This is a genomic window from Prosthecobacter sp. (genome assembly GCF_044378005.1).
GTDB lineage: Bacteria > Verrucomicrobiota > Verrucomicrobiia > Verrucomicrobiales > Verrucomicrobiaceae > Prosthecobacter.
In genome coordinates, this window is record NZ_JBILYB010000001.1 from 57,672 (window position 1) to 114,508 (window position 56,837).

The 56,837-nt window shown below is 60.6% G+C and carries 48 protein-coding genes (2 of these 48 cut by a window edge); 23 read left to right on the forward strand and 25 right to left on the reverse strand.

Annotated elements, in window-relative coordinates; genetic code table 11:
• From AC6FTP_RS00240 to AC6FTP_RS00250, 3 genes are all read right to left on the reverse strand, one after another.
• Nucleotides 1–33, reverse strand: the start of a protein-coding gene (locus tag AC6FTP_RS00240; RefSeq protein WP_497204885.1) for a hypothetical protein. 255 nt of this gene lie to the left of the window's left edge; the window shows 33 of its 288 coding nt (coding positions 1–33); its start codon is at nt 31–33; its stop codon lies beyond the left edge, outside the window.
• Between the two features lie 14 nt (nt 34–47).
• Complete coding sequence (locus tag AC6FTP_RS00245; protein ID WP_497204886.1) at nt 48–290, reverse strand: hypothetical protein; 243 nt, start codon at nt 288–290, stop codon at nt 48–50.
• A gap of 207 nt (nt 291–497) precedes the next feature.
• Nucleotides 498–1,412 (reverse strand): sugar phosphate isomerase/epimerase family protein, encoded by a 915-nt coding sequence (locus tag AC6FTP_RS00250; RefSeq protein ID WP_497204887.1) that lies wholly within the window; start codon nt 1,410–1,412, stop codon nt 498–500.
• 114 nt (nt 1,413–1,526) lie between these two features.
• On the opposite strand from AC6FTP_RS00250, the gene AC6FTP_RS00255 reads away from it, so the two are divergent.
• From AC6FTP_RS00255 to AC6FTP_RS00275, 5 genes are all read left to right on the forward strand, one after another.
• Complete coding sequence (locus AC6FTP_RS00255) at nt 1,527–2,483, forward strand: ThuA domain-containing protein (protein ID WP_497204888.1); 957 nt, start codon at nt 1,527–1,529, stop codon at nt 2,481–2,483.
• A gap of 13 nt (nt 2,484–2,496) precedes the next feature.
• Nucleotides 2,497–3,873 carry an alkaline phosphatase family protein gene (locus AC6FTP_RS00260; RefSeq protein ID WP_497204889.1) on the forward strand — a complete coding sequence of 459 codons (1,377 nt, stop codon included), beginning with the start codon at nt 2,497–2,499 and terminating at the stop codon, nt 3,871–3,873.
• 46 nt (nt 3,874–3,919) lie between these two features.
• Complete coding sequence (locus AC6FTP_RS00265; RefSeq protein WP_497204890.1) at nt 3,920–5,926, forward strand: ATP-dependent helicase; 2,007 nt, start codon at nt 3,920–3,922, stop codon at nt 5,924–5,926.
• Nucleotides 5,927–6,846: 920 nt separating this feature from the next.
• A complete protein-coding gene (locus AC6FTP_RS00270; RefSeq protein WP_497204891.1) occupies nt 6,847–8,328 on the forward strand; it encodes a LamG domain-containing protein in 1,482 nt (493 codons plus the stop codon).
• Nucleotides 8,329–8,423: 95 nt separating this feature from the next.
• The gene (locus AC6FTP_RS00275; RefSeq protein ID WP_497204892.1) at nt 8,424–8,564 is read left to right on the forward strand and encodes a hypothetical protein; all 141 of its coding nucleotides are present in this window, start codon (nt 8,424–8,426) and stop codon (nt 8,562–8,564) included.
• Nucleotides 8,565–8,687: 123 nt separating this feature from the next.
• Here the strand turns inward: AC6FTP_RS00275 and AC6FTP_RS00280 are convergent, their stop codons facing one another.
• The 3 genes from AC6FTP_RS00280 to AC6FTP_RS00290 all read right to left on the reverse strand — a co-directional run bounded on the left by AC6FTP_RS00280 (nt 8,688) and on the right by AC6FTP_RS00290 (nt 12,062).
• Nucleotides 8,688–9,566 carry a GIY-YIG nuclease family protein gene (locus AC6FTP_RS00280; RefSeq protein WP_497204893.1) on the reverse strand — a complete coding sequence of 293 codons (879 nt, stop codon included), beginning with the start codon at nt 9,564–9,566 and terminating at the stop codon, nt 8,688–8,690.
• Between the two features lie 366 nt (nt 9,567–9,932).
• Entirely contained in the window at nt 9,933–10,799 is an 867-nt protein-coding gene (locus AC6FTP_RS00285; RefSeq protein ID WP_497204894.1) for a DMT family transporter, read from the reverse strand.
• A gap of 27 nt (nt 10,800–10,826) precedes the next feature.
• Nucleotides 10,827–12,062: a class I SAM-dependent rRNA methyltransferase gene (locus AC6FTP_RS00290; protein WP_497204895.1), complete on the reverse strand. Its 1,236-nt coding sequence runs from the start codon at nt 12,060–12,062 to the stop codon at nt 10,827–10,829.
• A gap of 94 nt (nt 12,063–12,156) precedes the next feature.
• Here AC6FTP_RS00290 and AC6FTP_RS00295 point away from each other — a divergent pair, with 94 nt between their 5' ends.
• Nucleotides 12,157–13,149, forward strand: a complete 993-nt coding sequence (locus AC6FTP_RS00295) for an enolase C-terminal domain-like protein (RefSeq protein ID WP_497204896.1) — start codon at nt 12,157–12,159, stop codon at nt 13,147–13,149.
• On the opposite strand, the gene AC6FTP_RS00300 is transcribed toward AC6FTP_RS00295, so the two are convergent.
• Nucleotides 13,143–14,612: a hypothetical protein gene (locus AC6FTP_RS00300; RefSeq protein WP_497204897.1), complete on the reverse strand. Its 1,470-nt coding sequence runs from the start codon at nt 14,610–14,612 to the stop codon at nt 13,143–13,145. The genes AC6FTP_RS00295 and AC6FTP_RS00300 overlap by 7 nt on opposite strands.
• A 92-nt stretch (nt 14,613–14,704) precedes the next feature.
• Between AC6FTP_RS00300 and AC6FTP_RS00305 the strand changes: the two genes are divergently transcribed.
• The 6 genes from AC6FTP_RS00305 (at nt 14,705) to AC6FTP_RS00330 (ending at nt 17,872) form a co-directional block, all read left to right on the forward strand.
• Complete coding sequence (locus tag AC6FTP_RS00305; protein ID WP_497204898.1) at nt 14,705–15,556, forward strand: TerC family protein; 852 nt, start codon at nt 14,705–14,707, stop codon at nt 15,554–15,556.
• 138 nt (nt 15,557–15,694) lie between these two features.
• Entirely contained in the window at nt 15,695–15,808 is a 114-nt protein-coding gene (gene rpmJ, locus AC6FTP_RS00310; protein ID WP_146855128.1) for a 50S ribosomal protein L36, read from the forward strand.
• 27 nt (nt 15,809–15,835) lie between these two features.
• On the forward strand, nt 15,836–16,231 hold the full coding sequence (gene rpsM, locus AC6FTP_RS00315) for a 30S ribosomal protein S13 (protein ID WP_497202862.1): 396 nt from the start codon (nt 15,836–15,838) through the stop codon (nt 16,229–16,231).
• A gap of 36 nt (nt 16,232–16,267) precedes the next feature.
• Complete coding sequence (gene rpsK, locus AC6FTP_RS00320; protein WP_497204899.1) at nt 16,268–16,825, forward strand: 30S ribosomal protein S11; 558 nt, start codon at nt 16,268–16,270, stop codon at nt 16,823–16,825.
• 30 nt (nt 16,826–16,855) lie between these two features.
• A complete protein-coding gene (gene rpsD / locus AC6FTP_RS00325) occupies nt 16,856–17,467 on the forward strand; it encodes a 30S ribosomal protein S4 (protein ID WP_497202864.1) in 612 nt (203 codons plus the stop codon).
• A gap of 87 nt (nt 17,468–17,554) precedes the next feature.
• A complete protein-coding gene (locus AC6FTP_RS00330; RefSeq protein WP_497204900.1) occupies nt 17,555–17,872 on the forward strand; it encodes a gamma-butyrobetaine hydroxylase-like domain-containing protein in 318 nt (105 codons plus the stop codon).
• Here AC6FTP_RS00330 and AC6FTP_RS00335 read toward each other — a convergent pair.
• The 4 genes from AC6FTP_RS00335 to AC6FTP_RS00350 all read right to left on the reverse strand — a co-directional run bounded on the left by AC6FTP_RS00335 (nt 17,861) and on the right by AC6FTP_RS00350 (nt 21,095).
• Nucleotides 17,861–18,505 carry an ATP-binding cassette domain-containing protein gene (locus tag AC6FTP_RS00335; protein WP_497204901.1) on the reverse strand — a complete coding sequence of 215 codons (645 nt, stop codon included), beginning with the start codon at nt 18,503–18,505 and terminating at the stop codon, nt 17,861–17,863. The genes AC6FTP_RS00330 and AC6FTP_RS00335 overlap by 12 nt on opposite strands.
• 132 nt (nt 18,506–18,637) lie before the next feature.
• Complete coding sequence (locus tag AC6FTP_RS00340; protein ID WP_497204902.1) at nt 18,638–19,408, reverse strand: ABC transporter permease; 771 nt, start codon at nt 19,406–19,408, stop codon at nt 18,638–18,640.
• 15 nt (nt 19,409–19,423) lie between these two features.
• Nucleotides 19,424–20,485, reverse strand: coding sequence for a GTPase ObgE (gene obgE, locus AC6FTP_RS00345; protein ID WP_497204903.1), 1,062 nt, complete (start codon nt 20,483–20,485; stop codon nt 19,424–19,426).
• Nucleotides 20,486–20,528: 43 nt separating this feature from the next.
• Nucleotides 20,529–21,095 carry a hypothetical protein gene (locus AC6FTP_RS00350; protein WP_497204904.1) on the reverse strand — a complete coding sequence of 189 codons (567 nt, stop codon included), beginning with the start codon at nt 21,093–21,095 and terminating at the stop codon, nt 20,529–20,531.
• 242 nt (nt 21,096–21,337) lie between these two features.
• Between AC6FTP_RS00350 and AC6FTP_RS00355 the strand changes: the two genes are divergently transcribed.
• Both AC6FTP_RS00355 and AC6FTP_RS00360 read left to right on the forward strand, forming a co-directional pair.
• Nucleotides 21,338–22,579, forward strand: a complete 1,242-nt coding sequence (locus AC6FTP_RS00355) for a molybdopterin-dependent oxidoreductase (RefSeq protein WP_497204905.1) — start codon at nt 21,338–21,340, stop codon at nt 22,577–22,579.
• Between the two features lie 166 nt (nt 22,580–22,745).
• Nucleotides 22,746–23,357: a superoxide dismutase gene (locus tag AC6FTP_RS00360; RefSeq protein WP_497204906.1), complete on the forward strand. Its 612-nt coding sequence runs from the start codon at nt 22,746–22,748 to the stop codon at nt 23,355–23,357.
• Between the two features lie 145 nt (nt 23,358–23,502).
• Here the strand turns inward: AC6FTP_RS00360 and rplT are convergent, their stop codons facing one another.
• Nucleotides 23,503–23,886, reverse strand: a complete 384-nt coding sequence (rplT, locus tag AC6FTP_RS00365; RefSeq protein WP_497204080.1) for a 50S ribosomal protein L20 — start codon at nt 23,884–23,886, stop codon at nt 23,503–23,505.
• Nucleotides 23,887–24,011: 125 nt separating this feature from the next.
• Nucleotides 24,012–24,353 carry a 50S ribosomal protein L35 gene (gene rpmI, locus AC6FTP_RS00370; protein ID WP_497204907.1) on the reverse strand — a complete coding sequence of 114 codons (342 nt, stop codon included), beginning with the start codon at nt 24,351–24,353 and terminating at the stop codon, nt 24,012–24,014.
• Between the two features lie 53 nt (nt 24,354–24,406).
• On the opposite strand from rpmI, the gene AC6FTP_RS00375 reads away from it, so the two are divergent.
• On the forward strand, nt 24,407–28,408 hold the full coding sequence (locus AC6FTP_RS00375; protein WP_497204908.1) for an outer membrane protein assembly factor BamB family protein: 4,002 nt from the start codon (nt 24,407–24,409) through the stop codon (nt 28,406–28,408).
• 2 nt (nt 28,409–28,410) lie between these two features.
• Here AC6FTP_RS00375 and AC6FTP_RS00380 read toward each other — a convergent pair whose 3' ends face one another.
• Both AC6FTP_RS00380 and AC6FTP_RS00385 read right to left on the reverse strand, forming a co-directional pair.
• Nucleotides 28,411–29,283: a hypothetical protein gene (locus AC6FTP_RS00380; RefSeq protein WP_497204909.1), complete on the reverse strand. Its 873-nt coding sequence runs from the start codon at nt 29,281–29,283 to the stop codon at nt 28,411–28,413.
• 6 nt (nt 29,284–29,289) lie between these two features.
• Complete coding sequence (locus AC6FTP_RS00385) at nt 29,290–30,063, reverse strand: dienelactone hydrolase family protein (RefSeq protein ID WP_497204910.1); 774 nt, start codon at nt 30,061–30,063, stop codon at nt 29,290–29,292.
• A gap of 171 nt (nt 30,064–30,234) precedes the next feature.
• Between AC6FTP_RS00385 and AC6FTP_RS00390 the strand changes: the two genes are divergently transcribed.
• Nucleotides 30,235–31,578 (forward strand): DUF1501 domain-containing protein, encoded by a 1,344-nt coding sequence (locus tag AC6FTP_RS00390; protein WP_497204911.1) that lies wholly within the window; start codon nt 30,235–30,237, stop codon nt 31,576–31,578.
• A gap of 10 nt (nt 31,579–31,588) precedes the next feature.
• Here AC6FTP_RS00390 and AC6FTP_RS00395 read toward each other — a convergent pair whose 3' ends face one another.
• The 3 genes from AC6FTP_RS00395 to AC6FTP_RS00405 are packed head-to-tail and all read right to left on the reverse strand — an operon-like array spanning nt 31,589 to nt 38,491.
• Complete coding sequence (locus AC6FTP_RS00395) at nt 31,589–33,988, reverse strand: WD40 domain-containing protein (protein ID WP_497204912.1); 2,400 nt, start codon at nt 33,986–33,988, stop codon at nt 31,589–31,591.
• The gene (locus tag AC6FTP_RS00400; protein WP_497204913.1) at nt 33,985–36,240 is read right to left on the reverse strand and encodes a hypothetical protein; all 2,256 of its coding nucleotides are present in this window, start codon (nt 36,238–36,240) and stop codon (nt 33,985–33,987) included. The genes AC6FTP_RS00395 and AC6FTP_RS00400 overlap by 4 nt, the downstream gene beginning before the upstream one ends.
• Before the next feature lie 52 nt (nt 36,241–36,292).
• Nucleotides 36,293–38,491 (reverse strand): DUF1549 domain-containing protein, encoded by a 2,199-nt coding sequence (locus tag AC6FTP_RS00405; RefSeq protein WP_497204914.1) that lies wholly within the window; start codon nt 38,489–38,491, stop codon nt 36,293–36,295.
• Between the two features lie 98 nt (nt 38,492–38,589).
• Between AC6FTP_RS00405 and AC6FTP_RS00410 the strand changes: the two genes are divergently transcribed.
• Nucleotides 38,590–39,285 (forward strand): NlpC/P60 family protein, encoded by a 696-nt coding sequence (locus AC6FTP_RS00410; protein WP_497204915.1) that lies wholly within the window; start codon nt 38,590–38,592, stop codon nt 39,283–39,285.
• Here AC6FTP_RS00410 and AC6FTP_RS00415 read toward each other — a convergent pair.
• From AC6FTP_RS00415 to AC6FTP_RS00425, 3 genes are read right to left on the reverse strand one after another with little or no spacing between them, the layout of a single operon-like run.
• Nucleotides 39,215–39,643: a rhodanese-like domain-containing protein gene (locus AC6FTP_RS00415; RefSeq protein ID WP_497204916.1), complete on the reverse strand. Its 429-nt coding sequence runs from the start codon at nt 39,641–39,643 to the stop codon at nt 39,215–39,217. The genes AC6FTP_RS00410 and AC6FTP_RS00415 overlap by 71 nt on opposite strands.
• Before the next feature lie 4 nt (nt 39,644–39,647).
• Nucleotides 39,648–41,174, reverse strand: coding sequence for a molybdate ABC transporter substrate-binding protein (gene modA, locus AC6FTP_RS00420; RefSeq protein WP_497204917.1), 1,527 nt, complete (start codon nt 41,172–41,174; stop codon nt 39,648–39,650).
• Between the two features lie 6 nt (nt 41,175–41,180).
• On the reverse strand, nt 41,181–42,200 hold the full coding sequence (locus tag AC6FTP_RS00425) for a hypothetical protein (protein WP_497204918.1): 1,020 nt from the start codon (nt 42,198–42,200) through the stop codon (nt 41,181–41,183).
• A 126-nt stretch (nt 42,201–42,326) separates the two neighbouring features.
• Here AC6FTP_RS00425 and AC6FTP_RS00430 point away from each other — a divergent pair, with 126 nt between their 5' ends.
• The 4 genes from AC6FTP_RS00430 (at nt 42,327) to AC6FTP_RS00445 (ending at nt 45,846) form a co-directional block, all read left to right on the forward strand.
• Entirely contained in the window at nt 42,327–43,664 is a 1,338-nt protein-coding gene (locus tag AC6FTP_RS00430; protein WP_497204919.1) for a hemolysin family protein, read from the forward strand.
• Nucleotides 43,665–43,716: 52 nt separating this feature from the next.
• On the forward strand, nt 43,717–44,607 hold the full coding sequence (locus AC6FTP_RS00435; RefSeq protein ID WP_497204920.1) for a uracil-DNA glycosylase: 891 nt from the start codon (nt 43,717–43,719) through the stop codon (nt 44,605–44,607).
• A gap of 6 nt (nt 44,608–44,613) precedes the next feature.
• Complete coding sequence (gene surE, locus AC6FTP_RS00440; RefSeq protein ID WP_497204921.1) at nt 44,614–45,309, forward strand: 5'/3'-nucleotidase SurE; 696 nt, start codon at nt 44,614–44,616, stop codon at nt 45,307–45,309.
• A 111-nt stretch (nt 45,310–45,420) separates the two neighbouring features.
• Complete coding sequence (locus AC6FTP_RS00445) at nt 45,421–45,846, forward strand: YraN family protein (protein ID WP_497204922.1); 426 nt, start codon at nt 45,421–45,423, stop codon at nt 45,844–45,846.
• A gap of 6 nt (nt 45,847–45,852) precedes the next feature.
• Here AC6FTP_RS00445 and AC6FTP_RS00450 read toward each other — a convergent pair whose 3' ends face one another.
• Nucleotides 45,853–46,449 (reverse strand): globin domain-containing protein, encoded by a 597-nt coding sequence (locus AC6FTP_RS00450; protein WP_497204923.1) that lies wholly within the window; start codon nt 46,447–46,449, stop codon nt 45,853–45,855.
• 328 nt (nt 46,450–46,777) lie between these two features.
• Between AC6FTP_RS00450 and AC6FTP_RS00455 the strand changes: the two genes are divergently transcribed.
• Nucleotides 46,778–52,684: an alpha-2-macroglobulin family protein gene (locus AC6FTP_RS00455; RefSeq protein WP_497204924.1), complete on the forward strand. Its 5,907-nt coding sequence runs from the start codon at nt 46,778–46,780 to the stop codon at nt 52,682–52,684.
• Nucleotides 52,685–52,744: 60 nt separating this feature from the next.
• On the opposite strand, the gene AC6FTP_RS00460 is transcribed toward AC6FTP_RS00455, so the two are convergent.
• The 3 genes from AC6FTP_RS00460 to AC6FTP_RS00470 all read right to left on the reverse strand — a co-directional run bounded on the left by AC6FTP_RS00460 (nt 52,745) and on the right by AC6FTP_RS00470 (nt 54,811).
• Entirely contained in the window at nt 52,745–53,578 is an 834-nt protein-coding gene (locus AC6FTP_RS00460; protein WP_497204925.1) for a phosphodiester glycosidase family protein, read from the reverse strand.
• Nucleotides 53,579–53,714: 136 nt separating this feature from the next.
• Nucleotides 53,715–54,311, reverse strand: coding sequence for an RdgB/HAM1 family non-canonical purine NTP pyrophosphatase (rdgB, locus tag AC6FTP_RS00465; protein WP_497204926.1), 597 nt, complete (start codon nt 54,309–54,311; stop codon nt 53,715–53,717).
• 11 nt (nt 54,312–54,322) lie between these two features.
• On the reverse strand, nt 54,323–54,811 hold the full coding sequence (locus AC6FTP_RS00470) for a hypothetical protein (RefSeq protein ID WP_497204927.1): 489 nt from the start codon (nt 54,809–54,811) through the stop codon (nt 54,323–54,325).
• Between the two features lie 19 nt (nt 54,812–54,830).
• On the opposite strand from AC6FTP_RS00470, the gene AC6FTP_RS00475 reads away from it, so the two are divergent.
• A protein-coding gene (locus AC6FTP_RS00475; protein ID WP_497204928.1) for an ATP-dependent DNA ligase crosses the window boundary here: on the forward strand, nt 54,831–56,837 show its 5' portion. It continues 675 nt past the right edge of the window; the window shows 2,007 of its 2,682 coding nt (coding positions 1–2,007); its start codon is at nt 54,831–54,833; the stop codon falls past the right edge of the window.

The following is a 56,837-nucleotide window of genomic DNA, read 5'->3' on the forward strand; positions in this document are numbered from 1 at the left end:
AGCGGCCAGGGAGATGACAAAGACAGATCTCATGAGGTGGCGAAGGCTTAAAACAAGGTGTGAAAGGCAGAATCCGAGTTGGTATCGGCCCGGCGCTTCGCCTCCCGCTCTTCATATTCGCGTTCATTCTCTTCTCGTCGTGCCGCCGACTCCGCGAGACTGCGGTCCAGGGCGGCGATCTCTTCCTCCGTGAATCGAAGCGCCTTGGGAATCTCCGCCCAGCAAAAGCCGCAGCGCGCCAGCCGACGGCTATACAGGACTTTGTCACAACTCGGGCAGTGGACTTTCATGCGGCGGTTTTACACGACTCCACCCTCCCCCATCAATCCTTTTGTCGAGCCGCGCACACCGCGCTCCAGGGTTCCAAACGTGCTCGACCCAAATCGACTTCCGCTTTGAAACCCGCTGCATAGGCAAGCCCAAGCAAAACCCGGGCTTGCCAACGGATGTCAGCGGCTGCCGACACCCCAGCTCATCGCCGAACTTCACGCTGCCTGTCACAGTCCGAAGGCCGCATCCATCTCCTTCGCCACGCCCGTGAGATAGGCCAGGTCACCTCCAGCCACTTCGGCGGCGAGCCAGCCGTGGAAGTTGATTTCGTGCAGCGCTTTACGCACATCGGCGTAGTCGATGTCGCCCTGGCCGATGGGGGTGAATTTGCTCTGCGCACGGGAGAAGCCCTTCACGTCCAACTTCAGCACCCGATGCCCGAGCTGTCTGATCCAGCCGCCCATGCTGCCGTATTTCCAGTGGTTGCCGATGTCGAACTGCATCCCGACCCAGGGAGAGCGGAACTCATCGACGTACTTTACAAACTTGTCCGCTGTCTGGTTGGAGTCGCCTTCGTGGTCGTAGAGGAACTGATTCCACACGTTCTCGATGACGATCTGCACGCCCAGTTCGGCGGCGAGAGGCACCGCTTTGGCGATGTTTTCCACCGAGCGCGGCCAGATCTCGCTTTCGGGGCCGTCCTCGCCTTTGCCCACCACCAGCAGCACACTGTGCCCGCCCACTTCGCGGGTGTCGCGCAGTGCCTGTTTGAGATTCTCCAGAGCCTTGGCGCGCGTGTCCGCATCTGCACTCGTGTGGCGGATCGCCCAATGCTGGCCGCAGACGCTGCCATCCACGGGCAGGCCGGATTCGGCGATGGCCTTTTTCGTGTCTTCCACCTTGTCGCCGGGGAAGCCCATCTCCACACCCATGAAGCCCGCCGCCTTCGCCGTCTTGAAGCGCTCTGTCAGGTTCCCGCCTTTGATCATGCCGACCTTGAGTGTTTTATAAATCCGGCCTGCGAGCGCATCCGGGATCTTGGGATTCGCCTGGAGCGCAGCGGGAGCGGCCAAAGCGGCGGCGGCAAGGGAGGCTTGATGGAGAAACTGACGGCGTGTGCCTGAAGTAAAAGTTGGGGACATGACCGCACTACGCTTTGGGCGGGCGGTTCCCATCATGCCGTAGATATTTTGGCCGCCGTTCAGCATTCTCACCTTGCCATGCCCATGCACTGCCATGCATTCTTTGACACCACCATGCGCCTCCCTTTCGCCACACTATTCCTTCTCACCGCAGCCGCCAGCGCCGTCACCCCGGATGGCAAACACAAGCTCGTCCTCATCGCCGGGAAGCCCTCGCATCCGCCGGGCATGCATGAGTTTAAAGCTGGCACCACGCTGCTGGAGAAATGCCTCGCCTCCGTGCCAAATCTCGTCGTGGACCGTCACGAGATGGGCTGGGTCAAAGACGAGGCCACCTTTGCCGATGCCGACGCCGTCGTGATCTATGCTGACGGCGGCAAAGGCCACCCTGCCGTGCAGGGCACGCATCTGGAGACACTGCGCGCGCTCATTGCCAAAGGTGTCGGCTTTGGCGTCATGCATTACGGAGTGGAGGTCGTGCCCGAGCTCGGCGGCGCTGAGTTTAAAGAATGGCTCGGCGGACACTACGAGAACAGCTTTTCCTGCAATCCCATCTGGGAGCCGAAGTTCACCAGCTTCCCCGTGCATCCGATCTCCAGCGGTGTAAAGCCCTTCCAGATCGAGGACGAATGGTACATCAACATGCGCTTCCGCCCTGCTTTCAAAGATGGCATCACCGCTGCTGAAGATGCAGGCATGAAGTTCGTGCCCATCCTCGTCGCCACCCCGCCGGACGCCACGCGCGACGGTCCGTATGTTTACCCCAAAGGACCGTACCCGCACATCCAGGCCGAGAAAGGCGCGCAGGAGTCCACCATGTGGGCCGTGGAGCGTGCCGATGGCGGGCGCGGCTTCGGCTTCACCGGCGGGCACTTCCACAAGAACTGGGGCAACGGCGACTTCCGCAAAACCATCCTCAACGCCCTCCTCTGGATCAGCAAAGTCGAAGTGCCTGCCGAGGGTGTCGCCTCCACCGTGACGGAAGACGATCTCTCCCAGAACCTCGACATCAAATCCGCACCGAAGCCGAAGAAGACCGCCATGCTGACTCCGGGAGTGTTTCAGCGCTAAAGCGACCTCATTCATGAATCGCACTGCCATCCTCAATGTCGTCGGCCTGACGCCCCGCCTCATCGGCGAGCACACGCCGAAGATCCGTGCCTTCATGGAGCGCAGTCGCAGTGCTTTGATCGAGCCGGTGGTTCCTGCCGTGACTTGCACGGCCCAGGCCACCTACGTCACCGGGCGGATGCCGAAGGATCATGGAGTCGTGGCGAATGGCTGGTATGATCGCGACTACGCGGAGCATCGCTTCTGGAAGCAGCCCGAGCAGCTCGTGCAGGGGGAGAAGCTCTGGGACATGCTGCGCAAAGGCGACCGTGAGTTCACCTGCGCGAAGGTCTTCTGGTGGTACAACATGCACTCCACCGCCGACTACACGGTGACGCCGCGTCCGCTGTATCTCAGCGATGGCAGCAAGGTCTTCGACATCCACACCCATCCCATGATTCTGCGGGATCGGATGAAGCGCGACCTCGGCGAGTTTCCCTTCATGCATTTCTGGGGCCCGGCCTCCGGCATCGAGTCCTCCAAATGGATCGCCGCGAGCGCGAAGTGGATCGAGGAGAAACACTGGCCCACGCTCAGTCTCGTCTATCTCCCGCATCTGGATTACAACCTCCAGCGCGTGGGCTTGAAGATGGACGTCATCGCCGAAGATCTGCGCCAGATCGACGAGGTGGTCGGCGACTTGATCGACTTCTACGAGAGCCGTCAGATCAAAGTCGTGATCCTCTCCGAGTATGGCATCACGGATGTGGACCGCCCCGTGCATCTGAACCGCATCTTCCGGGACTACGGCTGGGTCTCCATCAAAGAAGAACTCGGGCTGGATACCATCGACCTCGGCGGCTCGCGTGCCTTTGCCATCGCCGATCATCAGGTCGCGCACATCTATGTGAAGGACCCCACGATCATGGATCAAGTCCGCGCCGTGCTGGAGCAGACACCCGGCGTGCAGCAGGTGCTCGGCAAGGTGGAGAAAAACTACGCCCGGCTCGATCACGCCCGCAGTGGCGACCTCATCGCCATCGCCGATGAGCGGAGCTGGTTCACCTACTACTACTGGCAGGACGATGCCAAAGCGCCCGACTTCGCCCGCTGTGTCGATATTCACCGCAAGTGCGGCTATGACCCCGTGGAGCTTTTCATCGATCCGAAGATCAAGTTCCCCAAGCTGAAGCTCGGCCTCACGCTGGCGAAGAAGAAGCTCGGCTTCCGCTACCTCATGGATGTCATCCCGCTGGATGCCACGCTCGTGAAGGGCAGCCACGGACGCCTGCCGGAGGATCAGAAAGACTGGCCCGTTCTCATGGGGGACATCCCCTCGCTGCCCGCCCACTCAGCCGTCCGCGCCGATCAGGTCTGCGGGCATCTGCTGAACGTTTGCTCCCGGCCATGATTGCCACTTGCAACCCGGCCCGAGCCATCCAATCGGGGGCGCGCGCATGAGCGGATTCACCGGCACACTCAACCCCCAGCAACGACAGGCAGCCACGCACATTCACGGGCCGCTTTTGATCCTGGCTGGGGCGGGCACGGGCAAGACCCGCGTCGTCACGGCCCGCATCGCCTACATGATCAATGAAGGCATCAAGCCGGAGCACATCCTGGCCGTGACCTTCACCAACAAGGCGGCTGCCGAAATGCGTGAGCGTGTGAAGGAGATGTGCCGGGGCAACACAGGCAAGAAGGTCATCGTCGGCACCTTCCATGCCTTCTGCGCGCGCCTGCTGCGCGAGTTCGCCGAGCATGTGGGCTACAAGCAGAACTTCGTCATCTACTCCCAGAGCGAGCAGATCAGCCTGATGAAGCGCGCCATGAAGGACCTCCTCGTCAAAGAGGAGACGCTGGACCCGCAGGCCGTGCTCACCAAGATCAGCAAAGCCAAGAACTATGGCGAAAGCCTCGGCGATCCCGAAAAAGACCTCCATGCCGCCGTGGGTGAGAAATACGCCAATGAGATGCGTGCGCTGAACGCCATGGACTTCGACGACCTGCTCTGCCTCGGCGTGCAGCTTCTCGAAGGCAATGCCATGGTGCGCGAGACCCTGCACGTCAGGCATCGCTTCGTCATGGTGGATGAATTCCAGGACACGAACTCCCTGCAAATGCGTCTGCTGCGCGCGCTCGTCCCCGCGCCTTACAATGTCTGCGTCGTGGGCGATGACGACCAGTCCATCTATGGCTGGCGCGGCGCGGAGATCACGAACATCACCGAGTTCGAGAACTTCTTCCCCGATCCCACGGTGGTGAAGCTGGAGGAGAACTACCGCTCCACCACGCCCATCCTCCACACGGCGAACAGTCTCATCATCAACAACGCCGGCCGCCGCCCGAAGACGCTCTGGAGCCGCAACGTCGGCAGTGCGCCCGTGCGCCTCGTGGCCGTGCAGGATGACAAGGAGGAGGCCGAGATGATCGGCAAGGAAGTGGAACGAGCCTTCTTCGCGGACAAGGAGCCCTATGAGTCCTTCGCCGTGCTCTTCCGCACGAATGATCAGAGCCGCATTTTGGAGCAGGCCTTCCGTCAGCGGAAGATCCCGTATCGCGTCATCGGCGCGCGCAGCTTCTTTGACCGGCGGGAGATCAAGGACATCCTGGCCTACCTGACCACCATGCATAATCCGCATGATGACATCGCCCTGCTGCGGGTGCTGAACACACCCACACGCGGCATCGGCACCACCTCAGCGGAACTGGCCCGTGAGCGCTCGATGGAGAAGCATCACAGCATCTGGGTGGCGCTTTGCGATGAAGACTTCCTCCGCCAGATCCCCGAGAAAGCACGCAATGCCATGCGCACCTTCACCGGCATCATCAGCAAGTATGCCGCCGCCGCGCAGAGCGAGGGCGTGATGCTCGCCGAGATGACCGAGCATTTGATCCTGGAGATCGGCTACCGCGAGTATCTGCAAAAGCTGGCCAAGACCCCCGAGGAATACAACGGCTGGGACAACGGCCTGAGCGAGTTCCTCAAGCAGCTCGCCAACTACGACGAACGCAACCGCAAGGACGGCCTCGCGGGCTTCCTCGATGAGATCACGCTCAATGATGAGCGCGAGGACAAGGACGACATCGAGAAGAAGAAAGGCGTCTGCCTCATCACCATGCACGCCAGCAAAGGGCTGGAGTTCCCCATCGTCTATCTGCCGGGCCTGGAGCAGGGCATCCTGCCGCACAAACGCAGCTATGAGGAAGGTCGAGTCGATGAAGAGCGCCGTCTCTTCTACGTCGGCATCACCCGCGCCCGGCAAAAGCTCACCATCAGCTACGTCCGCACCCGCATGAAGTGGGGCAAGACCCAGACCGAGCTGCCCAGCCCCTTCCTGAAGGAGCTCGACCGCACCCATGTCGAGGAGGTGGACTACACCACCCACATGAAGGAGATGGTCAGCCAGGAGGAGACCACAAACTTCTTCGCCGGGCTCAAGGCGATGCTCTCCGACGGCTAACCGCCTCACGTAGAACGACTTTCCAAGTCGTTTGTGCCCACAAGTAGAGCTCTATTTGCCCACACTGAAGGGTCTCAGTGTCCTCACCGAAGGCTCTGAGCCTGTCTGCACCCTCAGGAAGGCGTCAAACCCGTGAAAAAGGGCAGGCCGTAGCGCCGCTACCACGCGCCTTAGCGGCTGTACCACGCGCCTTAGAGCGGCTAAGGCGCGCCTTAGCGCCCGTACCACGCGCCTTAGAGCGGCCAAGGCGCGCCTTAGCGCCAGTACCACGCGCCTTAGCGCGGCCAAGGCGCACCTTAGCGCCAGTACCACGCACCTTAGCGCGGCTAAGGCGCGCCTTAGCCGCCGTACCACGCGCCTTAGCGGCGCTACCACCTGCCTAAATCGGCTCAAAAGGCCCTTTTTTGCCCCAAAATGGCCTAGTAGCGCCAAAAAAATGTTTGCATGAACAGTGAAAACGCCCATTCCGCCGGGGGGAAGATCTTCAAGACCCACTCTTTCACCTCCCGCACTCGCGAGGAGGGAAAGGCGTGGCTGGCCTTGGAGGGCAGCTCCAGGCACGTCCTCCACCCCCAGCCCTGCCATACCCCATTCGCCATGATCACTGGGGCGCGGGGCTTTCTGTTCCTCGGGACAGTCTCATTTCCATACAGCCCCTGCGGAGCCAAAAAGCCGATCTGAGACGTTCCTTCTCAAGCCTCGGAGAGGCGGCAGGCACTAGCCCAACGCTTTAGCGGTGGGTGATGGGCTTTTCCCGCCGTGTCGTCCCACGGCAGGCATAGGCCGCCCTGAAAAGGGTGACCCATGTCCCGGTCAATCTGTTGCCTATTTACCCGGTCCATACCCCGCCTACGCTTTCTTCCTTTCCAACGATGAGAATAGGCTTGTTGTGCGGAGTGCTTCGTCGCAGGATCGGCGGCATGAGACGCTACCTGCTCACCCTCCTCCTGCCGGTTACGGCGATTTTCGCAGCCAGTCCCGAAGTCGCCGAATTCGGCTTTGATAGCCGCTGGAACCGCCTGCCACAGGTCGAAGGAACCTCATTCCCCTCATGGATCACGGGCGTGAATCAGTTCGGTGGCACCTTCGTGGATGAGCCGCGCTGCTGGCGGGTGGATGCAGCGACACCGAAGGGCAAAGCTTGGGTCGAGATCGCCATCGACCGCACCAAAATCCCTAGCGGCAATCTTTTGGCGACCTTGCTTTTTGAAGCGGATGCCGACACCGACTTCGTCGTTCAGCTCTTTGATTCACAGGGGCGCGCCGTCGTGGTGGACCTCTTTGGGAATGTGGTGGACATCGGCCAGCAGGCCACCACGGACACCTTTGTCATTCCATTGGCAAGACATCCCACCGCTGACCGCATCGTGATTCGTCGGGTGCAGGGCGGCCTCCGATTGCATGGCATGGTGCTCTTTCCCGTCGTCTCGGAGGGCGGAGCCGACATGGAGCCCGCCGCGCTACTGGCGCTCGCGAACTCGCTCGGTGATCCTCTCAGTCCCGAGAATCCACTGGTGCCAAGCATCCAAAAAATCGCCCAGAAAAGCCAGGTGCCCGTCGCTCCGGTCAAGGCGGTGACAAAATTCAGCACCAGCACGTCCAAAAAACACGCTCCTGCCAAGCCCGTCGTCTCCGGCTCCGTTCCCGCCGCGCCGACAGAGGGTCTTCTCGCTCACTTTAGCTTCGATCAAAAGGACGCCGCCGACAGCAGCCCTCATGGCAGACACGGTGAAATCAGGGGTGGTGCTGCCATCGTGAGCACCGAACGCGGCACGGCCCTCCACTTGAACAAAAATCCGGGCCACAAGCGACTGGCCAGCGGCGACTCCGTCGTCATCCCCACAGAGCGCAGCCCCAGGCTCAGTGACCGGCTCTCACTCTGTGCCTGGGTGCGTTACCACAGCTTGCCGAAGTCCTTTGGCTCCCAAATCATCTGGCATGGCGACAAACGGCCCGGTCTCGACCCCTGGGTGCTGCATGTGCTCTCCAATGGCAAAGCGGAGTTCCGCTCCGACCGCTCCGTGACAGGCCGACCCACCTTCCGGCTGGCAAAAAACGAGATCCAGCTCACCCCCGCAGGTGAAAAACGTCCCACGCAGCAAATCGCCGTTCAGTCCCCTCTCTCGCTCGAAGCGGGGCAGTGGTATTACGTCGTCGGCACCATGGACATGCTCAGCACCCGCACCCGGACCATGCGACTCTACATCAATGGTGCCCTCGTTTCTGAAATCCAGACACCCGAGGCCGTCGAGTATCCAACGGAAGGCATGTGGACCACGCTCGGAGCCGTTGAAAATGGCGGCTGGCAAAACCTCGACGGCGAAATCGACGACGTGCGCATCTACGACCGCGCCCTCACGCCCGAGCAGGTACAGGCCCTTTACAGCCAGCCGTGGAAGTAATGAAATACCACGTCATGGATTCTTTCGTCCCTGCCGGGACTCTTGGTGATGGTGGCATAATGCCCGTGCCGACCCACGGATAAATCCGTGGGCTAGTGCCTGCCGCCTCTCCGAGGCTCCAAGACGAAAGGCGGGAGGTCAGGCAGCGGGCGCAGGATGTGGTCAGGCATCAGTTCCCCAGTTCCCGCGCCCTGCCCGTGGGCGGCCTCACACCCGGCGGCAACTACCAGTTCTAAGTCCACGCCGTCGGCGGCAGCACTAGCTACAGCGACTGGAGCGACCCCGTGAGCCACATGAGCCTGTAGGCTCCACCGTTTGGAGCCAGACACGGAGAGTGGAGACGCGGAGACATTCCGGCCCTATTCTTGCAGAGAATAGCCACGCTTTTCACATAGTATTACCGCGTCACCACGGTTTATCTCCCCGTTTTGTGACGGGCACTCTAGGTTCATCGCAATTAAATCCTCCAATAAGTGTGGTGCCTCTAAGCGCATTAACTCCGCAAGGTCCTTCAGGTAAACATGCCCCTTGATTATAATAACGCGGTTTAACTCATTGTATTGGCGACTCGGTCTTGGGTCGTATGACCTGCTGGCTCTTGACAATGGAAGGGGTTTTATACCGTAAATCCCAAGGCTAGACATACCTGGTATCTTGTTCTTTATCTTGTCTTTTTTGCCGAGATTCAGCTTATTCAAGGCCGTTATGACTGCCTCATGAGCAAAAGTCAGTTCACACTCAAACAACTCTTGGCAGTTAACGGCGCTGCCCTGCTTCACGTATGACTTTGAAACTCGGTATGCTTGTAAAATTTTGTGGGCTTCAAACTCTACTTTGCCTGCCTTATCACACGGGAAAGAAAAACGAACACACCAATCTCTGATGCCGCCATAAGCATAGTAATTTAGCGAATTTACCCGTGCGGTGACATTTGCAGCAGTGCCAATTTTGATAAGCCCGCTTGCTTTAGATAGTGCGACATAGACAATACCCGAATCTTCATGACGGCGCAGAAATGCTAAGTTTTGCGTTCCACACTGTGGACAATGACCACTGCGGGTTTTCATTGTGTGCTCACCTTTTGAGCATGGGCTGACACCAATAGCAACGAGCATACCCAACTCATGCATAACTCTCTCACGCTCCGCCTTACTCATTCCTGTTGCATCAAATACTCGCGACAGAGGGATTGAATGCTTTTCTAGAAAGCGCATCTGCTCAGTAGATATGCTGGCCATAGATTTGGGATATTCTGTGGATTAAAATAATCAAAGTCTTTGTCCTAATGTTTACTGTGAACGGTATCTTTTTTCTCAACACTGAATCAAGCCCAAATCCCCAGGCTAAAAAGTCAAGAAGTGTGGCAACCCGCGCCATTGCTAGGATAGGGAGTGGTGACGCGAAAACCCAACGGGTTGCCACTTGATCACAATTGACCAAACCAACGAGGAGAAAAAAGATGCCAGGCATCCACAGCAAAGTCGTCGGTTTACGGCGTCACTGTCCCATGCGCCTGACCTTGCCTGCTTTGATCCGAACAGCGGTGCGGTTCTGACTTGTTCGTCCCCATTGAAGTGTCCCACGCAGAGGCTTCCTGACGATGATCACGCCCTTCGATCGACCCACTTTTCAAGCCAGGGGACGAGGAGGACGCTGCCGATGATGATGGCGGCTCCGAGGTAGAAGCCGCTGCTCATGAACTCCTCCGAGCCGAAGATGAGGGCGGCGAGGAGGATGCCGTAGATGGGCTCCATGTTGTAGATGACATTGACGGTGAACATGGAGAGACGGCGGAGGACCTCCATGTAACCGGCATAAGCCCAGACGGTGCAGATGGAGGCGAAGAGCAGGAGCCAGAGGACATCGTCCCAGCCGGGGGTGGTGACGTGGCCTTTCTCCAGCCAGAGCCAGCCGATGACGGAGACGAGGGCGGCTCCGCTCATCTGATAGGTGCCCAAAACGGCGTAGTGGGAGCGGGCGACGATCTGCTTGCTGATGACGGCAAAGATGGCGGCGAGCACGGCGGCGGCGAGTCCGACGCTGAAGCCTAGCCAGTAACGAAACTCGACCTCGTAGATGAGCCAGACGGCCCCGACGATGACGGCGCCGACGATGAGCTCCAGCGGACGCCAACGGCGTGTGCCATTGATCCAGGGCTCGATGAGGGAGCACCAGACCATGGCGGTGGGCATGGCGGCAAGGCAGACGGAGGCGGTGGAAAGCCGGGCGGAGATGAAGAAGAGAATCCAGTGGGCTCCAAGCAGTCCACCGAGCAGGAGCATTCTTCCTGCTTGGGCGGCGGTGAGCTGGAGACTGACCTTTTGCCAGCGGGCGACGAACCCAAAGCCAAGCGCAGCGAGCACGGTGCGCCAGACGAGCATCTCGACAGCGGGCATGTCGATGAGCTTGCCCAGGATGGCCGTGAAGCCCCAGGCCACGACGACGAGGTGGAGCTTCAGGTAGTCGCGCATGAAGGGGATCTCGGACTCACTCGGGGATCAGATCACGCGAGCCCAGATGACTTTGAGGTAACGGCTTTCGGGGCAGTTTGACATGACTGGATGATCCAAGCCGGGGCCGGTGCGGTCGAGGATCTGGAGTTTGCGTCCCTGACGATGAGCGGAGCCGATGACGAGCTCTTCGAAGTCGTCGGCACCAAGAAGGCCGGAGCAGGAGCAGGTGACGAAGAGGCCGCCGCGCCTGACGAGCTGGATGGCGAGGCCGTTGAGGTCGCGGTATTTAAAGATGCCTTCTTCCTGGTTGTCGCGCTGATGGATGAGCTTGGGCGGATCGAGCACGAGGGTGTCCCAGAGCTGGCCGTTGCGCTGCATCTGGCGGCCCCAGGTGAAGGCGTCGCCATGCACCCAGTCGATGCGGGTTTGATTCAGATTGGCGTTCTGTTTCGCCTGAGCGATGGCCTTTTCGTCGAGGTCCACGCCGGTAACGTCTTCACACTTGGCGATCATTTTCGCCGCGAGGGCAAAGCCGCCGGTGTAGGTGCAGAGATCGAGGACTCGACCGCTGGCGAGCTTGCCGAGCTTGACGCGGTTGTCGCGCTGATCGCAGAAGAAGCCAGTCTTGTGTCCGGCCTCGAAGTTCACGAGGAAGCGCACGTCGTGCTCGCGGATCTTGACGCTGCGTGGGCCGGGCTGCGTGGCTTCGGGCACGTCGCCGATGCGGATGCCTTCGATAAGGGCGATGTCTGGATCGACGCGGATGACCTGCTGTGTGGTGCCGAGCTGCTCATGCATGATGGGCAGCCAGCGGCGGATGCGACGCCAGGCACCGAGGGTGGTGATGTCGATGGAAAGGGTGTCGCCATAACGATCGACGATGAGACCGCTGAGGCCATCGCCATCGGAATGGACGACGCGGTAGCCTTCGGTGACGGAGTCGAGCTTGAGGTAGTCTTTCCGCAGTCTGATGGCCTGGAGGAGTAGTGCGTCGAGATCGGCTTCGGTGAAGTCGTCCTCGCCATGATGGAGCACGCGGAGGGGGACGCGGGCCTTGGCATTGTAATAACCGGCACCGAAGCGGCGGCCTTCTTTGTCAAAGACGTTCACGAGATCGCCCGCGATCACTTCGCTGGAGACGGCGCCGACCATGTTTGGGTAGATGGCCGGGTGGAAGGAGTAGTACTTCAACTGCGCCCATGGACGCGGCCAGTCGTCACTGCCGGGAGGTGCAGGTTTCGGAGCAGAGGAAGGTGGGCGGCGGAAGGGCGGGCGGGGCATGGGCGGGGGAAAGGTGATCGTTATCGCGGAAGTGTGCGTCTGCCAGAGATGATTCGATCTTGCTGAAGACGAAGTTTGTTTTCAGTGTCGGGCCATGATCGAAGTCGAACTCAAGACGCTCCACCTGACCACGCCGTTTCGGATCGCGCATGGATCATCGAGCACGCGGCAGGTGGTGCGGGTGAGGGAAGGGGAGTCCGTGGGGGAGGCTCCCTTCGTGCCGTATTATCATGAAGATGTGGAGGCGACGCTGGCCTGGCTGCGCTCGGGCGGGCCGGGCAAACCCGGACGCGCCGCCGAACTGGCGCTGGATCTTTTGCGCTGCGATCAGGAATGCCGGGCCCGAGGTGTGCCGCTTTCAGCTTTGGTCCCGGAGTCTTTGCCGATGCAGAAGGCGGGGCGGATCGCGGTGTGTCGCTCTTTTAGCATTCCGACGGATCTGAAGGCCTATGCCGCTGAGGTGGCGGAGACGGCGCAGCGCTTTCAGGTGCTGAAGCTGAAGCTCGGCAGCGGTGATCTGGAGCATGATCGTGAGATCGTGAAGACGGCCCGTGCTGCGGCACCAGGGGCGGAGATCATCGCGGATGTGAATGGCGGCTGGTCGGTGGCGGAGACGGTGAGGATGCTGGCGGAGGCTGCTGCACATGGCTTGGCGCTGGTGGAGCAGCCGTTTCATCATTCGCTCGGGATCGAGGGCTGGCAGGAACTGAAGTCACGCCGCGCCCACGAGCCTGCTTTGCCCATCCAACTGTATGCCGATGAGAGCGCTCAGAACGCCGATGATGTGGCGGCGCTGGCCGGGCTGGTGGACGGCGTGAATGTGAAGCTGCTGAAGTGCGGCAGCTTCGCCGGAGCCGTGCGGATGATCGCGAAGGCACGCGAGCATGGGCTGGGCGTGCTGCTCGGCTGCATGATCGAGAGCAGTCTCGGGATCACGGCAGCGGCGCATTTGGCCCCCTGGGCGGACTTTGCCGATCTCGACGGGCATCTGTATCTGGCCGACGACGACTTCTTTGGCGTGCGCTTTGATGAATCAGGCTGGCTCGTGATGCCTGCCGGGCCGGGAATCGGCGCGCGACCTCACTGAAGATCCGCCTTGGCGGCACCTTCGCAGTCGAGGATGACGATGGCATCGGTGCCATCCGCCAGCTTGCGGTGCTGGAGCAGCAGGCGGGCGAGGTAGATGTCTGTCCAATCGGTTTCACGGGCGAGGTAGCGTCCGATGGGTATGTCCTTTTGAGCAACGGCGAGGCAGGAGAGCGATCCATCGGCGGAGCCTTGGAGTTTGAAGGCGACGTGAATGTCACGGCTGGCTTGGGGGAGTTCCAGCCCGTGACTGCGGCGGAGGCCGAGGTAGAACCAGGCGGGCTCGGCGGGTTTCTTTTCCAAGAAGCCCGCCAACTTCCGCTCATGGGTCTCGGCGAAGAGAGGCCAGTCGAGCAGGAAACTGCCGTTGGTTTGTGGCACGACCCGAAGCAGCGCGCCGTGGCTGTTGGCTTTGGTCGTGACTTGGAAGAGCGGCACGGCATCCTGGCCTGGTAGCGTCAATGGCGTGGCGTTGGAGGGCTTGAAGGCGAGCAGTTCGACTTTCCCGGCGGCGAAGAACTCCTCCACATCCGCGCCGTTCTCTTCGGGCTGGGCGATGAGTGCCGCGCGGGCTTCAGGTGTCTCAGCCTCAATGAGATCGAGGAAGAGTTTCTGGCCCGCTTCGCCAGCGGCGATGAGATCAACCGGCGGCTTCACGATCTCTGCTCGGCGGATTTCCGGGGCTGGCTCAGGAGTGACCGTGGGCGGAGTCACGACAGCGGAAGGTGCGGGTGAAATGGGGTCGGTTTTGGCGACCACAGGCGTGGGCTTCACGACTGGAATCTCCACGACCATGGGCGGGAAGAGGTCCTCTTTCAGCACCCAAACGCAGGCACCGACGACAACGATCAGAAAGGCCACTGCTGAAAGTGCGGAGGAGTGCTGTCTTGGAGGTTGCCAGGACTCCATGTCAGCTTCGAGCATCGGTGGTGACTCGCGCATGGCGGCGAAATCAATCGGGGCAGGCTCGGGCGGCGCGTAGCTCGGGACGTATTGAGCCTGGGGCACCGGCGGCATGAGGTTGGGCTGGTTTTCAGCAATGCCAAACATGCTCAAAGGCGGAGCCAGCGGCCCCGCGGCCGGATAGGCTGACACGGGCAGTGACGGGGCGATTTCTGGTGCTGGAGGGAATGTGCCCGTCACTGGAGGGGTGAACATGGGCGGTGCTTCCGGTGCCGCTGGCCAGGCGGGGGAGCCATAGACCGGACGCTGAGGAGGTGCGGCGGGCGGCTGCATCATGGGCGTAGCCCAGGCTGGCGTGAAATCCGGCTGACGTGCCACCCGTCGGCGCATGGGCACGGACGTCGCTGCGCCCGCAGGAATCTGCGCGGCGGTGAAGACCGACATCGGCGCACTGCCAGCGCAGTGAGGACAGGTCACGAGCGTGCCGCTCTGCTGGGGCAGGGAGAGAAAAGGGCGTCCGCAGGAGGGACAGCGCAGACTCAAAACACCGTGATTGGACATGAATGACCGGAAGATGCCACATCACGCGAAGTGCGCGAGCGGATTGAATGAGCGTTGCACATCGCCGGGGGATTCGTATTCACTGCCCGCCAATGATTGCCGACCTCCTCGCCGCCGCCCCGCTCACCCTCTGGGAACAGTTTATCGAAGCCCTGCCCGTGATTCTCGGGCTCATTTTAATCGAGGGACTCCTCTCCGTGGACAACGCCCTCGCCATTGCCGCCATGGCCTCGCACCTCGATGAGAAGAAGCGGGCCACAGCGATGAACATTGGCTACATCGGTGCTTACGGCTTCCGCGTGCTCGCGCTGCTCTTTGCCTCCTACATTATCGACAATCACTGGATCATGTTTGTCGGAGCCCTCTATTTAGTATGGCTCATGTGTGCTCACTTCGCAGGGCAGAAAGGCGTGGCTGAAGAGGAAGGTGATGCGGTGAACGTCCACCACCGCACCTTTGCGGGCACCATCACCATGATCTCCCTGATGGACCTGAGTCTTAGCGTGGACAACGTCGTCGCCGCCATCGCTCTCAGTCCGAAGGATCTCTGGCCTGTCTATGTTGGCGTTACAATCGGCATCATCGCGCTGCGGCTCGTTGCTGGTGTCGCGGTGAAGATGATCCAGAAGTATCCCGTGCTGGAGCACACCGCGTTTGTGCTGGTCGGCTATGTCGGCCTGCTGCTGCTCACGGAATTGCAGTTCCATGACTTCTTCCACGATCTTGGTCCGACCAAGGTGAAGCTGATGAAGTTTGCCGGCATCATCCTCATCACTGCGCTCACGCTGGCCTACTCAGAGAAGCCGCTGCTGCAAAAGATCCTCAATCCCTTCCTGCGCATCATTCTTCTCCCCATGGAGATCTTTGCCTCCCTGGTCGGCGCGGTCATTGTCGTCATCACCTGGCCTTTCAAGAAGGCCATCGCTGTGGTGAAACGGGGCTGAAAACGGCACTTCCCCAGGCGTCCCGATGATTCAGCGGCATTGTGAAAAACTCAAAATTGTCAGTTGCACGCATAGTCCCCTGTGATACGACTCACGCCCCTCCGCCCTGATGGCGGAGTTCCCCCTGTATTCCTCCCTATGCGAGTCCGTCCGTCTGTGAAACCCTTGTGCGAACTTTGCCGCGTGATTCGTCGCGCTGGTGTCGTCCGCGTCGTCTGCAAAAACCCACGCCACAAGCAGCGTCAGGGTTGATCCAACTTTTTATACGCACCTTCTGTTATGGCACGCCTACTTGGAGTCGAAATCCCGAACGAAAAGAAGATCGAATATTCTCTGCCTTATATTTTTGGCATTGGTCTTCCCCTGGCCCGTAAAATCCTGGCCCACACCAACATTGACCCAAACATCCGCACAGGTGAACTGACGGATGATCAGCTCGCTCAGATCGCCCAGACGGCGCAGGCGCTGAAGATCGTGATCGAAGGTGACCTTCGTCGTGAGCAGCAGATGCACATGAAGCGTCTGCTCGGCATCAACTGCTATCGTGCCACCCGTCATCGTCGTGGTCTTCCAGTCCGCGGTCAGCGCACTCACACCAACGCCCGCACTCGCAAAGGTCCTCGTAAGACCGTCGGCGCTCAGCGCAATCCTGGCGCCAAGAAGGGCAAGGTCTAATCCCGCGGAAGCAAACCGAAGTAACTCACTATTAGTATGGCAGACGAAACGACACCTGTGGCAGCTCCTGAAGCCGCTGCCCCCACTCCGGCTCCGGCCGTTCCCGCTCCTGGCGCTCCCGTGGCCCCTGGAGCTGACAAGCAACCCACTTCCGGTGACCGTGCCGTGTCTCAGAGCGTCTGGCTCGAGATCGGTGGCGGTGATGGCACCGAAACCTCCAAGGTCATCAAGGCCAAGGGTTCCAAAAACGTCGGTAGTGGCATCGTCCACGTGCAGGCTACCTTCAACAACACCATGGTGACCATTTCCGACAAGGTCGGCAATGTCATCGGCTGGTCCACCGCTGGTAAGATGGGCTTCCGTGGTTCCCGTAAGGGCACCGCATACGCCGCTCAGGTCGTCGCTCAAGACGCCTGCCGTCAGGCCATGGGCCACGGTCTCCGTGACGTCGAAGTCCGCCTCCGTGGCCCCGGCTCCGGCCGTGAATCTGCTGTCCGTGCCATTCAGGCCATGGGCGTGGAAGTCACCGTCGTCAAAGACGCGACCCCGATCCCTCACAACGGCTGCCGTCCGCCGAAAGCCCGTCGCGTCTAATCCCCCAGCCCCCTCCCTTTTCTCTAGTTTATGGCACGTTACACAGGTCCCCGCGAAAAGATCGCCCGCCGCTTCGGCATCGCCCTTTTCGGCCCTTCCAAGGCTCTCGAACTCCGCAACTTCCCACCAGGACAGCACGGCGTCCGCAACGCACGCCGCAAGGTGTCGGAATACGGCGTCGCTCTCATCGAGAAGCAGAAACTCCGCTTCCAGTATGGCGTTCTTGAAAAGCAGTTCCGCCGCTTCTTCGCTGAAGCTCAGCGCCGCAAGGGCGTGACCGGTGAGATCCTTCTCCAGATGCTCGAGTTCCGTCTCGACAACGTGGTCTATCGCATGGGCTTCGCGAACACCCGCTTCGCTTCCCGTCAGCTCGTCAGCCATCGCCACATCACCGTCAATGGTCGCGTGGTGAACATTGCCAGCTTCCAGGTGAAGCCTGGTGACAAGATCGGCGTCAAGGAAAGCCCCCGCTCCACACAGCTCGTCGGTCGTTTCCTCGAAATGTCCCTCGGCAATCCTTCCCCGGATTGGATGACTGTGGATCGCGACACCATGACCGCCACGGTCAACCGTGCTCCGATCCGCGATGAGATCAATCCTATCGCCAACGAGCAGCTCGTCGTCGAACTTTACTCCCGTTAATCGGAGTCAGATTCGAATCACTTTTCAAAGGGACGCCGCGAGGCGTCCCTTTGTCGTAAACAGACTCATCCACCTTTCCTACCTCTCATGATCGCCGCACCTCAGCGCATCGAACTCATCGGCACCGAAGTCGCCCTCATCTGGGCCGACGGAACGGAGCACTACATCCAGTCCGAGCGTCTCCGCGCCGCCTCACCGAGTGCTGAGAACACCGGCGAGCGCGATCTCCTCGGTCGCAAGATCGGCGGCACGGATCAAAAGACCTTTCCTGGAGTCACCGTGCGCGGCTGGCGTCCCGTCGGCGGCTATGCGCTCCAGTTTGAGTTCAGCGATGGCCACAACACCGGCCTCTACACCTTCGACTACCTCCGCAAGCTCGGCGAAGGCGGGGAATCACTGGCCTGAGGGTAAAACCTTCCCGTCGATCAGGCGCAACTGCATCTGACCGAGAGCAGCAGCTTCCGCAGGGGAATGAGTGACGTGCAGCACGGTCAGTGAATGGCGTACTTGCAGCGTGTGCAGCAGGTCCATCGCGGTGTTGCGTGTGCCTTCATCTAGGGCGGAAAGCGGTTCATCCAGCAGCAGCACGCGCGGGCGAGCTGCCAGCGCACGCGCGAGAGCTACGCGCTGCTTTTCACCGCCGGAGAGCGCGTCTGGGAGACGGTCGAGCAGATGGCTGATGCCGAGTTCGTTGGCGAGATCGTTGAGGATTGCCTCCCCATCCTTCCAGCCGCGCATGAGCGGCGCGAACAGGATCTGATCGCGAACAAGCTTCGCAGGAAAAAGGGCGAGATCCTGCGGCACATAACCGATGCCACGCTCTCGTGGCTGGAGATGCGTGACATCACGATCATCGAGCAGGATGCGTCCGCCCTGCGGCGTGCGCAGGCCGCAGAGGATCTCCAGCAGCGTCGTCTTGCCACAGCCCGTCGAGCCCATCAGCACGGCATACGTGTTGTCCGGGATGCTCAGCGAGATCTGCTGGAGACCAAAGGCTCCGCTGGGCGCTTTCCAGGTGATGGCTTCGAGGGAGATCATGGGGAAGGGGGGAGAAGTTTACGATGGTTGACGGTAGTTTACAGTCGTTGACGGTTGTTTTTAGAAGGCTTGTCTGAGGTTTGGGAAACTACGGTAAACCATGGTCAACAACCGTAAACCACCGTCAACTTCTCAGACCCGCTCTCCCGTTGCACGCACGGCCAGCAGCACGAGCACCGCCACGCCGATCATGGTCAGGCTCACCGCCACGGCGGAGTCGAGATTGCCGACGCTCAATTCTAACCAAACGGTGGTCGGTAGCACTTCCGTCTTCATGCGGGTGGCTCCGGCGAAGACGAGGATGGGGCCGAACTCCCCGAGACTGCGCGCCCAAGAGATGCAGAAGGCGGCAAGCATCCCGCGCCGCGCTGCTGGCAGCGCCACGTGCCAGAGCGATTGAAACTCCGTGGCCCCGAGTGTCAGCGCGACCTGCTCGGGTCGTGGGGAAAGGTGATCAAAGGTCCCGCGCATCGTGCGGATGGCAAAGGCGGCTGCGACGACGAACTGCGCCAGTACCACTCCGGCGATAGTGTAGGTGAAGGGGAGGACGCGCTCGATGGCCTGCCCGAGGCTGGTTTGAAAAAAGATCAGCAGGCAGATGCCCACGACCATCGGTGGCAGCACGATGGGGATGTCCAGCGCCGCATCAAGCAGCGCTTTGCCGGGAAACTCGCGTCTCGCCATGAGGTAGCCGATGGGCACGGCGACGAGCAGTGCCGCTGCAGCAGCGATGGAGCAGGTGACGAGACTCAGCAGGGTGGCGTAGCGGATTTCCGGCTTCATCAGCGTCTGCATCCAGGCCTCCGGCGTGCTGTAGCCAGCCGTGGCGGCGATGAGCGCGAACCAGAAGAGCAAGTACGCCGCCGTGATCAGTGCGAGAGAGATCCAGAACGGGCGGCGCATGGCTAAACTAGAGCATCAGGTCGGCGAGACCTGGGTGAAACCGACGATGATGTCGCGTCCGATCTGCTTGTCGAGGTACTCGCGCAGCTTGTCCATGCCCTGGCCGGTTTGCGCGGACACAGGGATGATCTTGATGCGTTTGAAGCGTTCTTTGAGCCGTTCGAAATTCTCCTCAGCACCTTCGGCATCGAGCTTGTTCGCGATAATGATCCACGGGCGCTTGGCGAGTTCGTCCGAGTACAGCTTCACTTCTTTGCGCACCGTTTCCAGATCTTCAATCGGGTCGCGTCCTTCCGTGCCCGCCGTGTCCACCACGAAGAGCAGCGTGCGGCAGCGCATGATGTGGCGCAGGAAATCGTGCCCGAGGCCGATGTTTTGGCTGGCTCCTTCGATCAGTCCGGGAATGTCTGCCAGCGTGCCACGGCGATGTTCGCCGAAGTGGATCACGCCGATCATCGGTTGGAGCGTGGTGAAAGGATAGTTTGCGATCTTCGGTCTCGCGGCGCTGAGCTTTGAGAGCAGGGTGGACTTGCCGGCGTTCGGGAAGCCGACGAAACCTGCATCGGCAATGCTGCGCAGTTCGAAGTGGAAGCTTCCTTCCTGGCCGTCCTCGCCGGGCGTGAACTCGCGCGGGGACTGGTGCGTGGAGGTCTTGAAGTGGACGTTGCCCTTGCCGCCTTTGCCGCCTTTGCAGAGTACGAAGGTTTCTCCAACTACCTTGAGATCGGCGACGGGTTCGAAGACTTCTTCGACCTCACCGGTCTCGGGATCTTCCACCTCGGTGATCTTCGAGACCACGGTGCCCGGCGGCACCCGGTAGATCACGTCGTCCGCGCTCAGGCCGGTGCATTGGTTCGCGCCGCCTTTATGCCCGTCTTCAGCATTGAGCTTCGCATTGAAAAAGTAGGTGCGCAGGCTGTTCGTGCTGTTGTCCACGAGCAGGATGATGCTGCCGCCACGGCCGCCATCGCCCCCGTCGGGACCGCCTTTGGGGCGGAACTTACCGCGGTGGAAGTGCATTGAACCGTCGCCGCCTTTTCCGGCGCGCGCATAAACCTTGATCTGATCGACAAACATGGACGGGGTGACTAGCTGAGAAACGGGCTGGACACAAGGCGGATCAGCGCGTCAGCGCAAAGGCAATGGTGGTGTTGATCACCGGGGAGCGGCGTCCCAGCAGCCGCGTCAGTGCTTTGTGAAAGAGAACTTGGGCTGTGGACTGGCGATGTGGTGGGTAAATGGGGCTCTCCGGCATCGGCTGGCCGGTCAAGGCACAAAGTTGCTCAAGCACTTCCTGACAGGGGCGTTCAGCAGTCATGGCAGAGAAGGGGATCTGGAGCCTTTGAAAAGGTTTCCAGAACTCCTCGAAAGCGGCCATGGAAGCTTCGAACTCCTGCCGGGCATTCATTCCCCAGGAGGACTGGGAGCGGAAGATCTCCTCGGGGTCGCGCACCGGCTGAATGATGATGGCCTCAGCGGCGATCTGTCTCAGGGTGCTCAGGGCATGATCTGGGCACGAAAGGCTCGGGTAGTGGCATTTGAGCACATAGCTGCCGCCCTCCAGGATCTCCTGCGTACTGACTCCCTGCATCAGGCATTGATCCAGATCGATGTAGAGCGGTGTCCGTCGGTAGGCGGCGAGGTTGTTCAGGATCAGGTCGATCAGCACATGCGTGCCGGAACGCATCAGAGATGGCACCAGAATGGGTCTGCCCTCTCGCCCTTCAATCGCACCCGGTGGGGCGACGCATCTGGGATTGTTGTGGGGTAACAGGCGGGCGAAGCGTCGGCGGAGCCTATGGGTGGGAGTCGGCATTCAGACGACTATAAAAAGCCTCTGGGCATCCGTCTTGAAAAATCACACACTTGCCTCAACCTCGATTGCCAAGACGGCGGAAGTAAGCCCCGCCTCCACGCGTTTACCGCATCATGCCTGCCACCGCTCTCTCCCGTCGTGAGTTTGTCCGCACCACCGCCCTTGCCGCCTCGGCTCTGGCCACCGGAGGTGCCGCCGCCGCCGAGACTGCCACGCCACCTGCGCCGCATCCGCTGCTCACGGCGGCAGATGATTTTTACGATGTCTCTCGCGGCACCCCGAAGCCCCACACGCTCACTGGCGGGGCGTTGGTCCAGGCGCGGCTCACCCCGGAGACCTGGCGGCTGGAGATCGTGGCAGATCCCTTCACCAGCGAGGTCGTCAAAGAACCCGCCTCTGCTGCCAAGCAGCTCACTTTGGCCGATGGCACCGCGCTGGATCTCCCCGCGCTGATGGCCCTCGGGCAGAAGCACAGCGTCCGTTATCTCAAAGCCATGCAGTGCCTGAACATCGCCGAGCCCCTCGGGCAGGGCCTGTGGGAGGGCGTGCCGCTGCGCGAGGTGCTGCGCCTTTGTGGAGCCATGCGCAACGTCCGCCGCCTCTACTACTCCGGCTTTCACAACAACGACCCCAAACAGATCTTCCAGTCCTCCCTCAGTTATACCGAGGCCATGGAGACCGCCCCCGGCGAGCCGCCCGTCTTCCTCGCTTACCGGCTCAATGGCGAGCCCCTCTCCCTGGAGCGCGGCGGTCCCGTGCGGCTCGTCGTGCCTTGGGCGCATGGCTTCAAGTCCATCAAATGGCTCCAGCGCATCTCCCTCACCAACGATTTCAAATCCAACGACACCTACGCCAACCAAAACAACGATCCTGACTCGCCCCTGAAGACGGCGGCTTACATCGACAAAGCTGCCGACAAATGCCCTGCCGCCCGCCCCCTCTTTATCACCGGGCAGGTCATCTCCGGCCTCTCAGGTGTCGAGCGCGTGGAGTACTGGCTGCACCGTGTCGAACCTGGAGCCAAAGCCATCACCCAGGACGATGAAACCTACCGCGCTGCGAAGTGGACCCCCTGCGAACTTGAAGCCGCCCCGCAGGACTGGAGCCACATCTTGCCCGCAGGCATCTCCTCAAAGCAGGTGCTCGGCTTTGATCCCCGGACGGGACAGCCTAAGACTTGGCCACTGCGCTACAGCATGATCTCCTGGTCCGCAGCGCTGAAGAACTTGAAGCCAGGCACCTACGAGTTCCGCGCCCGAGCCGTGGATCTCAACGGCTACGCCCAGCCCGAGCCGCGCCCCATCCTCAAAGCGGGCAAAAACGCCGTCGAGATGCATCGCTTCGAAGTCGTGTAGATGCCTAGCTTGGAGCGCCCCCATGGAGTTCGGCGACGCCATCCGCCTTTCCACATCTTGATGGGGCGGGTTCGCATTTCGATGCCGAATGAAAAACAACGGTTCCGCCGCTTGCCGCCCCGCGTATCTCCGCTACTTAACCGTCCCGAATACCACCAAAACCATTATGGCCCACACCCTTCCAGCCCTCCCCTACGACAAAGCAGCTCTCGAGCCGCATATCGACGCCACCACGATGGAGATCCATCATGGCCGCCATCACAACGCCTACATCACCAATCTGAACAACGCCATCGTCGGCAATGCCGAGCTGGAAGCGCTGTCCATCGAGGACCTCTGCAAGAACATTGGCACCGTGCCGGAAGGCATCCGCGCCGCGGTTCGCAATAATGGCGGTGGTCACTTCAATCACAGCCTCTTCTGGAACATCATGGGCCCGAACGCCGGTGGCGCTCCGACCGGTGAACTCGGCGAAGCCATCACTGCCGCCTTCGGTTCCTTCGACGCCTTCAAAGAAGCTTTTGCCAAAGCAGGTGCCACTCGTTTCGGCTCCGGCTGGGCCTGGCTGGTCGTGAAAGATGGCAAGCTTGCCGTCACCTCCACGCCGAACCAGGACAATCCTCTCATGGACGCCAGCGGCACGCCGATCCTCGGCTGCGATGTCTGGGAGCACGCCTACTATCTGAAGTATCAGAACAAGCGCCCTGATTACATCGCCGCTTGGTGGAACGTGGTGAACTGGTCCGCTGTCGCCGACCTCTTCGCCAAGGCCAAATAAGCTGTTTTTGCTTTCACTCTGCCTCCAGGTTCCTCGCGAGCTTGGAGGCTTTTTTCTGGTCGCGTTCCGGCGGCAGTCACCTCCAAACAAAACAGCCGGAACCTTGCGGTTCCGGCTGTGGTTGAGGAGTAGTTGTCGCAGCGGATTAAGCGGCGGCAAGAGCGGCGACCTTCTTTTCGAGGGCGGCCTTGGCCTGATTGGCGATGGCAGCAAAGGCTGCTTCGTCGCGCACGGCGAGATCGGCGAGGACCTTGCGGTCGATCGTGATGCTGGCGGCGTTCAGACCTTCGATGAGACGGCTGTAGGTGATGCCGAGGGGACGTGCGGCGGCATTGATGCGCTGCACCCACAGATTGCGGAAGTTGCGCTTACGGACCTTGCGGTCACGATAGTTATACGTCATCGCCTTGCGGACAGCGTCCTTGGCGTAACGGAAGTGAGTTTTGCGGAAACCTTGGAAGCCCTTCGCTTTCGCGATGGTGCGCTTCCTGCGTTTACGACTGGCTGGGGCGTTAGTTGCTCTGGGCATTTTCTTTGTCAGTGATCAGACTGTTGATGGATTCGATGACCGGACTCATCTGAACTGAGGTCTCGCGGGTGCTCGACCAGTCCGGAACATCGTGGCCTCCATTGGGGAGGCCTGTGGTTAAGGGCCTATCTGTGCGAGAACGGCATGTTCGCGAGGACGGCTTTCTTATCCACTTCTGCCACGAGGGCGACTTTGCCAAGGTTGCGTTTCCGTTTCCGGTTCTTGTTCTGGAGGATATGACGCTTGCCTTGTTTTCGGCGCAGCACCTTACCCGTCGCAGTAACTTTGAAACGTTTGGAGACGGCTTTTCTTGTTTTGGCTATACCAGGATTTTTGGACATAGGGGCGGCGAAGGTGGCGGCGATCCCTAGATTGGCAAGGTGTTTTTCACAAGATTGAGAAGCGGTGAAAATGCCCCGAATCCCCTCGCAAACATGCTCGACGGGATGCCCGGCCTTTGCTGTCATACACCCACCCTTCCACTGTGCTGCCTTTCTCCCCCAGATTCCTCTTCTTTTGCATGCTGCTGGTCTCCCGGCTGCCTGCGCAGACGGAGTCGGGTTTTGAAAAGACCTCCCTGGCCTGGCGGACGGCGCTGCACTTCGATCCGGGGGCGGAGGCTCCCCTGCGGTCGCTGGTGGAGCTGTATCAAAAGGAGGGCCGGGCGGGGGATCTGGTGACGCTTTACACGGAGCACCGGGCGCAGTTCCCCCAGGATGAAAACGCTGCCGTGGTGCTGGCGCGGCTCTACATGGCTCTGAAGGACACGCGGGCAGAGCCCTTTCTCCACGAGGCAATGTCCCGGCATCCGCAAAATGCCCTGCTGCGGCGGGCGAAGGCGGAATGGCTGGAGCTGCGCTTCGATCCCCGTGCCCTAGAGAGTCTGGATGAGGCGGTGAAGCTGGAGACGGCCGTGCCCGCGCGACGGGCGCAATGGCTGGAGGAACTGATCAAGACTGCGGCGCAGTCGGGTCGTGAAGATCTGGTGTCGGCGCGGCTCTCGGCGCTGACTCAGGAGGCGGTTTTTAATCCCGCGCAGCGTCTCCACTGGGCCCGCCGCTGCCTGGAGGCAGGTTTGAAAAAGAGTGCTGCGGTGGTGCTGAAGGGCGGGGATTTCTCCGCGCTCCAGGGAGATGAGGCTGTGGAAGCGCTCTTTTTACAGTCACGAGTGGCCTGGGCAGCGGAGCAAAAGTCCGAAGCTGCGCGACATGCCCGCGCTTTGCTCGCCCTGCTGGCTCCAGACCACTGGCGGCGTGAGGAAGCGCTGCGCCTGCACTGGCAGACGGCGGATGAAAAGGAGCGCGAGGCATCTCTGGCCACGGCGGCGAGTGCTTGGAAGGCGTCCCCGGCAAATGAGTCGGCGGCGTTGAGTTATGGGGAGCTTCTAATCTTGGCGGGTCGGCGTGATGAAGCGTTGCAAGTGTGGCAGGAAGCTCTGACTTCGCTGCCTGCGGCCCGGTTGATCGAGGCTCGTGTGATCCAGCTCTTCGAGTCGATGCGGCGAGATGAGGACTTGCTCCGCTTTCTCCAGGATCGAGTGAGAGTGCAGCCGGAACGGGAGGATTTGCGGCTGCAACTCGCACGGCGTCTGCTTCAGCTTGGGCGCCTAGAGGCTGGACTCGCGGCGCTGGAGGTGCTGCTGGTGAAAAAAGATCCCGCAGAGCGCGTGACGACTCTGCTCCAGACCGCCCGCTGGCTGCGCCTGCAAAACCTCTTCGGCGAGGCCGCCCGTGTGCTGGAGGTGGCTTTGACCGCTGAACCCCAACGCTGGGAAGTGCGGAAGGAGCTGGCGGAGATTCATCTGCTGATGAAACGCCCGGAGGAGATGGAGAAGCTCTTCGCTCTGGAAATGAGCGATGGTGTGACGGCTGAAGTGCGGATGGAGATCGCGCAGTTTTTGATCACCCGGAAGATGTGGCCGCAGGCACGCCGGATGCTGGAAGTCTGGATTCAGCGGAAGCCGGGTGAGTTCGACGCGCGGCTGCTGCTCGCTCGTGTGGAGTCGCTGGCCGGAGCGTCAGAGGCGTCTGAAAGGCGACTTAGCGAATGTCGCACTTTGTGTGACACCGAGGCGCGCTATGCGGCCTGGCTCGCCGTGGCTTGGGAAAGAGCCACTGAGCTGGAAAAGACGGAGGCTTTCATCCAGGAAGAGCGCCAGCGACTCTGGCCGAAGGAGGGCGAGACCTGGGAGGCGGAGCGTTTGAAGAAACTCGGCGCGCTGGCCGGACAAACGATGCAGTCACGCCTGCAAGACGAGGCGGAGAAGCTGCTCCGAGCTGCGCTGGCAGAACCGAAGATGCCAGCGTCGGCAAAAGTGGAGATTCGGAGACAACTGATCTCCGTGCTCGATGGACGTGAAGACAAACGTAAGGCGCTGGAGATGGAGATCGAGGCTGCGTTGGCAGAGAGTCAGGATGATGGAGCAGGGGATCTGCGTCTGCGTCTCGCGCTGATGTATTACCAGGCGAAGCGGCTGGATCTCTGGCGCTCGACGATGACGGCTGTGGCTCCTGAGCGCTGCGAAGACGTGTCGCTGCTGCAACGGGCGCTGGTGAATGCACGGCAGACGGATCTGATGCCGATGGCGGTAGCCATGGCCGAACGAATGGTGCGGCTCCAGCCGGATGAGAAGGCGCACTGGATCACCTGGACCTCCCTGCTCGTGGAGTTGGGAGAGGAGGCGAAGCTGCGTCTTGCACTGAGGGAGATGCGGGCGCGGGCGGTGGCCTGGAAGATGAGCGATGCTGCGCAGGAGACATTGCGTCGTCATCTGGCGGCGAGTTGCTGGCGAAGTGTTGGGGAGGTGATCGGTGACCCAGACCGTAGTGTGGATGAAGCGCTGCTTTGCCTCGGTGAGTTGGAGCAAACGGAGCAACAAGCTCAACGTCGTCTCTGGCTGGCCTGGGCGCGTGGGATGTTGGCACTGCGTTCTGGGGACGAGACATCTCTGGCCGATGCTCGTGCTGCCTTGAGCGGAAAAGAAGAATGGGTCATGTTCCCCGACGGGCTTTCCCTTTCTCTCGTTGAAGCTCGGCGAATGCTCGAAACCGTGGCTCCTGCGCCCGAAGTGAAGATCACACCTATGGCGTATGGCGACTACTCGAAGCCGGGCAAGATGAGCTGGGTTTTTCAGCCGCAAAACAAGGCCGAGCTCCAGCGCTGGTGTCTCACGCCTGATGGACGGCACATGCTGGTGCAGGATACTCACGGTCGGCTCTACGCCGTGGATCGTCGCACGGGGAAACAGCTCTGGGATTGGCGTCGCGTCAGAGCTGCGGTGCCTGCGGCACTGACACGCGATGGCGGCGAGCTGGTGAGTTATCCGATGGAATGGTGTGTGAGTGATGAACACCTCACCGTGCTCGATGAGACGGGCATTGTTTGTTTGCGCATTGCCGATCACTCGGTCGAGTGGGAGATCCCCACGCCCGGTGTGGTGCACGCCGGAGCGCAGGGCACGCTGGCCCAGTCGGGCAATCGAGTGCTCTGGTGGAGGGCGGCGCTTGGACAGCTGGAGGCTCTCGATGAGATGAATGGCAAACGACTCTGGTCCCGCCTGATCCCTGCTCTGGGTGAGGCCGCGAAATCGAATCCGAGTTCGCCCGTCTGGCTGATGAGCGGTATGCGCTGTGATGGAGATCGAGCCGTGAGCTGGGGCAGTGGCACCGCGGTGGTTCGTGTGAGCGATGGTGCTTTGCTTTGGAAAGCCGCCACCAGCGAGCAGCCGCTGAGTTTTCCGCTGCAACTCGATGACACCACTTCTACAAAACCCAGCGTCAGCACTCCTGGAGCGAGCTTTCTTTCCGCTGCCACGGCAGCGCGTTCCTTCAGCAGTCGTGCGAGTTCGACCACAATTCTTCTGGCAAACTCTCACGCGATTCCCAGCTACGGCTATCCCGGCATGTATGGCAGCGCGCAGAGCAGTCCATGGCTTCTGTGGGGTGGGGAAGGGGAGCGCTGGCTTCAAGGGGATGGACTGTGGCTGATCAGCCAGAACATGGCTTCTGCACGCTACTCGGCATTGGGTTTCCCGAGCATGATCAGCTCGCGTTCACGTTCGCCGTTTTATCTCGGTGCCGCGACACCGGTCGGCACGGCGGGACGCAGTCTCATCGCGGCCAGCGAACGTGGTGTCGTCAAAGTGATGCATGATGGCAGCTCGCGTGCGCTGGTCACTTATGAGGTGCGCGAAAACTCTCCCGAGAAGCATCCGCTGCCATCGGTTGGCATGGACGGCACGACGCTCGTGGTCGCCGATAGCGAGCAGGTGCGCGTGGTTGATGCGCTCAGCGGTGTGACCCTTTGGGAAAAGCCATGGCCAGTGGATGCATCTGCCATAGTGGTCAGCGAACGCGAGGCGCTGAAGTCCTGGCAAAGCCTGCGCTGGAGTTCACGCGGCCTGTCTTTCTACGATGGTCATGGCCGCACCCAGGTCTGTGAATGGCGCGCATTGATGGGCGGCGGTGATCTGGTGGTGCCCGCCGGCACGCGGTCGCTGATCTGTTTGCACTGCGGGGAATAGCCTCACTCCGCGTCGATGTCCCAGGCTTTCAGCCAATCGGTCTTTTGCAGCTTCCAGCCTTGTTTCAGCAGGCGCTGCTCCATGTCGGGGAAGTGGGCGGCACCGTAAAAAATGGCGATGCGTTTTTTACCCGCAGCGATCTGTTTCTGCATCACCTCAAGCGCGTGCTTGTTGCGCTCGCCGATGATGGCGGTGCCGTTCCCGGCTTCGACTCCGGCCATGAGCTGCTCCACACGATCGAACTCACTGCCGATCAGCCGCTTCAGGTCCGTGGAGCTGTCCTTGCTCATCAGCAGTGTCATGATGAGTGCCATGTCCGAGTTCGCCTTGCCGGAGTCTCCCGCCGCCGCCTGAGCGAGTGCGGCCTTCATCCAGAGAGTGATAAAGGTTTCCTTCTTCTCCTCCTGCTTTTCAAAGAAGCCCTCAGTGCTGAGATCGGCGTGGACGAAGTTCTTCGCCTTGTAGTCGATGCAATGGAGCTGGCTCTCCAGTTTCAGGGTGGCGCGCATCTTTTCCTGGAGAGCGCCCAGCCATTGCAGCTTGGTATCGCCATCACCCACCTTGAGCTGATCGCGCTCTTCGATAGGCCGTCCTACGAGTTCGTAGAGCACGACCTCGTAGCTTTTGAAGCGGGTGTTCAGAGCGTCGAAGTATTTTTTGTCGGCAATGTGGACCGCGCCGATGAGATCGACGGTGACTCCGCTGGGCGAAAGATAAGTCGCGATGGCCGTCTGGAGCGAATCGCCCTCATCCGTCTCGACGAAGCGGATGAAGTCCGTGGCCGCTGGCTCGGCTGCTGCGGGTGTGGCTTTCTTTTCCTCTGCCGAAGCGGAGAAAAGCATGAGACCAAAGGCGAGCAGCAGGCGCTTCTTCATAGCGGATCAGTTGGCAAAAAGTTTCTCAAAGAAGGTTTTCATCTCCTCCCAAGAGGCTTTGTCCGCAGCTTCGTTGTAGGCCGCGCCTTTGGAGTTGTCATTGCCAGCCCCTTTTTGAGTGAAGGCGTGGACGGCTCCGGGATAGGACACGAGCTGGTAGGCCACTCCGGCGTCCTTCATCTCCTTTTCAAAGGCGGCGATGTCGGCAGCAGGAACGAAGGGATCATCTGAACCGTGCAGAGCGAGCACCTTGCCCTTGATGTTCTTCCCATCCGCAGGAGTTGGGCTGTCGAGCCCACCGTGGAAGCTGACCACGCCCTTCACCGGCGCGCCGCTGCGGCCAAGCTCGATGGCAGCCGTGCCGCCGAAGCAATAACCGATGCACGCCACGCGTGAAGTGTCGGTGCGGCTGTCCTTCAGCAGCACTTGCAGTGCGGCGGTCAGACGTTCACGGAGCAGGGCGCGATCCTTTTTATACTTGCCCGCTTCCGCACCGGAGGCCGGTGGCTGCGGGCGGATGCCTTTGCCATACACATCGGCCACGAAGACATTGTAGCCGAGTTCTGCCAGCATCTTCGCGCGCATCTTTTCATTGTCGCTCACCCCCGTCCATTGATGGACGATCAGCACGGAGGGCCGCTTCGCCGAGTTGGTATCATCAAAGGCGACCCAGCCTTCGCAGTCCAGGCTTCCGGCTTTGTAATCCACGGGCTTTTCAATGATGGCCGCCATAAGTGGAAGCGAGAACAGCGTGAGGGCCGTGATGAGGAGTCGTTTCATAAGTGGGTGAGGCTAGGTGGTGAAGTCATACGCCGCAAGCTGCAGGCACGATACAGATCCCCTCTCGCGATTCAGTCTGTGAGGTGGGGGGCAGGAACCATGAGAGAAGATTGGCAAAAATGAACGGATGGCATGCGTAATGGTTTCGATTCGAAATAAGAACTCACCGCCATGCTCTCGATCCAAGGCTCCTCCCACTCCGGTTTTTGCGATGGCAAATCGCGCCGTGATTTCCTCAAGATCGGTGGTCTGGCCATGGGTGGACTGGGACTGCCAGATCTCCTCCGTGCAGAAGCAGTGACTGGGAAAAAGTCGCAGCATCGCGCGGTGATCATGGTCTTCCTGCCCGGCGGGCCGCCGCATCAGGACATGTTTGACATGAAGCCCGACGCTCCCTCCGAAGTGCGCGGCGAATTCAAACCGATCTCCACGAACGTCCCCGGCATTCAGATCTGCGAGCATCTGCCTCGTCTCGCGAAGATGATGGATAAATGCACCATCATCCGCTCCATGGCGGACTGCGACAGCGGGCACGATGCTTTTCAATGTCTGACCGGTCGCAGTGCGAAGCGTCAGCCTCCGGGCGGTTGGCCGGCGATGGGTTCCATCGTCTCCCGCATTCAAGGTCCCGTGAATTCAGCCATGCCGCCCTTTGTCGGCCTTTCGCCAAAGATGGGTCACATGCCCTGGGCTCGGAACGGTGAGCCGGGCTATCTCGGCGTGGCTCATGCGCCTTTTCAGCCGAACCGTGGCGGTGGCACGGAAGACATGACGCTCCATGGCATCTCGCTGGATCGTCTGCATGATCGCGCGGGTTTGCTGAAGAGCTTTGATCAAATGCGCAACGAACTCGATGCCACGGGTCTGATGGGCGGCATGGATGTCTTCAACCAACAGGCGCTCGGCGTGCTCACGAGTCCGAAGTTGCTGCACGCGCTGGATTTGAGCCGCGAAGATCGCCGCATCGTGGAGCGCTATGGCAAAGGCGAAAATCGCAACCGTGATGACGGTGGCCCGCGTCTGACGGATCACTTCCTGGCTGCGCGTCGTCTGGTGGAGGCGGGTGCCCGTGTGGTCACGCTCGGTTTCAGCCGCTGGGATTATCATTCAAATAACTTCGGCCAGCTCCGCGAGGATCTGCCGCTGCTCGACAGTGCCCTCAGCGGCCTCATCACCGATCTGCACGAGCGCGGCATGGACAAAGATGTGGCCGTCGTCGTGTGGGGTGAGTTTGGTCGCACGCCGATGATCAATCCCAAAGGTGGGCGCGATCACTGGCCTCGCGTTTCCTGTGCCATGCTCGCCGGTGGTGGCATGAATCACGGACAAGTCATCGGTGCCACTGACAAGCTCGCCGGTGAAGCCATCGACCGCCCCGTGGCCTTTGGCGAAGTCTTTGCCACGCTCTACCGCCATCTCGGCATCGACGTAAACAAAGCCACTCTCAATGACTTCAGCGGTCGCCCGCAATACTTGATCGATGGCGGCCATCAGCCGATGGCTGAGTTGATCTGAGTTTGAAGACTTACTTCACCTCGGGTGCAAAGCTGCGGAGGATCTTCGCTGTGGCGACATCCCAGATGTGCAGCACGCCGTCTTCTCCACCAGCGACGACGAGATTGCCTGTGTGGGTGCTGCCGAGGGTGTTCATGAAGTCTTTGGCTCCGTCGAGTTTCTTCACTTCGCCGCCGTCGCTGTTGATGAGCCGCACCTTGGCATCGCCTGCGGTGGTGGCCGCGACATCGCCGCTGCCGAGGTAATGCAGCGAGGTGACTTCCTTGTCCCATCCTTCGACGTTCTTGCGGCGGTCTCCCGTGGTCCAATCCCAGACTTTGACGACATTGTCCGCGCCGGAGCTGGCGATGATGCGGCCATCGCCGCGCCAGGAGACGCCGAGCACATGATGCGTGTGGCCTTCGAAAAGCTTCACCATCTTGCCGCTGCTGAGTTCGGTGATACGCACGGCTTTGTCCGCGCCGCCGGAAGCGAGGTGTTTGCCATCGGGGGAGAAGTCGAGCGTGAGGACGCTGTCGAGATGACGCTCGCTGTAGTTCGCGGTCATCTTGCCAGAAGCTATGTCCCAAAGGGTGATGTCGCCACTGCGCGAAGGTTCACCGCTGCCGATGGCGAGCGTTTTGCCATCGGGGGAAAAGGCGAGTGCGTTCACGCGGTCGGTGATGGCGGATTTGCCATCGCCGCTGCCGAAGCTGCGTTCGAGTTTCCACATGGCTCGTGATTCATCAGGCAGCAGCACGCTGGCCTTGTCTCCGGTCATGACACAACCTTCTGCACTCGGCCAAGCCAAGGATTCTGCTGTGCCTGCATCGGCAATGACGGCGGACTGAATGGTGCGACCGGTGGCCGTGGACCAAACGCGCACGCGGTTGGTGGCATCGAGCCCCGCGATCTGATCGCCTGCGGGTGAAAAGGCCAGAGCCTTCAGCGCTGGCAGGGCAGTGGCGATGGCCTTCGTGGCTTCTGTTTTCGCCGCCGTGGCTGCATCCAGAGCTTTCTTCGCGGCCTCGGCAGTCGCTTTGGTGGCTGCGACGGTCGTTGTCGCCTTAGCGCTGGATTCTGTGACGAGCTTGATCTCGTTGGCCGTGTCCACGATGGCAGCTTCGGCGCGTGTGAGAGCCTCCTGAGCTAGCATGGAATCGGTGGCCGCTTTTTCGGCCTTCGCTTTGGCTTCAGTCTGCTTCTTGGTGAGCGCATCATCTGGCTTTGTGCCTGCGGGCAGCTTGGCGATCTGGTCGTCGATTTCCTTCGCGGCTTTCTCGGCGGCGACCTTGGCATCCGCCTTTGGCTTGATGTCCTTTTTCTTTTCTTCCAGCGCCTTCTTGGCGAGGTCGGCCAGTTCGTTGGCCTTCTTCAAACGTGCCGCGAGGTCGGTCACATCCTTCTCGGCTTTTTTGATCATCTCATTCTGCCAGGCCAGCTCGACGGTTGTTTTTGCGACAGCATCGGTCTTCTCAGTCAGCGCGCGTTCAGCATCGCCGTCGCTGGTGATCTCCAGCATCATCTTGCCGGTGGCGGTTTCCCAGAGATTCACTTTGTGGTCAGCACCTGCGGTGGCGATGCGCTGCTCATCAGCACTCAGGACAAAGGCAGACACGGCACCGCCATGCTTCAAATCACGCAGCGGTTTGCTCGTGGCCTGATCGATGAGTGAGACTGCATCTCCGGCTGCCGCAGCGAGTTTGAATTTGCCCGCTGCTGCTGCCTTGGGTGCTGGAACCAGACGTGGGGTGCTGTCAGCACGCTTCCAGATCTTGGCTTCGCGATAGCTGCCGGTGATGAGACGCTGCCCATCCTTGGTAAAGGCAATCGCTGGAATAAGATCGCGATGTGCGATGCCGGGATTCTTGTAGAGGCCCGATTTGATCAAGGCGTCATCGGTCAGACGCGTGACCGTTGTGGAGGTTGGGACATGGTAGATCGTCACCTGATTGCCACGCGCTGCGGCTGCAAACTTGCCATCGCCCGAGATGGCGCTGGCAAAGATGGGCGCAAAGCCTGCGGGCAGAGGTTCCCAGGAGATCACACGCTCCTGACGCCCGGCATGATGCGCGCCTTCGTCGATCCATTGTTTCAGCAACGCCAGTTCGGCCTCATCCAGCGGCACGGCACCGACCTTGTTGCCCTTGGGTGGCATTTCAGAATCCCAGTCACCCGCAGCGGCTTGGAAGATCAGACTCTTGGCGCCAGCGCCTGCCTCGATGCCTTTGCCAGTCTCACCGCCTTTGATCATGAGATCCGGCGTCTCCATGTTCAGACCCGCTTTGGTGGTCGTCTTGTTATGGCAGGCGATGCAGTTGTCCTTCAGGAAGGGCAGAATCTCCTTTTCGTAATTAATAGGAGCGGCAGACGCCAGAATGACGAATGACGAATTCAGAATGACTAAAGCTCGGAAGATGGGCGTGTTCATTTCTTGGCGGTCTCCTTCACGCGGAAGCGGATCGGGGTGGAATGGACGAGGAAGGTGGTGTCTTTCGCGGCGTTCTTGGTGGCGATGTCCTTCGCGGCTTTATCGGCGTCGGCCTTGGCTTTGTCTGCCTTGGTGAGTGCGGCGGTGAGGTCTTTGATTTTGGCCTGCTGTGCGGTCTGACCGGCTTTGTCTTCGGGCTTCAGTGCTTTGAGGGCGGCGTTGGCTTCATCGACGGACTTCTTGGCGGCGACATGAGCTTCGGCGGTTTTTTTGGCCTCAGCTTGAGCTGCCGCGATGTCATCGGCATTGCGCTGGAAGGACATCTTGGCTGGTCCTTGGAGGATGAACCCGTAATCGCCGGGAGCGAGCTTGAGCGTCTTGATGTCGAGCGTGACTTTCCCATCCGCTGCTTTGGCTGCGATGGTGACTTCGGGGGCTTTGGTGGGATCGGTGAGGCCGAGCAGTTTGAGTTTAAGCACCTCGGTGCAGGCGGCGTGTCGCGTCACTTTCAATGGCACATCAAGTTTTGCATCGGCGGCGACTTCGGGGATGCCGGGCGTGGCTTGCTCGATCAAAGCGGGTGCGGCATCAGGCACGACGCCGATGGCTGGAGCGCCAGCGTTGCGGGTAAACAGCAGGGTCGCATCCTTTGCAGCCCAAGTGAGATACCCGGTGCTGGCGATGCCAGACAGTGTCGCCGCACCTGCGGGTGCGTCCGGTCCTGCGCGCAGGCCGATGTAGCCGAGGCTCTGGCCTTTGCTGATGATGCCGCCGAGGCTGGTCACGCCTGCGGGGAGATTCGCCACTTTGATTTCAACAGCTTCACTGATCGCTGTGCGATTTGGGATGAAGACTTCCATGGCGGCCACGCCATTGCGCCAGACATTGGCGCTGGGAATTTCAAAAGGTCCGGCTGCGGCGGCTGGAGGTAGCTTGGCGTGGATGGCGATGGCTCCTTCCGTCGTGCCCTCGTTAGCCTTGCGGATGCGTAATTGATAAGGATGACGACGGCCATTGGCTGCGTTTGAGGGATCGCTGACGGATACGCGGAAGACGCCATCGACCTTCGCTTCATACCCATAAACTGGATCAAGCTGCGTGATACGAACGCTTGGCGCAGGCACGGTGGCTGGCGGATCACCGAGGTCTGCCTGAAGGGTGATAGCTTCACCTTTCACGGTCTCGATGAGCAAGGATGGATCGGTGGAGTAACCGAGCTGCTGGGAGGCTAGTTCGATGATGAAGCGGTCGCCATTTTTGAAAGCGAGATCGAGTTGACGCGCTGCGCCATTCGCCGGGAACCATCCGCCAAAGGTCTGGCCGACGAAGAGAGGTGTGGGCTTGTCAGCCGTCACGCTGGGGGCTTCGGATTCATCAGGCAGGCGCAGGGCTTGTGTCGGACTAGAGGCGATAAGTTTGGCGATGGTGGCTGCATCGGCTTTGAGATGCTCCAGAGGCTGACCGCGATTCACACGCAGTCCGTTCACGACTTGGCCGCCCGGCAGGTTCCAGCCATAAACGGCTTCTTTGCCTGCGGCCCAAATGACGGCCCCAGTCGTCATCGAGAGACGGTAGACATAGTCATCGCTGACGCCGAACATGAGGTCGTTGATCTTGAGTTTGTAGGCACCATCGGCGGGGAGTTTGACATCGAGGATGCCATCGCGCAGGCGGGCGAGTTCGCGACCGCCGTTATCAAAAACACTGCCGACGAGAGAGGTGCGGACATCGAAGCCGCTTCCGATGAAGGCTCCGAGCACACGCTGGTCTTTCTTGCCTTCGAAGCTGAACCAATGCGGCACAGCGGCCTTAAAGATACCCTGGATGGCTGAGTCGGTCGTCACCTTCAAGGCAGTGTCTGACTTGGAATTGGTGCCCGGAGACTCGACGACATCTGCGGCGCTGATTTGAAACACGCGCGGGTTCGTGATGCCGTAGCGGGCCATGAGCCGGATGTCGTAGATGTCCGTCGGGGCATCCGCTGGCAGTTTCACCGCGAGCACGCCTTTCTTGGCGGGCACTTGCTCGACGGGATAGCTGCGTGATTTGCCATCACGCAGGCTCGTGAGCAGGATGGATTTTGCTCCATCGAGTTCTACGCCTTTGAAAGTGAGCTCCACCGTGGTGCCCGGTTTGCCACCGAGAGGTGAGACAGCGGTAATGGTGGGTGATGGCGCGGTGATCTGGGCTAGCGAAGCTCCAGCAACGCAGAGAAAGCTCACGCAAAGGCGCAATGGCGCGGAAGAGGACATAGTCGGCGGGGATTCTAAACTGGGAGGCTTGGCGCCTGGCTTGAGAAACGACTCAATGATTGAAGAGGAATTCCTTCGTGTTCAGCAGTGCCCAGAGGATGTCTTCGAAGGCTTCCTTCTTCGCGTTAAAGGCTTCTTGGTCCTTCTTGCCTGCGGTCTTTTTGGCGACGTGATCCTGCGCGAGTTTCATCTCGGTGGCATTCGGGTCACGGCTGAGGGCGATGTGATAGACGTCGGTGATCTTATCATCTTCGGGGCGAGCATCTTTGGCCATGCGATCAGCACGGCCATTAGCGCGGGTGAGCTGGTTCTGGATGTCGGCGGCGTTCAGCAAATGCAGACTTTGGGCGAGGCTGGCTTCCTGGGTGCGTTCGCATTCGCAGGCGGATGAGGAGTCGGGGCGGCCGAAGACGGTGAGGAAGTAATTGCTCTGGTTGTAGCTGTTGTCCGGCAGGGCGACGGCGCGTGTGCCGGGAGCTTGTCCGGCGAAGGCACTCTCGACATCGAGCAAACGATTCACGGAGTCGTAGAGGACTTCGGCGTTGAGACGCTTTGGATAATAGCGGCTGAAGTTTTGGCGGTCCTTGGCGTTGTGTGCATTAGGCACGGCGCTGAGCTGATAGGTGGTGGATCTGGCGATGCTGCGCACGAGGGCTTTCAGATCGTAGCCGCTCTTCACAAACTCGGCCGCCATGGCGCTGAGCAGCTCGGGATTCACGGGCGGGTTCGTCTCGCGCATGTCGTCTTCAGGCTCCACCAGCCCACGATTGAAAAAGTGTTTCCAGTAACGATTCACGAGCGTGTGGGCGAAGAAGGGGTTCTCCTTTTTGCTCATCCAGTTGGCGAGTTCGAGACGCGGGTCCTGCTCGGGGCGGAGCTTTGCGGCTTCACTGCCGAGGCTGGTGGGCATGACGGGCTGCTTCGTGCGGATGTTCGTCATCTGGGCGGCACCGCGTTTGTTAAAGATGATCTCTTCATCCTTCGCCGTGGCGGTCTTGCGGCTTACATTGGCAAAGAAGGCGGCGAAGCCGTAGTAGTCCTGCTGGCTCCATTTTTCGAAGGGATGGTGATGACACTGGGCGCACTGCATGCGGGTGCCGAGGAAGAGCTGGGCAACGTCTTCCATCTGCTGCTTCGGCTCCTTCACCTGACGATACCAAGCGACGGGCGGATGCTGATCGAGGCTGCCGGAAGCAGCGACGACCTCGCGGGCGAATTGATCGAAAGGTTTGTTGTCGGCGAAGCTGTCGCGAATCCAGGACCAGAAGAGATAGCTGCCGCGAGCGAAGGTGGGCTGGGTGCGCTGGTTGCGGAGAAGGGCGCTCCATTTGTTGGCGAAGTATTCGGCATACTCGGGGCTGTCGAGCAGGCGATCCGTGAGCTGGGCGCGCTTCTGGGGATCTTTCGATGCCATGAAGTCCTTCATTTCCTCGGCGGTGGGCAGGCGGCCCGTGATGTCGAGCGTGATGCGGCGGATGAAGGTGCCGTCATCGCAGATCTCGGAGGGCGGCATGCCGATGGTCTTCAGTTTGGCGAAGACGAGGTCGTCGATGTAGTTCGAGACGGGCGGCAGTTTATCGACCGGAGCACCAAGCGGCACGGTCGCGCGGAAGGTGGTGACTTTGCCCTGATAGCGAATCATCACGGCGACATCACCGGGCAGGTCGAAGAGCTTCACTTCTCCCGTCTCGCTGGTTTCGGCCATGGCCTTCTCGTTGGCTTCGTAAAGCGCACGCTTCGAGACATCACGCGTGGAGCCGTCGCTGTAATGGGCGGTGACTTTGAGCTTGGTGCTGCCTTTGAGGGGCATCGTGAGCTTGGAGGGCTCGACGCTGATGCTCGCCATCTTTGGATCGGTGTCTTTGCCATACGGCATGCCTTCACGAATCCAGCGCACGAGGTCCGCATAATCCTCCGACTTCGGATCGAGCTTCTTGCCGCCGCCGTGGGGGAGTTGAGCGGTGCCCTTGGTCAAAAGCAGACTTTGCTCCGGCGCGCCAGGGAAGATGCGGCGACCACGGGCTTCTTTGACGATGTGCTCGTAGTCCTCCTGCGGTTCAAAGCCGAGCAGGGAGAGCTTGAAGCCATTTTGACCACTGGCCTTGCCATGGCAGCCGCCGCCATTGCATCCGCCCTTGGTGAGGATGGGCACGATGTCGTTGGCGAAGTTCAGCGGGCGTGCTGCTTCAGCAGCCAATGCTGGCGTGGCAACGAGGCAGGCGGCGATGAGTGCAAGGGGTGACTTGTTCATGATGGCAAACCTACGCGCCGTGAATGCCAATCTTGTGCTGAGCGCCGCAAAGCCGAATGATGGATGTGAAATGGTCACATTTGTGTCAGTAATGCCTCATGAAAATACTTATCCTTGGTTTGCTGTTCCATCTGCCCGCTCTTGCGTGGGCGGAAGAGGAGGTCAGAAAGCCGGCTGCAGTGAGTACGATATCGGAGGCGGAGTTGGCCGATTTTGATGAGCAACCCGAGGCCGTGCAGAAGCTGATCCGTGCGGCGCTGGCGCTGACGAAAATGGATCTGACCTATGTCTTCGCCTCTCATGAGCCCAAACGTGGTGGCATGGATTGCTCAGGAACGATCTATCATCTGCTGACCGAGGCTGGACTGAAGGACACGCCGCGACAGTCAGATGAGATGGGCGAGTGGATCTTGGAGAAATCCAAACTGAACCGAATCGAGAAGGCGGACACATTGAAGCATGAGGAGTTCGCTGAGCTCAAGCCGGGGGATCTCGTCTTCTGGTCCGGCACTTATGAATCCACGAAGCGGAAGACGCCGATTACCCACGTGATGCTGTATCTCGGTAAAAACAAAGCCACGGACAAAGGTGTGGTCTTCGGTGCCAGTGATGGCCGCAGCTACGAGGGGCAGAAACGCACCGGTGTTAGTGTCTTCGATTTCGTTCTGCCCAAGGCGACCTCGAAGGCGAAACTTTATGGCTACGGCAAGGTGCCCGGACTGGTCACTTCTGAACGGGTTTCCCCGCGCGGAGCCATTGTTCCCATCCTCCGGTCAAAAGCGAAAGGCGAGTGAAGCCTTTGCCCGCAAGCTTCTCCGCCGCCAGCTTTGCGCGACCACCGATAGCGCAGTAGAGCAGGCAGGGTTTCGTGGGATCGAGCTTGGACGTGGCTTCGGTGAAGCGCTGATCATTGAGATAGTCCGCCCACACGGACCCAGCGATGCGGCCTTCCTTTTCGATCTCCCAGTCTTCACGCAGGTCGAGGATGACGAGATCGGGCGTGCTTTGGATCAAAGCGGCGGCCTGATCGGCGGTGAGCTGCTGCACGGAGTCAGGCAGCTTGATCGCGGGCGGCTCGGTGCGCACTTCCGCAGCAGGCGGCGGCGTGCAGGCACTGAGCAGGAGCAGGGCAGGGGGGGCGAGACGAATCATCGGCTCACTTCTGCTTGAGGTAATCAGGAATCTCAAGCTCTCCGCTCTTCACGGGGGCGGTATCGCCTCTCCAAACGAAGCCTGCTTTCTCGAAGCTGCCTTTGTTCGCCTTCAAGTAGTCGAGCATGCGGTGGCCGATGGCGCTGTAAGGCGAGTCTTTGCGCACGGCGAAGGGCTGGATGGCTTTGGCCTTGTCGGCAGGCAGCGGGATGGCGTCGAAGTGATCGGGCTGAGACTGGATGTTCGTGCGATACACCACGGCGGCATCGAGGGAGCCCGTGCGCAGTTGGTTGACGAGGAAGTCACCCGTCGGCACCTGGCTGGAGGCGTTTTTCATCACGCTGTCGAAGAGATTCATGCTGCGCAGGATGCCAGCGCTCATGAAGCCGAGAGTGGACTGCTCCGCATTGCAAAGGCCGACGCGCAGTCCGTTCTGGGCGAGGTCGGCGAGGGTCTTGATGTTCTTGGGATTGCCCTTTGGCACGGCGATGACGATCTCCGCCTCCGTGAGCAGCACGGCCTCGGGGAAGTGCTCGGCCACAGGCGGGACAAAGCAGACATCGCAGGCGTAATAGACATCGGGAAACTTCGGGTTCGTCGTGTCCTTCATTGTCTTCATCGCGGCGCAAAGGATGCCGCAGCCGTTGAAAACGGTCGTCACACTGATGCCTTCGCGGTTGGCGAACTCCTGCACAAGATCCTGGATGGCCGGGCGATTCACGCCGCCGCTGTAAAGGATCACCTCGGGCTTCACCGCCCACTTGTCACCACCGGCAGCCTGAAAGCCATGCTTGGTGAAGAGTGCGCCGCCTTTCTCAGGAGCAGAGAGGTAACGTGCGAACTTCAAGGCATCGGCAGAGGACTTGGCGGACTTCAAGATCGCCGCGCTGGCCTTCTCGGCATGGCTGGAGAGCTCGGGGAGCTTGATGGCTTCGAGTCCTTCGAACTGCGGCACGGTGCTGTCCCAGACGAGAGCGGCATCGCTGGCACCCAGCTTCACATCGGCGGCGATCTCGGTGACGGTGGGCTTCATCACAGCGGCCTTTTTGGCAAGAGTATCCCATGTCGCGCCGAGGATCTTTTTGGCGATCTTGCCTGCGCTCGCGGCCTCGGGGTTTGGCAGAGCGAGCTTCACGTCTGGCTTCTCCAGATCAGCAAGTGTGGCGATGCCTTTCGGATTGCCTTTCGCCACGGCGATGACGGGATGCTGCACGGCCAAAGGCAGCACTTCGCGGATGACATCAAGCTTCCTGGCATCCACGAGGGAGCCTTCATCGGCAGCGATGAAGAGGTCGCCTTTGTTGGCGATGCGGAGCTGGCTGAGAAGCGTGCCCGTGCCGCCGAATTGCAGCTCGATCTGCGTGCCGAACTCCTCACGATACTGCGCGGCGATGGCTTCGATGGGCTTCTTCAATCCAGCCGCGCAATACACCGTGAGGCTGGAGCTGTTGCCGGTGCTCACAGGACGCAGGGCGTAAAAGCCGAGACCGATGGCTGCGGCGAGGAGGAGAATGGCGAGGACTTTGCGCATGGGGAATTAGCGTTTGTTTCGATACAGCAGGGCGGCCAATCCGGCGAGCAGCAAGGAAGCGCTCGTGAGCAGGATGGAACTCTGGGGGATAGAATCGCGTGGCGATGCCTGATCTGTCGGCGGTGACGCATCTTTCGACTCAGTGACCACCGTTTCCGGCTGCTTCATCTGCACGGCCTGCGCGACTTCCACGGCAGGCTTTTTCGCTTTGGCTTCCTCCAGCGCCTTCGGCCAATCGACATTGAGCAGGATGTCCCAGCCGGGGTTTTCATTCTTCATGCGGCAGGAGCAGCGCCCGACGAGGAACATGCAGGCTTCTTCGAGTGAGGCATCGTCGAGCTGATCGAGATTCCAGGCTCCGAGCACTCGCCCACGGCCAAACACGGGTGCGGCGAAAGCTTTGGCGGCATCAATCTTGCCCTCCGGTCCGGCGAGCATGGTGGTGAGGATCTTTTCCGCCGGATCATCGGCGCGCAGACGCAGCGTGGTGAACTTCAGCAGCAGAGCCGGTCCGGGGCCGAGCTGGCTGTCGGGGTCGTTCGGGTCTTGGATCGGCAGTGAGGCGACCTGCTCCAGGAACTTGAGCCGCTTCTCGATGCGTTCGATCTCGGGCTGCGACTCCGGTTTGCCATCATCGACGATGACCCAGACGATGCTCTCACCGGCGAGGATGCGCTCGGTGATCTGCTTTCTCCCTGGCGAGTCGAGCACGGCATCGAGCGCGGCCTTGTTCAAACCCCCTTTCCAAAGACTCTTTGTGCCCGTCTTGGAGTCAAGAAGCTCGGCAGTGGCCACTGCGGAATCCTTCGCCGTGGTGATGTCGAGGTTCGCTTTGCCATTCGCCCGCAGTGGTCGGAGGAGGTCGGTCAGCTCGGTATTCTGCGAAGTGCTGGCGGGCACGACGAGCTGGAAGCGATCCGTTTCCCAGCGATCCAGCGCGTAGCGGAAAACCGGGATCGTGCAGGCGCAGGTCTCCGCGCGCAGAAGCGCGGTGGTGAAAAGAAGCAGAAGACTGGTGCGGAGCATGGGCGTGGTGGAACGATCAGGAGGTGGGCAAAGTTACTGAAATCCCATGCATCGAAGCCTGCGAGGCCTTTTGAAGGCTGCCTCAAACATTGCCGTTCAGCCCAATCTCTGCTAACGGACACCTTCATGACAGAACTCGCGCTGATTCTCCTGCTTCTCTTCTTCAACGGCCTCTTTGCGATGGCGGAGATCGCCATTGTCTCGGCCAAGAAGGGACGGCTTCAGGAACTGGGAGAGAAGGGCAGCCAGGGGGCGCTGCTGGCGCTGAAGCTGGCGCAGAATCCCGAGCGCTTTCTCAGCACGGTGCAGATCGGTATCACGCTGGTGGGCGTGCTGGCGGGGGCTTTTGGTGGAGCCAGCCTCTCGGGTTACGTCGAGCCCTGGTTGCGGTCGGTGCCCGTGCTGGCGGAGTATGCGGAGGACATCGCCTTTGGTCTGGTGGTGGCTTTCATCACCTACCTGTCTCTGATCATCGGTGAGCTGGTGCCGAAAAGCCTCGCGCTGCGCAACGCCGAGGGCATCGCCTGCTGGATGGCGGCACCGATGAACTGGCTTTCCAGGGTAGGCAGTCCGCTGGTGTGGGTGCTGGAGTTCAGCACGCGTGCGCTGATGAGCTTCTTTGGCAAAGCGGAGATCCAGAGCGGCCCGACGCGTGCCGAGGTGAAGGTGCTCGTGCGCGAAGGCCTCGTGATGGGCAGCGTGCGCCACGAGGAAAGCGAGATGGTCGAAGGCGTCTTCGATCTGCGGGAACTTCGTGCGGAGGAAATCATGCGCCCGAAGCCCCGAGTGGTCTTTGTCCATCTGGACGACACCGCCACCAGTGTGGCAGGCAAAATGGACGACACGCGCCAGATCATCTTTCCCGTGTATGACGCCTCCCGCGATCACGTCGTCGGTCTCGTCTCCCTGCGAGATCTCTACATGGCCACCGCTCACGGGAAGGACCCGAAGGTCAGCGAACTCATGCACGAGCCGCTCTTTGTCTCCGACAATCAGCCCGCGCTGACGCTGCTGGAGGAACTGCGCAAAGCCCCGCTCTATGCCGCGGTGGTGACGGATGAATTTGGTATCGTGCGTGGTCTCGTGACCATTGAAGACCTTGTCGAGGAAGTGGTGGGCGATCTTGGCGGGCATTTGGTCAAGCCTGGGGATGCTCAGATCCGTCAGACGGCACCCGATACCTGGATCGTCGATGGCATGATGGAGATCGATCCCGTCATGGCCGTGATTCCAGGGCTGGAGGCTGTGGTCGATGCTGAGGAGGAGAGCTTCCAGACACTCGCGGGATTGATCGTCCAGCATCTGGAGCGCCTGCCGCGTGAGGGCGAGTCCTTCATGATGGGCGAGTTCCAAATCGAGGTGGTTGATATGGACCGCCAGCGCATTGACAAGGTCAGCATCCGCCGTGTCGTGCTGCCAGAGACCTCGGAGACCGATGGTGCGAAGCCGGACGGCGAGGTTTAGTTTCCCCATCTCCCGCTTGAGTCCCTGAGGACGCTCGCCAGACATGAATGCCATGTCTCAGCCAGCCGCCGGAATGTTGAAGCACTACCTCGAGCAACGTCAGCTCGCGGGGCAGACTCATGCCGCGCTGCGCCCCGGCACGCTGGATCGGATGCGCGATGTGCGTCAGCCGAAGGTCGTGCGTCCGCAGCCGAGTCGTCCAGCCCCTGCGCCGACCGTGGCGGAAAGGCCTGCTGCTCCTGAACGAGTACCTGTGGCACGGCCTTCGCCATTGAAGACAGCACCCAAGCTGATCGAAGTGAACGGCGCGACGAAGGCGGAGAAGCTCGCCGCACTGGCCGCCATCGCGGAGACTTCGCCCGAAGCTCGCGCGCTCGGCACCCTGCGTGAGACGATGGTCTTCGCGGTGGGGAATCCCGAGGCGGAGATCATGCTCATCGGCGAGGCACCTGGATTTGAAGAGGAGCGGCAGCGCGAGCCCTTCGTCGGTCCAGCCGGGCAGAAGCTGACGGGCATCTTGAAAGCGATGGGCCTGGAGCGCAGCGATGTTTATATCAGCAACATCTGCAAATTCCGCCCCATGGTGGAGGGCAATCAAGGAACCTCGAATCGTGCGCCGAATGACGCCGAGATGGCCTCCTGCCTGCCCTATGTGCTGACCGAGATCTCCATCATCAAGCCCAAGGTCATCGTGGCGCTAGGAGCCGTGGCCTGCAAAGGACTCGGCATCGGCGAAGGCGTGATGCGGCTGCGCGGAAGGTTCTACGACGTGCAGGGCATCCAGACCATGGTCACCTATCACCCGAGCTATATTTTGCGCGAAGAGAAACAGCCCGGCAACGGCCTGCGCGCCAAACGCGAGTGCTGGGAAGACATGCTGAAGGTCATGGAAAAAGCCGGACTGCCCATCAGCGACAAACAACGTGGCTTCTTCAAGAAGTAACCCCGCGTGCATTTCCTCCTCACGAACGACGACGGCATCGACGCGCCAGGCCTGGCCGCTTTGGAAAAGGCCATGCTCATGATCCCCGGCGCGCGTGTCAGCGTCGTGGCTCCGATGCGTGAGCAAAGCATGTGCGGGCATCGCCTCACCACTCATTCGCCGTTGCGTGTCGAGTCGCGCGGTGAGAATCGCTGGGCCGTCGATGGCACGCCTGCCGACTGCGTGCGGCTCGGGCTCTTCGCCTATGATTTAAAACCCGACTGGGTGCTCTCCGGCATCAATGCCGGCGGCAATCTCGGGCAGGACATCCACGTCTCCGGCACCTGCGCCGGTGCGCGTGAAGCGGCCTACCATGAAGTGAAGTCAGCCGCCTTCTCCCACTACCTCATTCGTGAGCTCGAAGTGGACTGGGACCGCTCAGCGAAGTGGACACACGATGTCTTCCACACGCTTCGAGTGAAGTCTCTCGCCGATGGCGAGTTCTGGTGCGTGAACTTCCCCCATCATCCGCCCGGCGAGATCGCCCTTCCTCCTCTGCGAGATTGCGTGCCCGCACGTTCTCCATTGCCGGTGAGCTTTGCCATGAAGGACGACGGGCATCATCATTACAATGCCCGCTATGCGGACCGTGGTCGTGATCCTGGTTCGGATGTGGCGGTGTGCTTTGGCGGAGAGGTCGCGGTGTCTCGTCTGCGGGTGTGAACCATGAACACGGAGGAAACAGAGCCTCAACAGGCCGAGTCACCTCGGAGTCTCTGGGATCGTCTCCGTCATCATCCGCGTTTGCGCAGCTCTCTGCTGCGCTTCATTCCCTTGAAACGACGTCTGTCACTGCGCCTGCTCGGAGTGAGGATGACGCGTCCCGAGATCGGCCAGCTCGGCGAGCATCTCGCGGCGAAGTATCTCCACCAAAATGGCAGGCGGGTGCTTTTCCGAAATTACATCGGCATCCATCGCGGTGAGGTGGACATCGTGGCCCGCCATGGACGGACGCTGACCTTTGTGGAAGTCAAAACTCGCACCAGCGCCGCCTTTGGTCGTCCGGCGGATGCAGTGAATCTGGAAAAACAGCTCCTCATCCAACGCGGCGCGCTCGACTGGCTCCGCCTGCTCGGGAATCCGCGCATCACCATCCGCTTCGACATTGCCGAAGTCCTGCTCATCGACGGCGAGGAGCCGAAGGTGAATCTCATCGAGAACGCCTTTGGTTTGCCCGACTCGTCGATGGCCGGACGATGACTCAAATTACTCTGCCTTCTTCGGTCTGCCGAGCACGTCATCCTTGGTGGTGAGGGCCACGGCGACGACTTGATCGATCAGTTCCTGGCTGATTTTGAGATCCTTCAGCGTGTTCACGAGGTTCTCGGCAATGGCGTTGAAGTGAACTTCGGTGAGGCCCATGCCTTCGTGTGCCTTGCGCATGTCCTTGCCGGTCCAGGGCAGGGGACCACCAAAAGCTGCGGAGAGGAATTCCTTCTGCTTCCGGCGTTGCTTGTCCATGCTCACATCGTCAAAGAAATGCTTCACGCGGTCATCAGCCAGCACTTTGACATAAAAGGCATCCACCGCTGCTTCCATGGCGGGTTTGCCGCCGAGCTTCTGATACAGGCTGTCTTCGCGGGCCTTCAGCCATTTGGTTTTGCAGGCTTCCTTGGCAAAGGACCATTTTCTTCCTTCATACTCCGCCGTGATGGCGGGATCGACGGGCTTGCCGGTGACGGGGCAAACCGTGTTCGTGGCGGCTTCAGTCGCCACAGCCGCCGGATCGGCGGCGAGGGCGGCATTCACGAGCAGCGACATGACGACGGTGATCGTGGCGAGGGAGGTGAGGATCAATTTCATGGTTGGGTTGGGGGCAGTGGTTGGGCTGCATCAAATCAACGGAAACAGTGTTCAGCGTTCCTTGCGCATGGCTGCACCGAATTTGCGCTGGAGCGTGGACGGCTTCCCAAGCCATGCACAAACAGGCGCAGGAGGGACGGAGTCATGCAGGCCAAACCTGCGCATGGCTGGGCAGACACCTTGATTTTGGGCGTCGCCTCAAGGGGCGGCGAAAACACAGTCACTTTCCCCCTTGAGGCGCGGCTCGCGTCCAACCGTTCTTTTTTCTTTTTCTTCACTCTCGCGTTTTCAGCGGCGTGCTATTCTCGGGAGCGAATCTCCGCACCCCATGAAACTGCTCTCACGCTCCGGGCTCACGTCAGCCCTTTGCCTCGCGACACTCCTGCCGCTCGTCTCCATCACTGCGGCACCGACGAAGAAATCTTCGCCTCAACCCAAGCCGGAACCGGCCCTCGAAGCCGAGTTCTCCATGAACCCGCCGGAGCTTTCTCCAGCCAGCACCATCGAGGTCGTCTTCCCGACGCCGATGATCGACAAGGCACGCGTCGGCAGTGCGGAACCTGATTCACCGCTCACCATGACGCCCGCGCTCAAAGGCGAGTTCCAGTGGGTCAGCACGCGCAGTGGTCAGTTCAAACTCAGCGAAGCTCCGAAGTTCAACGCGAGCTACGACTTCGCTCTGCGCAAAGGTTTGACCGACCTCGCTGGCAAGCCGCTCTCGACCGATCAACTCGCCTCCGTGAACAGCGCGCAGTTCCGCGTGATCGATCAATCACCGAAGTGGTTCGACAGCAGCGACTCGGATCGCACGCCGAAATTCGTCTTCGAGTTCAATGACAACGTCGATGCCACGAAGGCCGCATCGAGCATCGTCTTCACTTCGGAAAAACCGCCGCTCAAAGTGCCTGCGAAGGTCCGTCTCGCCACGGGCAAGGACTTCGGGCGCAACCCATCCCCGCAGCCCACCTGGGCGGAAGAGATCGCGAAGGTGAAGCCGACACTCACGCAGGAAGCCACGCGCATGAGCGCCCTCGTCGTCGAGCCCGAACAGCCATTGCCGGTCGCCACGAATTGGAAGCTCAGCATCGCCACGACGCTCACGAATGCCTCCGGTCACGACACGCTCGCGCAGGGCGATGACATCGCGCTCGGTGAAGTGCGGCCTTTCAATGTCTCCAACATCAGCGCGCACACGCCTTTTGATCAGAGCTACTTCATCGACATCGACTTCAACAAGTCGCTCTACCCGAATCGCGATGAAGAATGGAAAGATGAGGAGCTGAAGGCCATCGCGGATAAGATCGCGCCGCTCATCACCATCGAGCCAAACGTCGCGGTGAAGGCCACACTCACGCGGCGCACCTTGCGCCTCGAAGGTGCTTTTGATCTGAGCAAGCCCTACCGCATCGTCGTCGATCCGCGCATCACTTCGGGCGATGCACTCGCACTGGAAAAGCCCGGCGAGCGTGAAGTCACCTTCATCCCGAATCCACCCTACGTTGCCGCGCCTTCCTTTGTGCGGGCGCAGTTGGCGAAGGGGTTCGGCGAGTATGAAGTCACCGCTGCCAACGTCCGCGAACTGCGTGTCCGCGTGAAGAAACTCACCGGGCCCGAGTTGCTCCAAGCCCTGGACAAATACAGCGAGTATCGCAGCAAATTCTACCAAGAGGACGACAAGAAGAAGGGCTACAAGCCTCTCAGCATCGACGAGTATGCAGGCACGCAAATTTTTGACTGCACCTTCCAGATCAACAAAGCGCTGGATAAGAGCGAGCTGATCAAACTGAACTGGAAAGAGATCCTCGCTGGTGCACCTGCCGCGCCGTTGTTTGTCGAAATCGAAGGTCGTGCTGCCGAGGGCATCATGCAGCAGGGCGTGATCACTCAGTCGCTCGTGCAGTTCACCGATCTTGGCTTGATGCAAAAGAGCAATGGCCGCGAGACGATGATCTTTGCCACCTCGCTGACGACTGGCAAACCCGTCCCTGGAGTGCGCCTCACGATGGTCGATCAAGGTCAAAAACTCCTCGGCTATGCCGACACCGACGCGAACGGCATCGCCACGCTGAAGGGCAGTGATCCAGCACTCGTGCTGGCCGAGATCGCGGGCGACTGCACCGCCATCCAGACAAACGAAGCCGGCATCAACGGCGTCATCCCCTACGACATCCCCACGGCCTGGGAAGATGTGTGGAAGCCCGCGCGCCAGACCTTTGTCTTCAGTGATCGCCCGCTCTATCGCCCAGGCGATACGATCCATCTGAAAGCCCACACGCGCCTCCGCAGTGGCGACGCTCTCACCCTCGACTCCGCACCCGTGAAGGGCCGCGTCAGCATCCGCGACCCGCGCTACCGCACCATCTTGGATAAAGAGATCACCTTCTCCGCGAATGGTTCCTGGTCGGACGACATGAAGCTGCCCGAGACACCACTCGGCTGGTATCACCTCACCGTCAGCTTTAACAAAGAAGGCAGCGACGAAGACTCCCCCGATGCTGGCAATCACAGCTTCCGCATCGACGACTACAAGCCGAACACTTTTGAAGTGAAGCTCGATGGCAAGAAGGTCGAAGTCCTTGCCGACCGACTCAAGCTGCCGATGAGCGCGAACTACTTCATGGGCAAGGCCCTCAGCCGCGCGAAGGTCAGTTGGAGTGCGTCCTCCATGCGGACTTATGAAGCACCCGCTGCCTTCAGTGAGTTCCATTTCGGCGATGCGCCACGCTGGACGCATTATGGCAAAGATCGCGATGCCGATGGCTACTACGACGACAGCGATGACGATCCCGAAGGCGAGTGGTGGGTGAATGGCGATCTCAGCATCGACGACGATGGCAGCGCCGTTCTCGAAATGCCGATGCCGCCGCCAGACCGCGCCGCCTTGCCACAGCAAGTGCGCGTGAGTGCCGAGGTCACGGACATCAACCAGCAAACCATCAGCGCCTCGACAGAGTTCGAGGTGCCGGGCGCGGAGTTCATCCTCGGCGTCAAAGGACCGCAGTTCTTTGGTCGCGCCGGTCAGGATACACCGGTGGAAGTCGTCGCCATTGATAGCAAAGGCGCGCCTGCTGTTGGAGTGGTGAAGATCGATGTGAAGATCGAGCGCCAGGAATACCACACACTCAAGATCGCCACAGCCGGTGGCGGTAGCACCACGAAGGATCAAGTCATCCTGCGTGAGGAATTGAAGCAGAGTTTTGATCTCAAGCCGCAAACCGCTGGGAGCGCACCGAGCGTGACCATTCCCTTCAAACCCGCACGCGGCGGCACCTACTTCGTCACGGCGGAAGCCACGGATGCGAAAGGTAAGAAGGTCCTCTCGAGGATGCCTCTCTACGTCATCGGCGGCGATGAATTCCCCTGGGCCATGGAAGACGGCGCGCGCATCCTGCTCCAGCCGGAGAAGAAGACCCTCAAGCCCGGTGAAGAAGCGGTCATCGTCGTGAAGACACCCATCGCAGGCACCGCGCTCGTCACCGTCGAGCGTAACCAAGTGCATCGGCAATTCATCACCCAGCTCTCGCCTGAGAATCCTGTCATTAAAGTGCCCGTGCAGGATGCTGAGGCCCCGAACATCTTTGTTTCCGTCATCCTCGTGCGCGGCAGCGATGCCAGCCCGAAAAAGCACAAGATGCCCGAATACAAACTGGGCTACTGCGAGCTGACGGTGGAATCCAAGGTCAAGGAGCTGAAGGTCGTCATCAATCCCTCGAAGCCCGAAGTGAAGCCCGGCGAGAACTTTGCCATTGCCGCCACCATCACCGACTACCTGGGCAAGCCCGTCGCCAATAGCGAGATCACGCTTTACGCCGTAGATGAAGGCGTGCTCAGCCTCATGGGCCACACGACGCCGAACCCGAGCGAGTTCTTCCACGCGCCCATGCCGCTGGCGATCCATAACTACAGCTCGTTCGATGACATCCTGCCCGAGGAGTTCGCCGCTCGTGAGCGTGGGAACAAAGGCTTCGTTATCGGCGGCGGTGGTGAGGAAAATGAATCCCCCATCACCCTGCGAAAGAACTTCATCGCCACGCCGCTCTGGCTCGCCACCGCCATGACCGATGCCAGCGGCCAGGTCACTGCCGACATCACCGCGCCTGATAATCTCACCCGCTACCGCCTCATGGCCGTCGCCGTCGGCGGTGCAGATCTCTTTGGCAGCGGCGAGTCCGCTTTCAAAATCAACAAGCCCCTCATGGTCGATCCCGTGGTGCCACGCTTCGCCCGCCTCGGCGATGAGACTCTGCTGAAAGCCGTGCTGCACAACACCACGCCCGCCACGGGCGAGGTCGAAGTCATGCTCGAACTCGATGCCACCGCCGACTTCATCCGCGAAGAGCGCTTCTTCATTCCTGCTGCCATCAAGGCTCCCGCAGATCCGAAAGTCTGGAAACAAAAAGTCACCCTCAAGGCCAATGAAACCGCCGCAGTCAGTTTCCCCGTGCAGTTCGCCAAACTCGGCACCGCAAAGTGGAAGTGGTCCGCACGCACAGTCGAAGGCTGGAGCGGCCCTGCTTTGAATGACGGCACCGAGTCCCTGCTGGAGGTCACGCATCCCGTACCCGAGCTGCGCGAAGTCCGCTACTCACGTCTCGGCAAAGAGCCCGTGGACAATCTCCTCGCCAAGGTAAACCCCGTCGTGCTCGAAGGCGAAGGCACCATCTCCGTCAGCCTCAGCACCACCCGCTTGTTCGAGGCGCGCGATGCTCTGGAGTACATCTTGCAGTATCCCTACGGCTGCGCGGAGCAGAGCACCTCGGCCACCATCCCCTGGCTCGTTCTTGGCGGTTATCAGCCCCTCTTCCCCGATCTCCTCAGCGTGGAAAAAACGAAGGAAGCCGTGCAAAAAGGCGTGAACCGACTCCTCACCATGACCACCGAAGAAGGCGGCCTCGCCTACTGGCCCGGCGGTCAGGAGCCCAGCCTCTGGGGCAGCGCTTACGGTGGCTTCATGCTCATGCGTGCCCGCGATGCCGGAGCCAACGTGCCGCCCGAGGTCATCGACAAAATCACCGCCTACCTCTCGAAGCGTCTGCGCGGCCTCGAAGAGGAAAAAGATCTCTATGTCATCACCGACTGCGCCTTTGCCCTCTACACACTCGCGAAGGCCAAGAAGCCCGAACCAGCCTACCAAAACCTGCTTCATGCCAAGCGCGACCGCCTGCCCGAAGCTGCCCGCCTTTACACCTCACTCGCCATGTGTCTCAGCAACACACCTGATGCGCAGATTAAAGAAATGCTCGGCTGGAAGCCACCTGCACCACCCGAGCCACCGAGGAAAGTCGCCAGCAAAGCCAAGTCGAAGAAGAGTACGACCAAGTCCGTCGCCAAAGCCACACCGCCCGCTCCCGTCTGGGGTCATTGGGCTGGCAATGGCGCAAACAAAGCCCTCCGCCTGCTCGCCTACACGCATCTCGGCCTGACCAGTGATGCCGAAGCGCTCGCGCAATCCATCCTGCAATCCCGCAACGGTCGCGGTGAGTGGGGAAACACCTTTACCAATGCCTGGACCCTCACCGGCCTCGCCGCCTACGAGCGCAGCCTGAAGAAGACCTCCGAGCCCGTGCTAGCCAAGGTGCTTTGGGATTCTCAGCAACCCGAACTCAGCATCCCCGCCCATCCCGGCAGTGCCAAAGTCAGCTTCCCCATCGATGCGAAGCTCACCGCCACGCCGATGAAAGTCGAGCTGCCCGCCGACCGCGAGATCTTCTCCCGTGTCGATGCCCGCAGCTTCGCGCAGGATCGTGACTTCAAAGGCGAGAACAAAGGCTACGCCATCGAGCGAGCCTATGAAAAGCTCCTTCCCGATGGCTCCACCGCTGCTGCCGACGACCTCCGCGTCGGCGACATGGTCGTCATCTCGCTCAACATCGAGATCGGCGGCGGCGACCGCTACCTCGCCATCAACGATCCCCTCCCCAGCGTGCTGGAAGCCATCAATCCCGAGTTCGAAACCCAAAACGCCCGAGGTGCCGACCAGCTCCCCGAAGGCATCGAAGCTTGGTTCTGCGACCACCGCGAAATCCGCGCCGACCGCGCCCTCTTCTTCACCGACTACGCCCCGCAGAAAGGCAAATTCCAGCTGCGCTATCTCGCGAGAGTCATCGCCGAAGGCGACACCATCGCCCCGCCCGCGAAGATCGAAGCCATGTATCAGCCCGAAAAATACGGCCTCAGCCCGACTCAACACCTCCGCACCCTGCCAAGCGGCGGCGGGCAGGTGGCTGGGAAGTGATCGCTGATTCATGATGCCGTCTGAGATCATCATTGCCATCACCATCGGCAACACTTGATCTCACCTCGGCATGACAGCCAGGTAATTGCGCACGGTGCTCCAGCCTGGCTCGCTGATCTCCCGGCCATCGTTGGTTCGGGCATAAAAGGCGGTGGAGCGGCCTCCATCGAGATTCAGAGCACGCTGGATGCGCAGGCCAGAGATGAGGCCGGGGGAGGTCAGCAGGTCGGCGAGTCCGTGCAGCGTGGTGCTGTGAGCGGTGCCGATGAGCCAGCCTGAGCTGCCATCGGTGGCGATAAAGGTACGGGCGGCGAGCTTCGTGCGATTCAGGCCAGAGACAGGCTGGCCTGCATCCACGAGACGCGGCCCGGCTTGGAGGAGATCGCTGGCATTCGCGGTATCAGGAGACTCGCTGTTCCAGATCAAAGCAGGCTCACCACCACGCACGCGGATCATGCCGGAGACGAGGCCGGAGCGGGTGAACTGCCCCTGGCGTTTGCCATCGGCGATCATGAGGCCGAGCGGGGTGAAGTCGGGATGAAAGTAACCGCCATTCACACCAGCGATGGCTTTCACGGAGCGCATGGAGTCGCCCAAGAGGTCGCTGAAGGACCAGGACTGCGGCTGATCGATCACGCGGAGGGTGCAGGAGCTGCTGTCAAAGCGGACGACGGAGAGCGCGACTTCGCCCTCACTGCCACGCACGCTCAGTCGCAGGCAGGACGCATGATGTGGCAGAGGGATGAACTCTTCACTCAGCGTGCGCCAAGAGGTCGTGGGCTCCGGTGTTGGCTGATAGGGGTCCGGTGCAGGCTGCGCGGGCTCGGGATCGAGTGGCAGGGGCGTCTGAGCGCAGGAAGCCAGGAACAGGCAAAAGAGCAGGAGCGGGCGCATAAGGTTCAGTGGATTTGAAAAGCGCGGAAGCGTTCTGGATTGCTCCAGCCCTCTGGAGCTTTTCGGAGGTCGAGAGACACACGCGAAAGCGCCGGAGGCCCGGCGCACTCCAGGACGCTGGCGCGAGAGGTGTGATTCAGACGAGATGCGCCTCCATCCATGCCTTCATCTCGGCCAATGCACGCGCACGGTGGCTGAGTTGGTTTTTCACTTCGGCGGGCAGAACGCCGAAGGTGTCTGCATGACCATCAGGCTGAAAAAGGGCGTCGTAGCCGAAACCGCCGATGCCTTGCTCTTCGAGTCTCAGGGTGCCTTCGACGGTGCCGTGGGTGACGTGCAGTGCCTGCCCATCTTTGGCGAGCACGAGGCAGCAGTGGAAACGGCCCGTGAAGGTGGCTGGCGGGAGTTTGCCGAGCTCGGCCTTCAGGCGGACACGATTGTCGGCATCGGTGGCATCAGGACCAGCATAGCGGGCGGAATAGACGCCGGGCTCGCCATTGAGCGCATCCACTTCGAGCCCTGAGTCATCGGCGATGACATACACTCCGGGCAGAGCGGCGCTGGCGGCTTCGGCTTTGAGGACGGCATTCGCCTCGAAGGTGGTGCCGGTCTCCTCCGGGAGCTGTACGTGAGGGTAGGCTTTTAATCCCTGAACCTGCCAAGGCGCACCAAGCATGGCGGCGACTTCCTGGACTTTGTGGGCATTGGAGGTGGCGAAGATGATGTCGGGCATTGGGATGATGTTTAAGAGGCAGAGCTGGCAGCAGTGCAACCATTCTCCTGATGGTTGCGGCGCTCTTTGGTCAATGATTGGGTGAGCTCCATGGCGGCATCGAGCCGGGCGATGGAAGCATTTTCGATGCGTTCAATGATGCGAGTGATGAATGAGCACAGGACCAGTCCGTAAATCATGAACGACCAGACGGATTCAGCCTCCAGTCGTGTGCGCCAAAGGCCAAGCCCGAATAAAACCGCGATCATCAGCAGCTCAAAATAAAACCCCCACTGCTGGGTCGCTCTTTGGGTCATCCGCTTCTTGAGGTCAGCCACGCGTTTGGAGTTCTCCAAGACCAAGAGGCCTTCCAAATACCAGTCTTCCATGGGTTCATCCGAGTGCTTCGGCTTCGATGGGGAGGCAAAAATGGACTTGAGCATAGCGTCGGCACTTTGGGGAACCTGAGGCGGAAAAGAAAGGGGATTGTTCGAGACGTGCTGTTCGATCCAGCTTTCCATTCGTAGTCTTGAACCGCTCATGCCACCGCTCCTCACTGTCACTCATCGCCACGGGATTTATCTGCCTGAGGCGGATCTGTGGCTGGACCCGCACTTCGGGGTGGAGCGGGCGTTTATTTCCCATGCTCATGCGGATCATGTGGCACGGCATCAGACGACGTTCTGCTCGGAGCTGACGCTGCATCTGATGCGTGAGCGCTATGGGCTGAAGAAGGACGGTGCCTTCCATGCGTTGCCGATGCGCGAAGTGCATGAATGGGAAGGCTGGGAGCAGCGGCTGTTTCCCGCTGGGCACATTCTCGGCTCGGCGATGCTGCATCTGACGCGAAAGAGCGATGGCGCGACGCTGCTCTACACGGGCGACTACAAACTGCGCCAAGGGCTGAGCTCGGAGCGTTGCGAGCTGCTGCCAGCCGACACACTTATCATGGAGACCACCTTTGGTCTGCCGCACTTTCGCTTTCCGCCGATGAGTGAGGTGATCTCTCAGATGCTGAAGTTTGTGCGTGAGACACTGGAGGATGGCGGCATCCCGGTGATGCTCGGCTACTCGCTGGGGAAGGCGCAGGAGATCCTCTGTGCGCTGGCGGAGGCGGGGTTCCCCGTGATGCTCCACAAGTCGGTCTGGGAGATGACGGAGGCGGTGAAGCCGATCCTCGGGAAGTTGCCGGAGTATCGGCTCTTCGATGCAGCGGAGGCACGCGGGCATGTGCTGCTTTTCCCGCCGAGCAATGGCAAGTCGCTGGCGCTGAAGAAGCTCAAAGTTTGCCGCACGGCGATGATGACAGGCTGGGCGCTGCAACCAGGAGCGAGGTATCGCTATCAGGTGGATGAAATCTTCCCGCTGAGTGATCACGCGGACTACCCCGAACTCATCGAGACCGTGGAGACGGTGAAGCCGCGCCGGGTGTATCTGGTGCATGGCTACACGCAGGAGTTCGCGGCGGATCTGCGGGCGCGTGGAGTCGAAGCATGGACGCTGGAGAAGGCGGACCAGATGGAGATGGGCTTTGCCAGGAATGACGAAGTTCGAATGACGAATAACGAAGGTTCTGCGGTGTCTGTGGAGCTTTCCAAGAATGGTTTTGCGCGTTGGGCATCGGTTTGTGCGGGGACGGCGGAGGAGTCGTCGAGGCTGAAGAAGGTGGAGCGGCTGTCGGAGTATCTTCGGGAGTTGGAGGAGACAGATTTGGTTCGGTCCGTGAGGTATTGCTCGGGCATGACGAGTGATCCCGCAGCGGGGGAAGCTCCGCTGAACACAGGCTGGGCGCTGATCCGGCGGGCTTTGCAGGAGGTCAGTGGCGTGAGTGATGTGGAGTATCGTGCGATCTCGCGCAGTCAGGCTGATGCCGGGCGCACAGCCTTTCTCGTGCTGCAAAGAGCGGCGCTGAGTCCTGTCGAGATGCCGTTGGCGGAGGTGGCGCTGCTTTTTGACCAACTGAGAAATGCAGGCAGCCAGGTGGTGCGGGTGAATTTGCTCAAAGCCTGCTTTCTGCGGCTCTCCGCCCAAGATGGCTCCTGGCTGGTGCGACTGATGACGAGTGAGCTGCGCATGGGATCGAAGGAGGGTTTGATCGAGGAAGCGGTGGCGGCGGCCTTTGAGCAAAAGGCGGACGCCGTGCGTGAGGCGGCGATGCTCTGCGGGGACATCGGGCGTGCGGCCTTGCTGGCGAAGTCGGGTCGGCTGGAGGAGGCGAAGCCGCGAGCCTTTGTGCCGATCAAGGTGATGCTGGCGTCACCCGAGGAGACAGCGGTGGACATCTGGGAGCGCATGGCGGCAGAGTCGGTCTGGGTGGAGGACAAATACGATGGCATCCGTGCGCAGGTGCATCGTGTGGGTGGCCGCGCGGAGATCTACACGCGGGATCTGAAGCCCATCGGTGCCCAGTTCCCGGAGGTCCTGCGGGCGGTGAGTGCGCTGAATGCCGATGTGATCCTGGATGGCGAGATCATCGCGTATGCGGAAGGCAAAAAGCTGACCTTCTTTGACCTCCAAAAGCGGCTCGGGCGGCGTGATCAGGCGGAC

Excerpts from the sequence above, each read along its gene's own strand:
- AC6FTP_RS00245 (WP_497204886.1), bottom strand. The coding sequence starts at position 290 with ATGAAAGTCCACTGCCCGAGTTGTGACAAAGTCCTGTATAGCCGTCGG.
- AC6FTP_RS00250 (WP_497204887.1), bottom strand. The coding sequence starts at position 1,412 with ATGTCCCCAACTTTTACTTCAGGCACACGCCGTCAGTTTCTCCATCAA.
- AC6FTP_RS00255 (WP_497204888.1), top strand. The coding sequence starts at position 1,527 with ATGCGCCTCCCTTTCGCCACACTATTCCTTCTCACCGCAGCCGCCAGC.
- AC6FTP_RS00260 (WP_497204889.1), top strand. The coding sequence starts at position 2,497 with ATGAATCGCACTGCCATCCTCAATGTCGTCGGCCTGACGCCCCGCCTC.
- AC6FTP_RS00265 (WP_497204890.1), top strand. The coding sequence starts at position 3,920 with ATGAGCGGATTCACCGGCACACTCAACCCCCAGCAACGACAGGCAGCC.
- AC6FTP_RS00270 (WP_497204891.1), top strand. The coding sequence starts at position 6,847 with ATGAGACGCTACCTGCTCACCCTCCTCCTGCCGGTTACGGCGATTTTC.
- AC6FTP_RS00280 (WP_497204893.1), bottom strand. The coding sequence starts at position 9,566 with ATGGCCAGCATATCTACTGAGCAGATGCGCTTTCTAGAAAAGCATTCA.
- AC6FTP_RS00285 (WP_497204894.1), bottom strand. The coding sequence starts at position 10,799 with ATGCGCGACTACCTGAAGCTCCACCTCGTCGTCGTGGCCTGGGGCTTC.
- AC6FTP_RS00290 (WP_497204895.1), bottom strand. The coding sequence starts at position 12,062 with ATGCCCCGCCCGCCCTTCCGCCGCCCACCTTCCTCTGCTCCGAAACCT.
- AC6FTP_RS00295 (WP_497204896.1), top strand. The coding sequence starts at position 12,157 with ATGATCGAAGTCGAACTCAAGACGCTCCACCTGACCACGCCGTTTCGG.
- AC6FTP_RS00300 (WP_497204897.1), bottom strand. The coding sequence starts at position 14,612 with ATGTCCAATCACGGTGTTTTGAGTCTGCGCTGTCCCTCCTGCGGACGC.
- AC6FTP_RS00305 (WP_497204898.1), top strand. The coding sequence starts at position 14,705 with ATGATTGCCGACCTCCTCGCCGCCGCCCCGCTCACCCTCTGGGAACAG.
- rpmJ (WP_146855128.1), top strand. The coding sequence starts at position 15,695 with ATGCGAGTCCGTCCGTCTGTGAAACCCTTGTGCGAACTTTGCCGCGTG.
- rpsM (WP_497202862.1), top strand. The coding sequence starts at position 15,836 with ATGGCACGCCTACTTGGAGTCGAAATCCCGAACGAAAAGAAGATCGAA.
- rpsK (WP_497204899.1), top strand. The coding sequence starts at position 16,268 with ATGGCAGACGAAACGACACCTGTGGCAGCTCCTGAAGCCGCTGCCCCC.
- rpsD (WP_497202864.1), top strand. The coding sequence starts at position 16,856 with ATGGCACGTTACACAGGTCCCCGCGAAAAGATCGCCCGCCGCTTCGGC.
- AC6FTP_RS00330 (WP_497204900.1), top strand. The coding sequence starts at position 17,555 with ATGATCGCCGCACCTCAGCGCATCGAACTCATCGGCACCGAAGTCGCC.
- AC6FTP_RS00335 (WP_497204901.1), bottom strand. The coding sequence starts at position 18,505 with ATGATCTCCCTCGAAGCCATCACCTGGAAAGCGCCCAGCGGAGCCTTT.
- AC6FTP_RS00340 (WP_497204902.1), bottom strand. The coding sequence starts at position 19,408 with ATGCGCCGCCCGTTCTGGATCTCTCTCGCACTGATCACGGCGGCGTAC.
- obgE (WP_497204903.1), bottom strand. The coding sequence starts at position 20,485 with ATGTTTGTCGATCAGATCAAGGTTTATGCGCGCGCCGGAAAAGGCGGC.
- AC6FTP_RS00350 (WP_497204904.1), bottom strand. The coding sequence starts at position 21,095 with ATGCGTTCCGGCACGCATGTGCTGATCGACCTGATCCTGAACAACCTC.
- AC6FTP_RS00355 (WP_497204905.1), top strand. The coding sequence starts at position 21,338 with ATGCCTGCCACCGCTCTCTCCCGTCGTGAGTTTGTCCGCACCACCGCC.
- AC6FTP_RS00360 (WP_497204906.1), top strand. The coding sequence starts at position 22,746 with ATGGCCCACACCCTTCCAGCCCTCCCCTACGACAAAGCAGCTCTCGAG.
- rplT (WP_497204080.1), bottom strand. The coding sequence starts at position 23,886 with ATGCCCAGAGCAACTAACGCCCCAGCCAGTCGTAAACGCAGGAAGCGC.
- rpmI (WP_497204907.1), bottom strand. The coding sequence starts at position 24,353 with ATGACAGCAAAGGCCGGGCATCCCGTCGAGCATGTTTGCGAGGGGATT.
- AC6FTP_RS00375 (WP_497204908.1), top strand. The coding sequence starts at position 24,407 with ATGCTGCTGGTCTCCCGGCTGCCTGCGCAGACGGAGTCGGGTTTTGAA.
- AC6FTP_RS00380 (WP_497204909.1), bottom strand. The coding sequence starts at position 29,283 with ATGAAGAAGCGCCTGCTGCTCGCCTTTGGTCTCATGCTTTTCTCCGCT.
- AC6FTP_RS00385 (WP_497204910.1), bottom strand. The coding sequence starts at position 30,063 with ATGAAACGACTCCTCATCACGGCCCTCACGCTGTTCTCGCTTCCACTT.
- AC6FTP_RS00390 (WP_497204911.1), top strand. The coding sequence starts at position 30,235 with ATGCTCTCGATCCAAGGCTCCTCCCACTCCGGTTTTTGCGATGGCAAA.
- AC6FTP_RS00395 (WP_497204912.1), bottom strand. The coding sequence starts at position 33,988 with ATGAACACGCCCATCTTCCGAGCTTTAGTCATTCTGAATTCGTCATTC.
- AC6FTP_RS00400 (WP_497204913.1), bottom strand. The coding sequence starts at position 36,240 with ATGTCCTCTTCCGCGCCATTGCGCCTTTGCGTGAGCTTTCTCTGCGTT.
- AC6FTP_RS00405 (WP_497204914.1), bottom strand. The coding sequence starts at position 38,491 with ATGAACAAGTCACCCCTTGCACTCATCGCCGCCTGCCTCGTTGCCACG.
- AC6FTP_RS00410 (WP_497204915.1), top strand. The coding sequence starts at position 38,590 with ATGAAAATACTTATCCTTGGTTTGCTGTTCCATCTGCCCGCTCTTGCG.
- AC6FTP_RS00415 (WP_497204916.1), bottom strand. The coding sequence starts at position 39,643 with ATGATTCGTCTCGCCCCCCCTGCCCTGCTCCTGCTCAGTGCCTGCACG.
- modA (WP_497204917.1), bottom strand. The coding sequence starts at position 41,174 with ATGCGCAAAGTCCTCGCCATTCTCCTCCTCGCCGCAGCCATCGGTCTC.
- AC6FTP_RS00425 (WP_497204918.1), bottom strand. The coding sequence starts at position 42,200 with ATGCTCCGCACCAGTCTTCTGCTTCTTTTCACCACCGCGCTTCTGCGC.
- AC6FTP_RS00430 (WP_497204919.1), top strand. The coding sequence starts at position 42,327 with ATGACAGAACTCGCGCTGATTCTCCTGCTTCTCTTCTTCAACGGCCTC.
- AC6FTP_RS00435 (WP_497204920.1), top strand. The coding sequence starts at position 43,717 with ATGTCTCAGCCAGCCGCCGGAATGTTGAAGCACTACCTCGAGCAACGT.
- AC6FTP_RS00450 (WP_497204923.1), bottom strand. The coding sequence starts at position 46,449 with ATGAAATTGATCCTCACCTCCCTCGCCACGATCACCGTCGTCATGTCG.
- AC6FTP_RS00455 (WP_497204924.1), top strand. The coding sequence starts at position 46,778 with ATGAAACTGCTCTCACGCTCCGGGCTCACGTCAGCCCTTTGCCTCGCG.
- AC6FTP_RS00460 (WP_497204925.1), bottom strand. The coding sequence starts at position 53,578 with ATGCGCCCGCTCCTGCTCTTTTGCCTGTTCCTGGCTTCCTGCGCTCAG.
- rdgB (WP_497204926.1), bottom strand. The coding sequence starts at position 54,311 with ATGCCCGACATCATCTTCGCCACCTCCAATGCCCACAAAGTCCAGGAA.
- AC6FTP_RS00470 (WP_497204927.1), bottom strand. The coding sequence starts at position 54,811 with ATGGAAAGCTGGATCGAACAGCACGTCTCGAACAATCCCCTTTCTTTT.